The organism is Gordonibacter sp. RACS_AR49, assembly GCF_030418435.1.
GTDB classification, from domain to species: domain Bacteria; phylum Actinomycetota; class Coriobacteriia; order Coriobacteriales; family Eggerthellaceae; genus Gordonibacter; species Gordonibacter urolithinfaciens.
Map to the genome: position 1 here is coordinate 57,672 of NZ_JAIUDM010000008.1, position 57,226 is coordinate 114,897.

At 68.6% G+C, this 57,226-nt stretch carries 51 protein-coding genes and 1 tRNA gene (2 of these 52 only partly in view); 34 read left to right on the forward strand and 18 right to left on the reverse strand.

What is annotated here, in order from left to right; all coding sequences use genetic code 11:
• Positions 1 to 844, reverse strand: partial view of an OPT/YSL family transporter gene (locus LB310_RS12280; RefSeq protein WP_301155113.1) — the 5' portion only. It extends 878 nt beyond the left edge of the window; the window shows 844 of its 1,722 coding nt (coding positions 1-844); it begins with the start codon at positions 842 to 844; its stop codon lies beyond the left edge, outside the window.
• A 176-nt stretch (positions 845 to 1,020) separates the two neighbouring features.
• On the opposite strand from LB310_RS12280, the gene LB310_RS12285 reads away from it, so the two are divergent.
• The 3 genes from LB310_RS12285 to LB310_RS12295 are packed head-to-tail and all read left to right on the forward strand — an operon-like array spanning position 1,021 to position 3,880.
• The gene (locus LB310_RS12285) at positions 1,021 to 1,875 is read left to right on the forward strand and encodes a type III pantothenate kinase (RefSeq protein WP_157006801.1); all 855 of its coding nucleotides are present in this window, start codon (positions 1,021 to 1,023) and stop codon (positions 1,873 to 1,875) included.
• A 23-nt stretch (positions 1,876 to 1,898) separates the two neighbouring features.
• On the forward strand, positions 1,899 to 2,825 hold the full coding sequence (murB, locus tag LB310_RS12290) for a UDP-N-acetylmuramate dehydrogenase (protein WP_238386188.1): 927 nt from the start codon (positions 1,899 to 1,901) through the stop codon (positions 2,823 to 2,825).
• Positions 2,822 to 3,880 (forward strand): nucleoid-associated protein, encoded by a 1,059-nt coding sequence (locus LB310_RS12295; protein WP_087189835.1) that lies wholly within the window; start codon positions 2,822 to 2,824, stop codon positions 3,878 to 3,880. Before murB ends, LB310_RS12295 begins: the two co-directional genes overlap by 4 nt.
• A gap of 57 nt (positions 3,881 to 3,937) precedes the next feature.
• On the opposite strand, the gene LB310_RS12300 is transcribed toward LB310_RS12295, so the two are convergent.
• The 9 genes from LB310_RS12300 to LB310_RS12340 form a co-directional block, all read right to left on the reverse strand.
• A complete protein-coding gene (locus LB310_RS12300) occupies positions 3,938 to 5,596 on the reverse strand; it encodes a hypothetical protein (protein WP_301155114.1) in 1,659 nt (552 codons plus the stop codon).
• A gap of 126 nt (positions 5,597 to 5,722) precedes the next feature.
• On the reverse strand, positions 5,723 to 8,590 hold the full coding sequence (locus LB310_RS12305) for an ABC transporter permease (protein ID WP_301155115.1): 2,868 nt from the start codon (positions 8,588 to 8,590) through the stop codon (positions 5,723 to 5,725).
• Position 8,591: 1 nt separating this feature from the next.
• Positions 8,592 to 9,272 carry an ABC transporter ATP-binding protein gene (locus LB310_RS12310; RefSeq protein ID WP_301155116.1) on the reverse strand — a complete coding sequence of 227 codons (681 nt, stop codon included), beginning with the start codon at positions 9,270 to 9,272 and terminating at the stop codon, positions 8,592 to 8,594.
• Between the two features lie 131 nt (positions 9,273 to 9,403).
• Entirely contained in the window at positions 9,404 to 10,408 is a 1,005-nt protein-coding gene (locus LB310_RS12315) for a sensor histidine kinase KdpD (RefSeq protein ID WP_301155117.1), read from the reverse strand.
• On the reverse strand, positions 10,405 to 11,097 hold the full coding sequence (locus tag LB310_RS12320; RefSeq protein ID WP_301155118.1) for a response regulator transcription factor: 693 nt from the start codon (positions 11,095 to 11,097) through the stop codon (positions 10,405 to 10,407). The genes LB310_RS12315 and LB310_RS12320 overlap by 4 nt, the downstream gene beginning before the upstream one ends.
• 196 nt (positions 11,098 to 11,293) lie before the next feature.
• Positions 11,294 to 11,764 (reverse strand): hypothetical protein, encoded by a 471-nt coding sequence (locus LB310_RS12325; RefSeq protein WP_301155119.1) that lies wholly within the window; start codon positions 11,762 to 11,764, stop codon positions 11,294 to 11,296.
• A 57-nt stretch (positions 11,765 to 11,821) separates the two neighbouring features.
• A complete protein-coding gene (locus LB310_RS12330; protein WP_301155120.1) occupies positions 11,822 to 13,747 on the reverse strand; it encodes a heavy metal translocating P-type ATPase in 1,926 nt (641 codons plus the stop codon).
• Between the two features lie 118 nt (positions 13,748 to 13,865).
• A complete protein-coding gene (locus tag LB310_RS12335; RefSeq protein WP_087189829.1) occupies positions 13,866 to 14,084 on the reverse strand; it encodes a cation transporter in 219 nt (72 codons plus the stop codon).
• Positions 14,085 to 14,138: 54 nt separating this feature from the next.
• Entirely contained in the window at positions 14,139 to 14,537 is a 399-nt protein-coding gene (locus LB310_RS12340) for a metalloregulator ArsR/SmtB family transcription factor (RefSeq protein WP_278805623.1), read from the reverse strand.
• A 704-nt stretch (positions 14,538 to 15,241) separates the two neighbouring features.
• Between LB310_RS12340 and LB310_RS12345 the strand changes: the two genes are divergently transcribed.
• Positions 15,242 to 16,024, forward strand: coding sequence for an ATP-binding protein (locus LB310_RS12345; protein ID WP_278807051.1), 783 nt, complete (start codon positions 15,242 to 15,244; stop codon positions 16,022 to 16,024).
• 59 nt (positions 16,025 to 16,083) lie between these two features.
• On the opposite strand, the gene LB310_RS12350 is transcribed toward LB310_RS12345, so the two are convergent.
• Positions 16,084 to 16,644, reverse strand: coding sequence for a DUF308 domain-containing protein (locus tag LB310_RS12350; RefSeq protein WP_278807053.1), 561 nt, complete (start codon positions 16,642 to 16,644; stop codon positions 16,084 to 16,086).
• A gap of 206 nt (positions 16,645 to 16,850) precedes the next feature.
• On the opposite strand from LB310_RS12350, the gene LB310_RS12355 reads away from it, so the two are divergent.
• Both LB310_RS12355 and LB310_RS12360 read left to right on the forward strand, forming a co-directional pair.
• Complete coding sequence (locus LB310_RS12355; protein ID WP_278807055.1) at positions 16,851 to 17,231, forward strand: metal-sensing transcriptional repressor; 381 nt, start codon at positions 16,851 to 16,853, stop codon at positions 17,229 to 17,231.
• A gap of 113 nt (positions 17,232 to 17,344) precedes the next feature.
• A complete protein-coding gene (locus LB310_RS12360; protein ID WP_278807056.1) occupies positions 17,345 to 19,951 on the forward strand; it encodes a heavy metal translocating P-type ATPase in 2,607 nt (868 codons plus the stop codon).
• Positions 19,952 to 19,957: 6 nt separating this feature from the next.
• On the opposite strand, the gene LB310_RS12365 is transcribed toward LB310_RS12360, so the two are convergent.
• Complete coding sequence (locus LB310_RS12365; protein ID WP_087189824.1) at positions 19,958 to 21,085, reverse strand: histidinol-phosphate transaminase; 1,128 nt, start codon at positions 21,083 to 21,085, stop codon at positions 19,958 to 19,960.
• A 294-nt stretch (positions 21,086 to 21,379) separates the two neighbouring features.
• Here LB310_RS12365 and dinB point away from each other — a divergent pair, with 294 nt between their 5' ends.
• A complete protein-coding gene (gene dinB / locus LB310_RS12370) occupies positions 21,380 to 22,648 on the forward strand; it encodes a DNA polymerase IV (protein ID WP_278807065.1) in 1,269 nt (422 codons plus the stop codon).
• Positions 22,649 to 22,719: 71 nt separating this feature from the next.
• Here dinB and LB310_RS12375 read toward each other — a convergent pair whose 3' ends face one another.
• Positions 22,720 to 23,592 (reverse strand): DegV family protein, encoded by an 873-nt coding sequence (locus LB310_RS12375; protein ID WP_096228512.1) that lies wholly within the window; start codon positions 23,590 to 23,592, stop codon positions 22,720 to 22,722.
• Positions 23,593 to 23,848: 256 nt separating this feature from the next.
• Here LB310_RS12375 and ileS point away from each other — a divergent pair, with 256 nt between their 5' ends.
• From ileS to LB310_RS12390, 3 genes are read left to right on the forward strand one after another with little or no spacing between them, the layout of a single operon-like run.
• Complete coding sequence (ileS, locus tag LB310_RS12380; RefSeq protein ID WP_278807057.1) at positions 23,849 to 26,710, forward strand: isoleucine--tRNA ligase; 2,862 nt, start codon at positions 23,849 to 23,851, stop codon at positions 26,708 to 26,710.
• On the forward strand, positions 26,707 to 27,324 hold the full coding sequence (gene lspA, locus LB310_RS12385; protein WP_278807059.1) for a signal peptidase II: 618 nt from the start codon (positions 26,707 to 26,709) through the stop codon (positions 27,322 to 27,324). Before ileS ends, lspA begins: the two co-directional genes overlap by 4 nt.
• Positions 27,321 to 28,355: an RluA family pseudouridine synthase gene (locus LB310_RS12390; RefSeq protein WP_096228514.1), complete on the forward strand. Its 1,035-nt coding sequence runs from the start codon at positions 27,321 to 27,323 to the stop codon at positions 28,353 to 28,355. The genes lspA and LB310_RS12390 overlap by 4 nt, the downstream gene beginning before the upstream one ends.
• 100 nt (positions 28,356 to 28,455) lie before the next feature.
• Here the strand turns inward: LB310_RS12390 and LB310_RS12395 are convergent, their stop codons facing one another.
• Positions 28,456 to 29,259, reverse strand: a complete 804-nt coding sequence (locus LB310_RS12395) for a putative ABC transporter permease (protein WP_157007601.1) — start codon at positions 29,257 to 29,259, stop codon at positions 28,456 to 28,458.
• Between the two features lie 110 nt (positions 29,260 to 29,369).
• On the opposite strand from LB310_RS12395, the gene hemH reads away from it, so the two are divergent.
• Positions 29,370 to 30,386: a ferrochelatase gene (gene hemH, locus LB310_RS12400; protein WP_301155121.1), complete on the forward strand. Its 1,017-nt coding sequence runs from the start codon at positions 29,370 to 29,372 to the stop codon at positions 30,384 to 30,386.
• Complete coding sequence (gene coaBC / locus LB310_RS12405) at positions 30,383 to 31,609, forward strand: bifunctional phosphopantothenoylcysteine decarboxylase/phosphopantothenate--cysteine ligase CoaBC (RefSeq protein ID WP_157007603.1); 1,227 nt, start codon at positions 30,383 to 30,385, stop codon at positions 31,607 to 31,609. The genes hemH and coaBC overlap by 4 nt, the downstream gene beginning before the upstream one ends.
• 126 nt (positions 31,610 to 31,735) lie before the next feature.
• Here coaBC and LB310_RS12410 read toward each other — a convergent pair whose 3' ends face one another.
• On the reverse strand, positions 31,736 to 31,939 hold the full coding sequence (locus LB310_RS12410) for a cold-shock protein (RefSeq protein ID WP_015538799.1): 204 nt from the start codon (positions 31,937 to 31,939) through the stop codon (positions 31,736 to 31,738).
• 317 nt (positions 31,940 to 32,256) lie between these two features.
• Here LB310_RS12410 and LB310_RS12415 point away from each other — a divergent pair.
• Positions 32,257 to 32,333: transfer RNA gene (locus LB310_RS12415), tRNA-Pro, on the forward strand.
• A gap of 110 nt (positions 32,334 to 32,443) precedes the next feature.
• On the opposite strand, the gene LB310_RS12420 is transcribed toward LB310_RS12415, so the two are convergent.
• Entirely contained in the window at positions 32,444 to 33,343 is a 900-nt protein-coding gene (locus LB310_RS12420; protein WP_278807063.1) for a DMT family transporter, read from the reverse strand.
• A gap of 175 nt (positions 33,344 to 33,518) precedes the next feature.
• Between LB310_RS12420 and LB310_RS12425 the strand changes: the two genes are divergently transcribed.
• Complete coding sequence (locus tag LB310_RS12425; protein ID WP_087189815.1) at positions 33,519 to 34,385, forward strand: LysR family transcriptional regulator; 867 nt, start codon at positions 33,519 to 33,521, stop codon at positions 34,383 to 34,385.
• 127 nt (positions 34,386 to 34,512) lie between these two features.
• Entirely contained in the window at positions 34,513 to 34,764 is a 252-nt protein-coding gene (locus LB310_RS12430) for a GlsB/YeaQ/YmgE family stress response membrane protein (protein ID WP_015538797.1), read from the forward strand.
• A gap of 56 nt (positions 34,765 to 34,820) precedes the next feature.
• Here the strand turns inward: LB310_RS12430 and LB310_RS12435 are convergent, their stop codons facing one another.
• Both LB310_RS12435 and LB310_RS12440 read right to left on the reverse strand, forming a co-directional pair.
• Positions 34,821 to 35,918 (reverse strand): DUF4179 domain-containing protein, encoded by a 1,098-nt coding sequence (locus tag LB310_RS12435; protein WP_096228517.1) that lies wholly within the window; start codon positions 35,916 to 35,918, stop codon positions 34,821 to 34,823.
• On the reverse strand, positions 35,902 to 36,402 hold the full coding sequence (locus LB310_RS12440; protein ID WP_087189813.1) for an RNA polymerase sigma factor: 501 nt from the start codon (positions 36,400 to 36,402) through the stop codon (positions 35,902 to 35,904). The genes LB310_RS12435 and LB310_RS12440 overlap by 17 nt, the downstream gene beginning before the upstream one ends.
• A gap of 407 nt (positions 36,403 to 36,809) precedes the next feature.
• On the opposite strand from LB310_RS12440, the gene LB310_RS12445 reads away from it, so the two are divergent.
• The 19 genes from LB310_RS12445 to gluQRS all read left to right on the forward strand — a co-directional run.
• Complete coding sequence (locus LB310_RS12445; protein WP_191411662.1) at positions 36,810 to 38,411, forward strand: MATE family efflux transporter; 1,602 nt, start codon at positions 36,810 to 36,812, stop codon at positions 38,409 to 38,411.
• A gap of 158 nt (positions 38,412 to 38,569) precedes the next feature.
• The gene (locus LB310_RS12450; RefSeq protein ID WP_087189812.1) at positions 38,570 to 39,652 is read left to right on the forward strand and encodes an NAD(P)-dependent alcohol dehydrogenase; all 1,083 of its coding nucleotides are present in this window, start codon (positions 38,570 to 38,572) and stop codon (positions 39,650 to 39,652) included.
• A 365-nt stretch (positions 39,653 to 40,017) separates the two neighbouring features.
• On the forward strand, positions 40,018 to 41,937 hold the full coding sequence (locus LB310_RS12455; protein WP_096228519.1) for an NADH-quinone oxidoreductase subunit L: 1,920 nt from the start codon (positions 40,018 to 40,020) through the stop codon (positions 41,935 to 41,937).
• An 18-nt stretch (positions 41,938 to 41,955) separates the two neighbouring features.
• On the forward strand, positions 41,956 to 42,825 hold the full coding sequence (locus tag LB310_RS12460) for a complex I subunit 1 family protein (protein ID WP_157010541.1): 870 nt from the start codon (positions 41,956 to 41,958) through the stop codon (positions 42,823 to 42,825).
• A 15-nt stretch (positions 42,826 to 42,840) separates the two neighbouring features.
• Complete coding sequence (locus LB310_RS12465; protein ID WP_087189811.1) at positions 42,841 to 43,284, forward strand: NADH-quinone oxidoreductase subunit B family protein; 444 nt, start codon at positions 42,841 to 42,843, stop codon at positions 43,282 to 43,284.
• A 1-nt stretch (position 43,285) separates the two neighbouring features.
• The gene (locus LB310_RS12470; protein ID WP_087189810.1) at positions 43,286 to 43,915 is read left to right on the forward strand and encodes an NADH-quinone oxidoreductase subunit C; all 630 of its coding nucleotides are present in this window, start codon (positions 43,286 to 43,288) and stop codon (positions 43,913 to 43,915) included.
• 1 nt (position 43,916) lies between these two features.
• The gene (locus LB310_RS12475) at positions 43,917 to 45,005 is read left to right on the forward strand and encodes a nickel-dependent hydrogenase large subunit (RefSeq protein WP_087189809.1); all 1,089 of its coding nucleotides are present in this window, start codon (positions 43,917 to 43,919) and stop codon (positions 45,003 to 45,005) included.
• Between the two features lie 6 nt (positions 45,006 to 45,011).
• Complete coding sequence (locus LB310_RS12480; RefSeq protein WP_087189808.1) at positions 45,012 to 45,380, forward strand: 4Fe-4S binding protein; 369 nt, start codon at positions 45,012 to 45,014, stop codon at positions 45,378 to 45,380.
• A gap of 180 nt (positions 45,381 to 45,560) precedes the next feature.
• Positions 45,561 to 46,238 carry a CDP-alcohol phosphatidyltransferase family protein gene (locus LB310_RS12485; protein ID WP_087189807.1) on the forward strand — a complete coding sequence of 226 codons (678 nt, stop codon included), beginning with the start codon at positions 45,561 to 45,563 and terminating at the stop codon, positions 46,236 to 46,238.
• Positions 46,239 to 46,583: 345 nt separating this feature from the next.
• Positions 46,584 to 48,590, forward strand: a complete 2,007-nt coding sequence (locus LB310_RS12490; RefSeq protein WP_278806829.1) for a VanW family protein — start codon at positions 46,584 to 46,586, stop codon at positions 48,588 to 48,590.
• Positions 48,591 to 48,597: 7 nt separating this feature from the next.
• On the forward strand, positions 48,598 to 49,902 hold the full coding sequence (locus tag LB310_RS12495; RefSeq protein WP_087189806.1) for a phenylacetate--CoA ligase family protein: 1,305 nt from the start codon (positions 48,598 to 48,600) through the stop codon (positions 49,900 to 49,902).
• Positions 49,903 to 49,905: 3 nt separating this feature from the next.
• Positions 49,906 to 50,334, forward strand: coding sequence for an amino acid-binding protein (locus tag LB310_RS12500; protein WP_087189805.1), 429 nt, complete (start codon positions 49,906 to 49,908; stop codon positions 50,332 to 50,334).
• Positions 50,321 to 51,715 (forward strand): D-alanyl-D-alanine carboxypeptidase family protein, encoded by a 1,395-nt coding sequence (locus tag LB310_RS12505; protein ID WP_087189804.1) that lies wholly within the window; start codon positions 50,321 to 50,323, stop codon positions 51,713 to 51,715. Before LB310_RS12500 ends, LB310_RS12505 begins: the two co-directional genes overlap by 14 nt.
• A 28-nt stretch (positions 51,716 to 51,743) precedes the next feature.
• Positions 51,744 to 52,187, forward strand: a complete 444-nt coding sequence (locus tag LB310_RS12510; RefSeq protein ID WP_096228525.1) for an FHA domain-containing protein — start codon at positions 51,744 to 51,746, stop codon at positions 52,185 to 52,187.
• Between the two features lie 366 nt (positions 52,188 to 52,553).
• On the forward strand, positions 52,554 to 54,299 hold the full coding sequence (locus LB310_RS12515; protein WP_096228526.1) for a thiamine pyrophosphate-dependent enzyme: 1,746 nt from the start codon (positions 52,554 to 52,556) through the stop codon (positions 54,297 to 54,299).
• On the forward strand, positions 54,292 to 54,906 hold the full coding sequence (locus LB310_RS12520; protein WP_096228527.1) for an indolepyruvate oxidoreductase subunit beta: 615 nt from the start codon (positions 54,292 to 54,294) through the stop codon (positions 54,904 to 54,906). The genes LB310_RS12515 and LB310_RS12520 overlap by 8 nt, the downstream gene beginning before the upstream one ends.
• Positions 54,903 to 55,364: an amino acid-binding protein gene (locus LB310_RS12525; RefSeq protein WP_096228528.1), complete on the forward strand. Its 462-nt coding sequence runs from the start codon at positions 54,903 to 54,905 to the stop codon at positions 55,362 to 55,364. The genes LB310_RS12520 and LB310_RS12525 overlap by 4 nt, the downstream gene beginning before the upstream one ends.
• 5 nt (positions 55,365 to 55,369) lie before the next feature.
• Complete coding sequence (locus tag LB310_RS12530) at positions 55,370 to 56,734, forward strand: phenylacetate--CoA ligase family protein (protein ID WP_301155122.1); 1,365 nt, start codon at positions 55,370 to 55,372, stop codon at positions 56,732 to 56,734.
• A gap of 10 nt (positions 56,735 to 56,744) precedes the next feature.
• Positions 56,745 to 57,226: the 5' portion of a tRNA glutamyl-Q(34) synthetase GluQRS gene (gluQRS, locus tag LB310_RS12535; RefSeq protein WP_157005998.1), read on the forward strand. Its footprint extends 460 nt past the window's final position; only the first 482 of its 942 coding nucleotides appear in the window; it begins with the start codon at positions 56,745 to 56,747; the stop codon falls past the right edge of the window.

Consider the following 57,226-nt stretch of genomic DNA (forward strand, 5'->3'; position numbering starts at 1 on the left):
CGAGGTTCACGGCCACCGAGCCGCGCGTGTCCTTGAGCAGCGAGACGGCCTTCGGCAGGATGTTCTTCGCGATGATGCCCACGCCGCAGCCCATCATGACGCCCATTCCCAGGCTCGACACGATGCCCTGCGCCCCGGCCGTGTCCCAAAGCCCTGCCGCGGTTCCGCCCACGATGATGCCGAAGTTGCCGATGAGCGCGCCGGCGAACCACACGGCCACCGCGCCGGTGCCTACGAGGAAGCCCACGGCAAGGAGCATGGGGGAGAGGTACACCCCGAACGCCACGCCCGGCAGGGCCACGTTGCCGAACAGCAGGGCGGGGATGGCGCCCAGCCCGTCCCGCAACGCCGTGAACAGGCCCGCAAGCCCCATGGCGCCGAACAGCTTCTTGCCGGTGGAGCCGCCGGAGTCGCCCGCGACGAGCGTCTGCGCGGCCGCCTGGCCGATGGGGTACTCAAGCTCCGCGTCCTCGATGAAGTGTCGGCGCAGCAGGGCCGTGCACACGAGGCCCAGCACTACGCCTGCCAGTGCCACGGCCAGCATCTGCCACCAGTCGATCTCCGCGGCGTGCCCGAGCATCCAGGCGCCGGGGATGGTGAACGCCAGCCCGCCCGCCACCATGGCGCCGGCCGACATGACCGTGTGCGTGACGTTCGCCTCGTTCAGGTTCGTGCGCCCGAGGGCCTTCAGGAAGAACAGGGAGATGATGGCGGCGAAGATGATGGGCCAGGGAAGCGCTCCCATCTTGAGGGCCGTGTAGGCCGATGCCGCGGTGATGATCGCGCAGCCGACGCACCCGATGGCGACGCCGCGCAGGGTCAACTGCCCCTTCAAGGCTTGCATGTTCCGCTCCTTCTCGTATATCCGCTTCCCCTCTCTTCGGGAAGTCGGGTTACTGATGAGACGGGTACAGTATAATCGGAGCGAGCGACGGAGAGCATCGTCAATTTCGCAGTATCGGGTAAAAAGGACGCAGCGCGGCCCGACGGGCGTGCAGGCGCGGAAGGCGAGGCAACATCATGGGAACGGATGTGCGGGAGGCGGCCGGCGACAAGTGGGCCGACGGCCTGCTGGCGGTCGACGTGGGGAACACCGTCACGCGGCTGGGGCTGTTCGACGGCGGAGAGCTCGTGGCGACATGGGAGGCCACCACGCCGGAGCGGTGCACGTCCGACGAGGCGCGCCTCGTGGTGACGGGCTTCCTCGATGCGCTCGCGCGCCGCAAGGGTGCCGGGGAGGGGGATGCGGCCGCTGCAACGGCCGCGTTTCGGCCGGCCGGCTCCATTCTCTCGTGCGTCGTTCCCGACCTCGTGGACGTGTGGGCGCGCGCCCTGCACGCGGAGTGCGGCCGCCGGACACTCGTGGTGGGCCCCGGCCTGAAGACGGGCATCAGGATGCGCTACCGCGACCCCGCCGAGGTGGGTCCCGACCGCGTGGCCGACCTGGCGGCCGCACTGGCCGACTACGGCGGGCCTCTCGTGGTGGTGGACCTGGGCACGACGACGAACTTCGAGGTGCTGGACGCCGAGGGCACGTTCGTGGGCGGCATCATCGCGCCGGGGCTGGCGCTGGGCGCGAAGGCGCTCGCGCAGGCTGCCGCGCGCCTGCCGCGCGTGGAGCTGAAGGCGCCGGCGTCCGTCATCGGCACGTCCACGCGCGAGGCCATGCAGGCCGGCGTGGTCATGGGCGAGGTCGCGCGCATCGACGGGCTGGTGGACCTGGTGCTAAGCGAGCTCGGCTGCGAGGCGCCGGTGGTGGTGACGGGCGCGGACGCGACCGCCATGGCAGCGCTGCTGCGCCACGAGGCGCGGGCCGACGACACGCTCACGCTGCGCGGCCTGCGGCGCCTCTACGAGCTGAACCGGAGGAGGTGAGCGCGGTGGTGGACGAAGCGCTCCTGGAGCAGTTGCGCGGCATCGTGGGCGTGGAGGGCGTGCATTGCGGCGCGCCCTTGGCGGAGATGACGACGTTTCGCATCGGCGGCCCCGCCGAGTGCTGCGTGGAGCCACGCACCGAGGACGAGGCGTGCGCCGTGGCGGCGGCCTGCCGCCGGGCGGGTGCGCGCTTCCGGGTGCTGGGGCTGGGCAGCGACGTGCTGGCGGCCGACGAGGGCGTGCGCGGCGTGGTGATGCGGTTGGCGGAGAACCTCTCGGCGCTGCAGCTGGACGGCGAGACGGTGCGCGCGCAGGCGGGATGCTCGAACGCCGATGTCGCCCGCGCCGCGTGCGCGGCAGGGCTCGCGGGCTACGAGTTCGCCAGCGGCATCCCGGGCACGGTGGGGGGAGCCGCCATCATGAACGCGGGCGCCTACGGCGGCGAGTTCAAGGACGTGTGCGCCTCGGTGCGCTGCCTGGCCCCCGACGGCAGCGTGGAGGAAGTGGACGCCGAGCGGGCGGAATGGTCGTATCGCCACTCCATGATGGATGGCGCGGGCTACGTGGTGCTGGCCGCCACGCTGGTCCTGCGCCGGGACGACCCGGCTGCCGTCCAGGCGCGCATGGACGACCTCGCGCGCCGCCGTGCCGAGAAACAGCCGCTCGAACTGCCCAGCGCCGGCAGCACGTTCAAGCGCCCCGAGGGATGCTTCGTGGGACAGCTCGTGCAGGAGGCGGGCCTGCGCGGCTACCGCGTGGGCGGCGCGCAGGTGTCCGAGAAGCACACGGGCTTCGTGGTGAACGCGGGCGGCGCGACGGCTGCCGACGTGCGGCGGCTCATCGCCCACGTGCAGGCGCGCGTGCGCGAGAGCGCGGGCGTGGAGCTCGTGCCCGAGGTGCGCCTGTGGGGGTTCGAGGAAGAGAAAGAGGAAGAGGTAAGCCGTTCATGAAGATAAACCATGCCATCCTGCACGTCTTCGACTTCGTGTCGTGCGTGAACGTGTACGCCCAGGAGGAGCTGGACCTGGCCAGCAAGAACGCCAAGCGCTACGTGACGAGCCACGCGAAGAAGGCGCTCGGCAACATGGACGCCAAGCGCGGCGAGTTCGCCGAGGACAGCCTCTTCGCCGAGGAGCTGCGCGCCTACTTCCGCGGGCAGCGCGACTTCGTGGGGCTGTCCGTCCAGGTAGCCGAGTTCATCGCCGGCGAGCTGGGGCGCATGGAGAAGTCTGAGTCGGCCGACCTCCTGGTGCTCGACTTCGAGGACGATCCCGACACCACGGTGCGCGCGATGGACGACGAGGAGGCCGCTGCCGCCTACGAGGCCCGGGGCAAGCGCTACTTCGCGTTCATGCTGCTGGAGAGCCGGCAAGCCTACATGCACGAGGTGGGCTACGGCGAGAGCGGCGCGCAGCGCGTGGACGTGGCGCGCCACCATGCCATCCTGCCGAACCCATCGCAGAAGGTGGCGTCGTTCGCGGTGGTCGAGTCCAAGACGCTCGGCGTGTCGTTCTGCGACAAGGAACGCGAGATCGCGGGCGAGCGGCGCTGGCTCATCCCCGACGGCCTTCTGCAATGCTCTATGGAGGCTTCGAGCAAGGAGGTGTTCGACACGGTGACGCGCCTGGTGGAGGAGGTGGCCGAGGAGTACGGCGCCAACTCGACCGTGGCGCTCTCGAAGGCGAAGGCCTACGTGGCGGAGAACGCTGCCGAATCCGACGAGCTGGCCCCGTGGGATCTCGGCGAGGAGGTGTTCGAAGACGAGCCCCTGCAGCGCCGTTTCGAGGAGGCGCTTGCCGAGGAGGCCCTTCCCGAGCGCGTGGTGGTGGAGAAGAACGTGGCCAAGCGCGTGGCGAGGAGCCATAAGATACGCACCGACACGGGCATCGACATAACCTTCCCCGCGGAGCTCGGCGAGAACCCCGAGTTCATCGAGTTCGTGAGCGGCCCGAACGGCCTCATCAACATCGAGCTCAAGAACATCGGCAGCATAGAGAACCGCTGAGGGGACGCCCCGGTGAAGGTAGGCCGCCTGTCGCACGCCGTAGTGCGACAGGCGGCCTTACCGCACGGACCGCGTGGAGTGGTTCTCGAGGTGCCCGCCGCAATCGCCCACCACCAGCTTTCCGCTGGCCTCGTCCCAGTCGAAGTAGATGCGGACGAAGCTCGGGTCCTTCTGGTTCCCGGTGCTCGACTTGACGTGGGGCTCGATGAAGATGTCGCGCCCCTGGTACACGTCCTTGCGCGATGCCATGGTCTTCGGGCTCTTGCGGGTCATGCGGCCCTCGCCGCGTGCCAGCGAGAAGGTGGAGCGGCTGTTGAACTCGCGCGCCATGTCCACGCTCTCGCTGCCGGCGTAGAGCGGGTGCAGGATAGTGCACATGTCGTGGATGGCGGCCCACAAGACGGCGGAGTCCGTGCGGCACTCGCCGCACGAGTCCCATCCGCGTTCCGTGAAGTCTATCCGGTCGGGGAACGCCGCGACGGCGAGTCGGGCGGTTTCCTCCGCCGTGGCCGGGGGGAGGCGCCGTGCGGCGCGGACGATCTCGGCAAGCCGTCCTTCGCCATCCGACGCGGACGCGCCGGCGAAGGCGGCCTCGTAGCTTTGGCAGCGGGCCCGAAGGTTGTGGACCTCCTCCCTAAGCTGGCTGTTCTCTTCCCTGGCCAGATCGCTCTCCTGCTTAAGGGCCTCGGTTGCCTCCTCGGCGGACAGCATCTCCTCGAGGGCCTCGTCCTGGAAGCGGCGCTTGAGCTCGGCGATGCGTCGTTCGCGCACGGATTCCCGGTTGAGGTGCTTGACGTCGTCGACACGCAGCATGCTCTGCCAGAAGTGGACGTCTTGGGCGAGCGCGCGTCTCAGCATGTCGACCACGTAGTCCTCGCCGTGCTCGCGGATGATGGAAGCGGCGACGAACCGATGGCGCGCGTGGTCAAGAGGCTCGTCTACGCGCGGCTGCGTTGCGTAGACACGGACCGCGCCACCGAAGCAGGCAAGGCGTAGGGGCTCGAGCAGGCTGTTCATTGCCTCTGCTGCTTGGAGGCCCGTTGCGTAGCACACCAACGCGTTCGGTCCCAGCGCCCGGTGGAGTTCGTGCGGGTCGACGAGCGGTTGCCCGAGAGTGCCCGGGCTGGCGAACACGACGGGTATGCCGCGGTCGGTGTTCACGATGATGCCGAGCATCTCCTGCGCGTTCTCCGACCCTACTTCGACGGGGCCGGACTTGACATTGATGCCCGACACGGTGCAGTCCAGCGCGTCGTCTTTCAGGAGGTAGTCGACGAGCTTCGGGATGCTGCGGCCCGGCACGGCCTGCAGAGGGCCGATGAAGCCCGCCCGGTCGCTATACGACAAAACGAGGGAGAAGGTGCCCTCCTCGAGGCTGCGTCCCTTGAACCCGACCTCGGTGAGCCACTGGCGGGGAGCGCTGCCGTCCTTGAGATCGACGTTCTCCGCAAACCGGCATGCCCATGTGTACACGCCCTCTTCGATATGGAGCGACGAGTACATCTCCACGTCCGCCCCCTCGGCCTTGGCACGAGCCCCGTTCTTGAGGGAGGTCCAGGTGGCGTTGTCGCAAGGGAAGCGGTACGACGATCTGCGCGCCTTGTCGGCGATCCATCCGCGGATCTTCAGGACGACGGACCAGAGGGCGTCTTGCCCCTTCGGCGCCAAGATATCGAACTCCGTCTTGTAGAACATGGTGCGGTTCAAGTCGAGCATGCGTTCCTCCTTGCGCAAAGCGCCTATGCCACCCCGTTCCGAGGCGCCGGCAACCATCTTAACATGTCGACCGGCGCGCTCGGAAAAGCGGGGTTCCCGGGTCCTAGCGCGGGGAAATGGCGATCCCTAGATCGCGTCGGCGCGCAGGGCCTCCACGATGCTGCCGGCGCGGGCGCGGGCGAGCGCGTAGGCCACGCTCAGGGCGAGCACCGCGAGCACCATGCCCACCGCGGCGCCCACGTAGGGCCATGGCAGCGAGAACGCGAGGCCCTCGAACGCCAAAGCCGTGGCCTGATGGAGCGCCCACGCCACGGCGGTCGCAGCCGCCAGGCCGATCGCCAGGCCGCGGGCCGCGTAGCTCGCGCACTCGCAGGCGAGCATCCGGGCGAACGCCCGGCCCCCCATACCGACCGACTTCAGCACCGCGAACTCGCGCGTACGCAGGATGATGCTGTTCGCCAGCGTGTTGAACACGTTCGCCACCGCGATGAGCGCCATGATGACGGAGAAGCACATCACGAACAGCTGGATGGCCTGCGTCATCAGGCGGTCCTGGCGCGCGCCCTCCGCGAGGTCGGTCACGAAGAACGAGACGCCGTCGATCCCCTCGGCCAGCGCCTCCAGCTCCTCGGCGGCCTTCGCATGGTCGGCGGCCTTGAAGGAGAAGCTCGCGAACGAGTACGTGAAGGGGCTCGCGAAGCGGTCGTCCGCGGGAGCGGCAGCCGCGCTCTCGGGCAGGATGAGCGCGGGGAACTGGCTGCTCGCGCCCAGGGCGTTGAGCACGTCGGGCTCCCCGTCGGCTAGCGCGCCCACCTTGATCCCGACGCCTGTCGCCACGTCGTCGAGGGGAAGGGCCTCGATGCGCTGGGGGTCCTCCGTGTCAAGGTAGCCCGCGACCAGCCCGCCGTCGGGCCCCTCCCGAAGGCTCAGCGTGGAGAACCCCTCGCGCCCTTCGATGGCGAACAGGTCGACATCGCCCGTGGCGGCGAAGGGCGCGGTCGAGACGTAGGTGCCGTCCATGAGCGTTTCCTGGAACGTGTTCAGGCCGATGGCGCGCGGGTTGCGAGGATCGCAGAACGCCGCCTCGTCCTGGCCCAGCTCCGCCACGAGCGAGCGCCATGAGGCGTCGTCGAGGTAGAACAGCGCCACCGAGCCGAGGTAGTCGCCCTGCGCGTTGAAGCTCGGGGCGCTGTACGCGCCGTTGCGCTCGGCGTCGATGCGCTCGCGCGCCTCCTTCGCCTCGGGCGAGATCATGCTCGCGGGCACGACGGCCTCGGCCTGCCCCTGGCGCGTGGAGCCCAGGAGCTCCACCCCTTCGACGCCGCGCGCCTGCTCGAGGAAGCGGTCGAGCTCCTGGGCGTAGGAGTGCAGGTCGACGGTCGATCCCCGGTCGTAGGTGCCCACGTGCGCCGACACCGTGACGTCCGCCTGGCTCGCCGCGCCGCCGCGCCCGACCCGGTCGGAGATGGGCGCCAAGGCGTCCGCCAGGCTGCCGGTGGCGACGATGAGAACGACGCTCACCGCGAGCGACGCCACCACGGTGCGTCCGCGCGACGCGGAGCGCGAGAGGTTGCGGTGCGCCACGAACCCCGGCAGGCCGAAGAGCCTCCCGTGCCAGCCGAGCTTGACGGACGTGCCCTCCCCGGCCGAGGCGCGCCGCGCGGCGCGCTTGGAAAGCCGCACGTCCTGCGTCTGCCGTATGGCGTCGACGGCCGACACGCGGCTGGCGCGCAGGGCCGGCGCCCACGCGCTCGCCACGAGCGTGGCCAGCGAGAGCGCGGCGGCGGCCGCCAGCACGAGCGGGTCGACGCGCACGGGCACGCCTTCGATCCCGCTCACGAAGGAGGCGAACGCCTCCTGGGACACCGCGAACGCCCCGGCCGTGCCGGCGACGCCCAGCACGAGCCCCAGCGGCACCCCCACGAGGCCCAGCACGAGCGCCTCGGCGAGCACCGTGCGCCGCAGCTGCCGCCTTGACGCGCCGAGCGAGGCCAGCAGGCCGAACTGGCGCGTGCGCTCGGCCACCGAGATGGCGAAGGAGTTGTAGATGAGCGACACCGACGCCGCCACGATCACCACGGCGAGCACGGCCGCGACCATCCAGAGCGTGCCCCAGATGGGCCGTCCGTCGGAGATGCCGAGGTACGTGAACAGGTTCCCGTGGTACAGGGTCGCGTCCGAATCGGGAAGGCCCGTCGCGTCCTGGAAGAACGCGTGCATCTCCTCGACGCTGCCGATGCCCCGCGTCACGACGTACGCGCCCATCGTCGCGTCGTCCTCGCCCTCGCCGATGCCCGCAGGGGAGCCGGCGGCGTTGATCGCGACCGAGGAGTACGTGGCCACCGCGTAGTTGTTCGCCAGGAAGGGCGGCTGGCGCTCGTAGAACCCGGTCACCACGAGCGTGCGCGTGCGCGGGTCGACCACGGCCTCCTCGCCGCCGTCGCCGAGCGTGCGAACGCCCAGGTCGGCCGTCACGGACGATCCCACCGCGATCGGGCCGTCGGAGCGCACGCCGCCGCTGCCGTCGGCCCCGAGCGTCTCGCCCTTGAGGTAGTCGGGCAGGATCACCTCGTCCGCCGTCTGCGGCATGCCGCCCTCCACGAGCTCGGGCATGACGGCGTAGGGCGCGCCCATCGGCTCGTCCGACCCCTTCGCCACGGTGGGCATGCTCTTCAGGGTGAGGAAGTCGCCCAGGCTGTTCGCGTCCTCCTTCGACAGCGCCGCCGTGCCGCCCTTCGTGAACGTCATGAGGTCGCTCACCTTGTCGCTCTCCGCGAGCGCGCTGACGTCGGACGCCGTCAGCTCGGAGGAGAACACGTGCCACGAGCCCTCGGTGTCCATCGTCCGTTGCAGGAGCGCCGCCTGCATGCTGCCCACGCTCGTGAGCACGGCGGCCAGGAGCGCGGTGGAGAGCGCTATGCCCGCCACGGTGACGGCGGTGCGCACGCGGTTCTTCGCGAGTGAGCGCAGCGTGAAGCGCGTGAAGATGCCCATGCTAGCGCCGCCTCTCGTCCGAGGCCACGCGCCCGTCCTCGATGGCGATGACGCGGTCGGCCGCGCAGGCGATGTCCTCGTCGTGGGTGATGACGACGAGCGTCTGGTCGAAGTGGCGGTTCGAGTCACGCAGGAGCGCCATGATCTCGCGGGAGTTGCGCGAGTCGAGGTTGCCGGTGGGCTCGTCGGCCAGCACCACGGCCGGCGCGTTCATGAGGGCGCGCCCGATGGCCACGCGCTGCTGCTGGCCGCCGGAGAGCTGGTTGGGCAGGAAGCCCTCGTGGCCGCGCAGCCCCAGGCCGTCCAGAAGCGTGCGCAGGCGCTCCTCGTTCACCTTGCGCCCGTCCATGAGCACGGGCAGCGTCATGTTCTCCACCACGTTGAGCACGGGGATGAGGTTGTAGAACTGGTAGACCAGCCCCACCTCGCGCCGGCGCAGCACGGCGAGCTCCTCGTCGGAGCGCGCGTACACGTCCGTGCCGGCCAGGCGCACGGTGCCCGACGTGGGGCGGTCGACGCCGCCCATGAGGTGCAGAAGCGTCGACTTGCCGGAGCCCGACGAGCCCACGATGGCCACGAACTCGCCTTGCCCGATGGAGAGCGACACGTTGTCGAGGGCCTTGAGCGCCGTCGCGCCCTGCCCGTACACCTTCGTCAGCCGCTCGGTGGTCAGGATGTCCATAGGTTTCGCCTTTCTCGCCCGGTTCTCTACGGACAGTGTCCCATCGCGGCCTTTCGGCGACGTGAACCCCGCATTACGAAATAGTCACTTTGGTTCTGGGCCTTACCTCGCGCATCCCTGGTCGCCCACCCTCACACCACCATCTTGGGAAACGCGAAGTCGAAGCGCGCGCCGCCGACCGCGCGGTCGTTGCCGGCGCGCAGCGTCCCGCCTTGGGCGACGGTGAGCGAGCGCGCGAGCGAGAGCCCGATGCCGAAGCCCTCCGATCCCGCGCCGCGGTAGAAGCGCTCGAACAGGTGTGGCAGGTCCTCTGCCGCGATGCCAGGGCCCGTGTCCGTGACGCGCAGGCGCAACGCCACGGCGTCCTCATGCGCGCTCACGTGCACGCGCCCGCCGACGGGCGTGTGCTCAAGGCAGTTCTTCAGCACGTTGCCGAGCGCCTCGGCCGACCAGGCGGCATCGCCCGCGAACGACGCGCCCGGCGCCACGTCCGCCTCGAAGGACACGCCGCGCAGGTCGAACGCGCCGGCGAGCGGGGCGAACGCGTCGCGCACGAGGCGCTCCACGTCCACGGGAGCGGCCTGCACGCGGATGGCCCCGGCGTCGGCCTTCGCCAGCTTGAGGAGCGTCGTCACGAGCCAGCCCACGCGCTCAACGAGCGCCTCCAGCTCGCGCAGCACGGCCACGCGCTCGTCGGGGCCCTCGGCGTCCTCGATGGCGGGCACCAGCAGGCCGATGGCGGTGAGCGGCGTCCTGATCTGGTGCGACACGTCGGCGAGCGCATCGGCGAGCGCGGCCTTCTCCTGCCCGAGGCGATCGGTGGCTCCCGCGAGCGCGGCCGTCATCTTCGCCAGCTCGTTCTTGAGAACGGCCACGTCGCCCTCGCGGTAGTCCGCGAAGTCGATGCGCCGGCCGCCGTGCAGCACCTCGTCCACCTCGGCGGCCAGCCGCGCGATCTCCCGGTAGCGCCGGGCCGAGAGCGCGGTGAAGAGTGTGCAGGCGAGGGCGAGGGACGCCAGCGCCGCAAGCCCCGCGCCCGGCCCGGCGAGCGTCCACGCGAGTGCGGCAACGACGCCGAGCACCGCGGCCAGAACGGCGAGCTCCACCGCGAGGGAGCGGTTGCGCAGAAGGCTCATCGCGCGCCGCCTTCCGCGACAGGGCCCGCCTTGTACCCGAGTCCGCGCACCGTGAGCACGAGTTTGGGGTTTGTCGGGTCGTCCTCTATCTTGTCGCGCAGGCGCTTCACGTACACGTTGAGGGTGTTGTCGCTCACATACTCGCCGGCGCTGTCCCAGATGGCGTTGCGCACGTGCTCGCGCGTGACCAGGCGCCCCTGGCTCTGCGCGAACAGGAGCAGCAGCCGGTACTCGAGCGCGGTCAGCTGCACCTCGGAGCCCGCCTTGCGCACGGCGGCCGCCGTCGGATCCACCTCAACGTCGCCCAGGCGCAGCGCGGCGGACGCGCCGGAGGTGCGGCGAAGCACGCTTTTCACGCGCGAGAGCAGCTCGCGGGCGCGGAAGGGCTTGGCGATGTAGTCGTCGGCACCCATGTCGAGGCCGGCCACCGTGCTGTACTCGTCATCGGAGGCCGTGAGGAAGATCACGGCTGGCGCGGGGTCGGCCGCCTTCGCCGCCGCGCACACGGCGAACCCGTTGCCCTGCGCGAGTGCGATGTCCACGAGGGCCAGGTCGAACCGCTCGCCTGCCAGCAGCGCCGCGGCGGCGTCCTGGCCGTCGGCGTGCTCGGTCTCGTAGCCCTCCCGGCGCAAGAGGTCGGTCAGGCTGGCCACGATGGCCGCGTCGTCTTCCACGATGAGTATGCGCATGCGCTCGGCTCCTTCTCCTGCGGGCGTTTCCGAACACGGTAGCAGAAAACGCGCCGCCGCGCAGCGAGGAGGGCTGCCGGGAGCGGCTTCTATGCGCTTGGCATCTGACTTGGAGCGACACGGTATGGGCGGCTCCGGCACGATGGGCGCGCATGGCGAGAAGGGGCGGGAAGGCGAGGAGGCGGTGGACTGCGCGTTACGGGAGCCGGTTGAGCGCCCGGTCGATCGGCGGCAGCGCGGTGTAGGCCACGAGGACCCCGATGACCGCGCCGAGCGCGTCCACGAGCCAGAGCACCGGGACGGACTCGAAGTCGGCGGTCCCCAGGGCAACCTCTCCCACGATGGCGAGCAGCCCCGTGAGGGCGAACGCCATCGCACATGCCCGCTTGAGCTCCGCATGCTGCCAGAGCGCGTTCACCAGGAGGAAGGCGAGCAAAAAGGCGGCGAACATGCGGGGGATGGCGGGCCAGAACACCACGACCGCCGCGCCCCAGGCAACGGCGGCCGCCCATCGCCCGGCGACGACGAACGGCCGCAGCTTCGAGCGGTCGGAGGGCGCGGGGGCGTTACCTGATGTCTTGCGAGATTCCATGCCCGCCAGCGTACCGCGGACTTCTAGCGCCGACCCCTCTGCGCCCAACCGGTCGCGCTCCCGTTGACTGCCCATGAACGCGCCGTTGCCTCGGCAATCGGGATGGATCGAGTCGGGTATCCCCCGTGCGTCCTACCTCTTCCTCACGTTCATGGCGCGCATGGCGTTGAGGATGGCGATCACGGCCACGCCCACGTCGGCGAACACGGCTAGCCACATGTTCGCGATGCCCACCGCCGCCAGGATCAGCACGAGGAACTTCACGCCGAGGGCGAACACGATGTTCTGCCACACGATGCCCATGGTCTTGCGGGCGATGCCGATCGCCCGCGCGATGTTGGACGGCTTGTCGTCCATGAGCACCACGTCGGCCGCCTCGATGGCCGCGTCCGAGCCCATCGCGCCCATGGCGATGCCGATGTCGGCGCGGGTGAGCACGGGCGCGTCGTTGATGCCGTCGCCCACGAACGCCAGCTTGCCCTTCCCGGCACCCCTCTCGTGCGTCTCCTCGAGGAGCTTCTCCACCTCCGCGACCTTGTCCTGGGGCAGAAGCTGCGCGCGGAACTCGTCGATGCCCAGCTCCCTCGCCACGGCGGCGGCCACGTCGGCGCGGTCGCCCGTCAGCATGACGGTCTTCTTCACGCCGGCCGCGCGCAAGGCGGCGACGGCCTCGGCCGCGTCGGGCTTCACGACGTCGGCGATGACGATGTGGCCGATGTAGTCGCCGTCGAGCGACACGTGCAGGATGGTGCCGGTCAGCTCGCAGTCGTGGCAGCCCACGCCGCACTCGCTCATGAGCTTGTCGTTGCCTACGAGCACCACGTGCTCGTCGATGCGCGCCCGCACGCCGTGGCCGCTCTGCTCCTGCACGTCGTCGATGCGCTGCTGGTCGATGGGCCCCGAGTAGGCCGCGCGAACCGACAGGGCGATCGGGTGGTTCGAGTACGCCTCGGCGTGCGCCGCGATGGACAGCAGCCGGTCGGGGTCGATGCCGGACGAGGGATGCACGGCAACCACGTTGAACGAGCCGTCGGTGAGCGTGCCGGTCTTGTCGAACACGACCGTCTCGGCATGGCTCAACGTCTCCAGGTAGTTGCTGCCCTTCACGAGGATGCCGAGGCGCGAGGCGCCGCCGATGCCGCCGAAGAACGACAAGGGCACGCTGATGACGAGCGCGCAGGGGCACGACACCACGAGGAAGATCAGCCCGCGCTGCACCCAGTCGGACCAGCTCTGGCCCAGCACGAGCGGCGGCACGACGGCCAGCAGCACCGCGATGCCGACGACCGCCGGGGTGTAGTAGCGCGCGAAGCGGGTGATGAAGTTCTCGGTCTTGGCCTTCTTCTCGGCCGCGTTCTCCACGAGCTCGAGGATGCGACTCACGGTGGACTCGCCGAAGGGCTTGGTCGCACGCACGGTGATGAGGCCGGTCATGTTGACGCAGCCCGAGATGATCTCGTCGCCTTCGCGCACCTCGCGCGGCATCGACTCGCCGGTGAGGGCCGCGGTGTCGAGCTGCGACGTGCCGCTTGTCACCACGCCGTCGAGCGGGACGCGCTCGCCGGCTTTGACGACGATCTCGTCGCCCACGGCCACCTCGTAGGGGTCCACCTGCACGAGCCGCCCGTCGCGCTCCACGTTGGCGAAGTCGGGCGCGATGTCCATCATGTCGGCGATGGACTTGCGCGATTTGCCCACGGCGTAGCTTTGGAACAGTTCGCCCACCTGGTAGAACAGCATAACGGCCGCGCCTTCGGCCATGTGCGGGTCGCTGTCGGGGAACAGCACCAGCGCGAAGGCGCCGATGGTGGCCACGCTCATGAGGAAGTTCTCGTCGAACACCTGGCCGTGGCCGATGTTCTTCGCCGCGCGCAGCAGCACGTCGTAGCCGGCGATGAGGTAGGGGACGAGGAACAGCGCGAACTCCACCCACAGCGCCGTCGTCTCGCTGCCGAGCCACGTCGACAGCGGAAGCAGCTCCGCCACGACGTACACGACGACGAACAACGCGATGGCGAGGACGATGCGGTTCCTCGTGCGTTTCTGTTTCTTGTTCATGATCTCCAACCTTGTTTTTCGTATGGTTCGGGAAAGGGCGCGCCGCAGCGTCGGACTGTTTCACGTGAAACATCCGTTCGCGTTCTTGCAGGGCGACGCTTCGATTGTCAGCGGGCGGTTAGCGCAGGATGACGCAATCCGGCTCGATCTTGCGGCACGCGCGCTCGGCCTCGTCGAGCACCGCTTCGAAGCGGTCGTCGTCGGCTTCCAACACGAGCTTCTGCGTCATGAAGCTGACCGTGGCGCTTTTCACGCCGTCGATGTTCGAGATGGCGTTCTCCATCTTGGCCGCGCAGTTCGCGCAGTCGAGGTCCTGGAGCTTGAATGCTTTGCGCATGAGGGGTTCCTTCCGGTAGGGGCGTTCGTCGGGTTGCTCGTCGCTCGTCGTTCGCTATTCGCAGATGTGGGTCATGCCTTGGGCGAGCATGGTGTACACGTGGTCGTCGGACAGCGAGTAGATGACGTTCTTGCCGTCGCGCTGGAACTTGACGAGGCGGGCCTGCTTGAGCGTGCGCAGCTGGTGCGACACGGCGCTTTGCGTGGCGCCGATGAGCTCGGCGAGGTCGGCGACGCACAGCTCGCGGCCCATGAGCGCGTACAGCATCTTGATGCGCGTCGTGTCGCCGAACACCTTGAACAGGTCGGCCAGGTCGTAGAGCAGCTCCTCATCGGGCAACGACTCGGGCGGCTGGTCGGGCGAGAGATGCTCCGCGCTGCCGCACGCGCACCGGTGGTCGTGCTCGGCCGCCGGTGCGACCGTTCCGTGCTCTTCGTTTCTCGTGGATACCATTTCAACCTCTTAACATATGATCAACTGTTCATAAGTATACGAACCAGAAGGGAGCTGTCAAGGGGTTCGGCAGACTTTCTCCCGGTCAGCGAAAAAACGAATCGTCCGGAAGACGGCGGAAGGGGTCGGGGGGGAGGGAGATATGGAAGGGCGCTGGAAAAACGGCAGCCGAGGGGCGGGAGACAAGGAGGTTGCGGAAAAGACGCGCAAAAAGAAAAAAAAAGGGGGGGGGGGCACCGCTCATGGCGGTGGCCGTGGGTCGCCGGGATAGCGAACGAATGTTTCACGTGAAACATTTTAGGATGACGGGGTCCGACGGTGCGAGCGCAGGGGGACAGCCAGATCACCGGGGCGTCGTGTTATTGCAGAAACGCAGGGGAAGTGCCTGCGGGGGAGTAAGCGAGCAGGGGAATGAAAAAGAGAAAAGAGGAGATGCGGAAACCGAGAGAGTTCTGCGGAACTGCCGAGTTGCCGAGCTGAGGGGCCGCGGCGCTGCGGGGCCGCTAAACCGCGGGAGGGGCTGCACAACCGTTTTTTCGCGAACGAAAAACGGTTGTGATAGGGGGGATGTTGTAAATACAACGGAAGCGGGGAGGATGGGATGGTAGGCTTGCTCCGACGGGAACAGGTTCGGGTGCGGACGGCGGTTCGCGTGATGCAGATCGGGCGCTCGCGGCAAGCGAGGGAGAACGGAGGAGGCGGAGATGATCCGTACGATCGTGGAGATAGACGAGGTTGCCTGCAACGGATGCGGGCTGTGCGTAGACGCATGCCATGAGGCGGCGATAGGGCTGGTGGGCGGCAAGGCGAGGCTCCTGCGCGACGATTACTGCGACGGGCTGGGCGACTGCCTGCCGGCATGCCCGGCCGGGGCCATCTCGTTCGTGCAGCGCGAGGCGGAGCCCTACGACGAGCAGGCGGTGCTCGCGGCGAAGGGGGCGGCACCAGGAGCCTCTGCCGCGTCGCCGGAGCATGCGGGCGAGGCGTCCGAGCCCGTCGCAGCGACGCGGCACGCGGGCGGCTGCCCGGGATCGCTCTCGAGGTTCTTCGCGGCGGAGGATTCGTCTGCCGCGGCGGCGGGGGCCGACGCTTCCGCCGACGCCGACGCCCTCGGCGCTCCGCCGAAGTCACGGTTGGCGCAGTGGCCGGTGGAGATCAAGCTCGTGCCCACGCAGGCGCCGTATTTCGCGGGCGCGCACGTGCTCGTGGCAGCCGACTGCACGGCGTTCGCCTATGCGGACTTCCATCGCCGTTTCATGGACGGCAAGACCACGGTCATCGGCTGCCCCAAGCTCGATGCGGTCGACTACACGGGCAAGCTGGCCGAGATATTCGCCTCCAACGACGTGGCCTCGGTCACGGTCGCGCGCATGGAGGTTCCCTGCTGCGGCGGGCTCGAGCAGGCGGCCCGGACGGCGCTCGCGCGCAGCGGAAAGGACGTGCCTTTCGCGGTGGCCACGATATCGACGCGCGGCGAGCTGCTCTAGGAACCGCCGATCCGACCCATGCGGGTTAGGAGAAGGGCGGGGTCTCTGCCCGCCCTTCGCTACGCCTCGGCCTCGACTTTCAGCTTGCCGTGCTCGCGGTGCAGCTTGAAGGGGTAGAGGATGAGCTCGATGCCCAGCACGATGAGATGGTGCTCGATGTTGGCAAACGGGTTCAGTATGAGCAGCACCGACAGCACGAACTGCAGCACGCAGAACGCGAGCGCTACGGCGAAGGGACGCTTGTGCCTGATGTCGGAGAAGATGCCGTCGAACGTGCGCGCGGCTTTCTGCAGGCCCAAGAGGCCCCATACGATGCCGATAAAAACGGTGGAGTTCGCCCCATGCACGATGATGACCAGGCCGAGGACGCACAGCACGATGGCCGAGCCCAGGCTCTCGCGGCCCGCGTCCGCGTCGCGCTCGCGTGCGACGGCCACGATGCTGCCGATGGCCGAGACCACCATCGGCACGCCCAGGTACCACGGCAGCGCCTCCTCGGCAAGGGAGGGGAACAGCAGGCAGCTCACGCCCGCCACCGGCACCAGCAGCATGGAGACCACGGCAACCTGCACGCTTATCCTGCTGTCCTTCACGTCTTTGACGGACGAGACGGTGGTCATGGGGTTCCTCCTCGATCGTTTTTTAGCAGGCAATTCTATCATTCATGCAGCTTCGTGCGGCCGGCTCATGGCAAATGAGACGCGAAATCATGCGCGATGTTGGCAAACCGTCGGGGGACAGGCTCTTGACAATACCCCTAAGGGGTATATACTGACCGCACGTGAGATACCCACAAGGGGTATTTGGCAAGCAGAGAGGACAAGCCATGGCGCAAGGCGGCCCGTTGGTGGGCGGAAATACGGGGACGGCCTGCAAACCGAAGGCGGCGGAGAGCGGCTCACGCGACGGGACGGCCTGCCCATGCCGTCACAAGGACACGCCCCGCAGCGAGGAGCTGCAGGCCGACCTGCAAAAACGCCTCAACCGGGTGATCGGGCAGCTGGGCGGGGTGAAGGCCATGCTCGACGACAACCGCTACTGCGGCGACGTGCTCGTGCAGCTGGCCGCGGCCGAGAGCGCCGTGCGCAGCATTTCGAGCAGGCTTCTGCAGAACCACTTGGAGACGTGCGTGGTCGAGCAGATACAGCGCGGCAACGTGGAGGTAGTCGACGAGGTCATGCAGCTCATGAGGAAGTTCTCGCGCTGACCGCGCCGCGGCGCGGCCTGCGCCGGAGGGCCGGCGCGCATAGCGCGGTTCGGCGAAAGACGAAGGCAGACGGCGCGGCCTGCGAGGGCCGCGCAGAACAGGAGGCGGAAGCCTTGAAGCAGACATTCGACGTGACCGGCATGACGTGCGCGGCGTGCTCGGCGCGCGTGGAGAAGGCCGCGCGCGCCGTGGACGGCGTATCCGATGTTGCCGTGAACCTGCTGAAAAACAGCATGGAGGTGGACTCCGACGGCGCGCCCGAGACGCTCTCGGCCGTGGTCGCGGCCGTGGAGAAAGCCGGCTACGGCGCCTTGCCGCGCCAGGCCAAGGGTGCGGGCCCTGCGGGCGGCGTCCAGGCGGGAGCCCCCTCGCCGATGGGCACGGCGGCTGCGGAGGCCAAGCACGTAAGGCAGCGGCTCGTCGTGTCGTTCGCGTTCACCATCCCGCTGTTCTATATCTCCATGGGCCATATGTTCGGCTGGCCGCTGCCGGGGTTCTTGCTGGGCGAGCGCAACATCATGGCGTTCGGCCTCACGCAGCTGCTGCTGCTCGCGCCCGTGGTGTTCGTGAACTTCAAGTTCTTCCGCGTGGGCTTCAAGACGCTCTTCCGCGGTGCGCCCAACATGGACTCGCTCATAGCGCTCGGCTCCACGGCGGCCACGGTGTACGGCGTGTACGCGCTGTACCGCATCGCCTACGCGCTCGGCGCGGGCGACGTGCACGGGGCGCATGCGGCCGGCATGGACCTGTACTTCGAGAGCGCGGCCATGATCCTCACGCTCATCACGCTGGGCAAGTACTTCGAGGCGCGCGCGAAGGGCCGCACGACCGATGCCATCGCCACGCTCATGGACCTGGCGCCCAAGACGGCCGTGCGCGTCTCCGCCGACGGCACCCAGGAGCAGATCCTGGCCGACGACGTGCGCGAGGGCGACGTGCTGGCGGTGCGCGCGGGCGAGGGCGTGCCGGTGGACGGCGTGGTGGTGGACGGCGCGGCATCGGTGGACGAGTCGGCCATCACCGGCGAGTCGGTGCCGGTCGACAAGGCGCCCGGCGACCCGGTGACGGGAGCCACGGTGAACCGCACGGGCTACTTCACCATGCGCGCCACGCGCGTGGGCGACGACACCACGCTCGCCGGCATCATCCGCCTCGTGGACGAGGCCACCAGCTCCAAGGCGCCCATCGAGAAGATTGCCGACCGCATCAGCGGCGTGTTCGTGCCCGTGGTCATCGTCATCGCGCTGGCCGCGTTCGCCGTATGGATGGTGCTGGGAGCGGGGTTGGAGGCAGCCCTGTCGCACGCCATCTCGGTGCTCGTGATATCGTGTCCCTGCGCGCTGGGGCTCGCCACGCCCACGGCCATCATGGTGGGCACCGGCCGCGGCGCGAAGAGCGGCATCCTGGTGAAGTCGGCCGAGGCGCTGGAGGGCGCCCACGACGTGCGCACCGTCGTGCTCGACAAGACCGGCACCGTGACCGAGGGCGCCCCGAGCGTGACCGACGTGATAACCGCGCCCGGCGTGCCCGAGGAGCGCCTGCTGGCGACGGCGCTGGCCGTGGAGCATCTGAGCGAGCACCCGCTCGCCCGCGCCGTGTGCGGCTTCGCGCAGGCACGCGGGACGGCGGCGGACGCCCGCATCGAGGGCTTCATGCAGGTGCCCGGCGAGGGCCTTTCCGCCACCGTGGACGGCGCGGCCGTGCTGGCCGGCAACCTGCGCATGATGGAGGCGCGCGGCGTGGACGCAGGCGAGATGGGCGCGCGGGCGCGGCGCTTGGCCGACGACGGCAAGACGCCGCTGTTCTTCGCTGCGGACGGCAGGCTCCTGGGCGTGATCGCCGTGGCCGACACGGTGAAGCCCACGAGCCGCGCCGCCGTGGCCGAGCTCAAAGCCATGGGCATCCGCACCGTGATGCTCACCGGCGACAACGAGCGCACGGCCGCCGCCATCCAGCGCGAGGTGGGCGCGGACGAGGTGATAGCCGGCGTGCTGCCCGAGGGCAAGGAGCGCGAGATCCGCCGCCTGGCCCAGGGCGGACGCGTAGCCATGGTGGGGGACGGCATCAACGACGCGCCCGCGCTCGCCCGCGCCGACATCGGCATCGCCATAGGCGCCGGCACCGACGTGGCCATCGAGAGCGCCGACGTCGTGCTCATGAGAAGCGACCTCATGGACGTGCCGGCTGCCATCCAGCTGTCGCGCGCCACCCTGCGCAACATCAAGCAGAACCTGTTCTGGGCGCTCGTCTACAACGCCGTGTGCATCCCGGTGGCGGCCGGTGCGCTGGCCTTCGTGGGCGTGAACCTGAACCCTATGATCGCCGCGGCCGCCATGTCGTTGAGCTCGGTGTGCGTGGTGTCGAACGCGCTGCGGCTGCGCGGGTGGCAGCCGCGGTTCACGGCGGCCGCGCCGCCCGCCGCTCGACCGTCGACGGTCGCAGCGGGCGAGGAGAGCGGTGGTAAGGAAATCGAAGGGGGCGCCGCGGCGCCCGCGGGAAAGGAGATCGTCATGGAAAAGGTACTGCATGTTGAGGGCATGATGTGCCAGCACTGCGTCGCGCGCGTGAAGAAGGCCCTCGAGGCCGTGGACGGCGTAAAAGAGGCCGTCGTGGACCTCGACGCGAAGACCGCCGTCGCGAGGCTCGCGCGCGAGGTGGACGATGCGACCCTGAAGGCCGCCGTGGAGGAGCAGGACTACGAGGTAACGGGCGTGGAGTAACCTCTCCTAGCACCCCGTGATGATCTCGCGCAGGGCGGCGATGAGCTTCTCGTTGTCCTCGCGGGTGCGCACGGCCACGCAGAAGTACTTGCCGTTGGCGAGCCCCGGCGTGCCCTGCAGCTTGCGGATGAGGAAACCGGCCAGCTGCAGGCGCGCCGCCAGCTCCTCGGTGCTCGCCACGCCCAGGTTCAAATCGGGGCCGTGGTCGAAGGCGCACATGACGTAGTTCGCCTCGGCGGGGAAGATGTCGATGCCCGGCACCAGGCTCAGCATGCACTGCATCCACGGGATCTCGGAATCCAGGAACTCGCGCGTGCGTTCCAGGTGCTCGCGCTCGGCCAGCGCCAGCTCGCCCAGCACCTCGGCGAACATGGGCACCCCCGAGCTGTCGTAGAAGCGGGCGATCTGCGCGATGGTGTCGGGGTGCGCCACGCAGTAGCTGATGGGAATGCCCGGCATGGCGTACGGCTCGCAGAGCGAGCGCACCACCACGAGGTTGCGGTGCTCCTTCACCAGGCCCACCATGCTCTCGCCGCCGAGCGTGAGCTCGATGGAGCGCTCGTCCACCACGACCCAGGTGCATGCGTCCAGGTAGGCCAGCAACGTGGGCAGGGGCAGCAGACGGCTCGTGGGGTAGCCGGGGTTCGCCAGCACCGCGGCGTCGAACGACACGCCGTGGCGCGCGGCCGCGGCAGGGTCGGGCATGACGAAGCCGGCGGGGCTTGCGATCTCCACCACGCGATGCCCGGCGTTGCCGGCCGCCAGCGCGTACTCCACCGGGCCCGGCACGGCCACGCCCACGGTGCAGGGCTGGTAGGTCTGCGCGACGGCGCGCACCATGTCGCCCACGGTCGAGCCCACCAGGAACGACTCCACGGGCAGGCCGTGCTGGCGCGCCAGCACGCTGCGCAGCGTGTGCGCCTCGCGGTCGGGGGAGTAGTTCAGCTCGCCGGCTGCGAGGGCGGCCTGCATGGCGCGGATGAACGAGGGGGGCGTGCCCAGCGGGTTGGCCGTTCCCGAGAAGTCTATCCAGTTCATCTCGGTGCGCAACTCGTAGGGAGGGGAGAGCAGCTGCTCGGGCAGGGCGGTCACCGCGGCGCGCACGCCGGGCGTCGCATCGCATCCGTTCGACATGTCGTCTCTCCTTCCCATCTCTTCCCGATACGGTCCGCTGTGGGCTTGAGGGGAATCTGGGGGACGTTTCAGCAGGTGGCAGATTCGAGCGCGGCCGTGTATGTCAAGTTCCCCGCCCACGCGATCGGGCGCGGAGGTTGCGGGGGAATGATAATCCTAGCACATGTTCCCAACGGCCGCGTGCGGCATGGTAGACTAATTCGCGCAATGAAGGAAGAATTCCCGCAGACCGCCGCGCCCGCACCGGGCAACCGCCCCTCCCGCCCGCGGGCGGGGGAAGCCCCGGCGCGCCCGCTGCCGCTCGAGCCGTGGGAGGGGCCGGCCATCCTGCTGGTGGACCTGGACGCGTTCTTCGCCTCGGTCGAGCAGCTGGACCATCCCGCCTGGCGCGGCAAGCCCGTTATCGTGGGCGGCGACGCGGACAAGCACGGCGTGGTGTCCACCGCCTCCTACGAGGCGCGGCCCTACGGGGTGAGAAGCGCCATGCCCTCGTCGACGGCGCGCCGCCTGTGCCCCGGCGCCGTCTGGACGCACGGGCGCTTCGACCGCTACCGCGAGGTGTCCAACGCCATCATGGCCATCCTGCGCTCCGAGACGCCGCACGTGCAGCAGGTGAGCATCGACGAGGCGTTCCTGGACGTCACGCCCACCGCGGTGAACCGCGAGCACCCGGTGCGCGTGGCCCAGCGCATCCAGCGGCGCGTGGAGGAGCTGGGGGTGACGTGCTCCATCGGCGCGGGGACCTCCAAGACCATCGCGAAGATCGCCTCGGACATGGACAAGCCGCGCGGCCTCACCGTGGTCTACCCTGGCAGCGAGCGCGACTTCCTGGCGCCGCTGCCCGTGCGCACGATGAGCGGCATCGGCGCGTCGGCCGAGGAGAAGCTGAGGTCGCGCGGCATCCGCACGCTCGGGCAGCTTGCCGACGCCGACCTGCGCATGCTCGAGCGCGTGTTCGGCAAGCTGGGGCGCGTGATGCACGTGAGGGCGAACGGCGGCGACGACGCGCCGGTGGAGCAGGACGACGCCGTGAAGTCGGTTTCCAACGAGATGACGTTCGCGAAGGACCTCACCCGCCGCGAGGACGTGGAGGCCGCCATCGCCACGATGGCCGCGAAGGTGGGGCGCCGCCTTCGCCGCAAGGGCCTGCGCGGCCGCACGCTCGCCCTGCGCGTGAAGTTCGACGACCTGAGCGTGCGCTCGGTGCAGCGCCAGCTGCCGCAGCCGAGCGACGACGAGCTGGCCTACACGCCGCTGCTCTACGCCATGGTCGACGAGGTGTGGCGCCCTGGCACGCCGCTGCGCCTCATCGGCGTGGGCATGAGCGGCTTCGCGGAGGAGGGCGCCGTGCAGGAGAGCCTCTTCGACGTGGCCGAGGCGGCGCCGTCCGCCGACGACGTGGAGCCCGTCGTGCGCGACGAGCGCAAGCGCCGCGGCCTCATCGAAGCCACCGACCTCGTGAAGGACCGCTTCGGCGAGGCCGCCGTCCGCTTCGGCCACGAGCTGCGCAACGAGGGGAACACCACCGGCTCGTCCAGCAAGAACCCGGCGGATTACAAGTAAGAGAAGCGTCGCAGGTTGATTCCGTCAAAGCGAAGCCGGCCTCCCGGCAGGTTGAATCAGGTGGAGAGCGTCTAGCGCTTGTCGGCCAGGAAGAACAGGGCCATGGTGCCGGGGCCGGAATGGGCGCCGATGACGGGGTCGACGTAGTTGATGACCACTTCCTTCACGCCGAAGCGCTCCTTCACCTGGTCGGCCACGTACTCGGCCTCTTCCAGGCAGTCGCCGTGCGTGATGAACACCATCTGCTGGTCGATGGGCTGGACGGCGCTCTTCTCCATGTGGTCCACGAGCGCGTTCAGCGACTTCTTGCGGCCGCGCACCTTCTCGAGCGGGATGAGATGCCCTTCGTCGTCCACGTGCATGACCGGCTTGATGTTGAGCATGGTGCCCGCCCAGGCCGCCGTCTTCGACACGCGCCCGCCGCGGAACAGGAACATGAGGTCGTCAACGGTGAACCAGTGGGCCAGGTGCAGCTTGTTCTCCTCCACCCAGTCGCGCACCTCCCCGATGGAGGCGCCGGCGCGGGCGCGCTGCACGGCATGCCACACGAGCAGGCCCTCGCCGCCGGAAGCCGCCAGCGTGTCCACCGCGCACAGCGTGCGCTCCGGGAACTCCGCCGCCAGGTCGCGCATCAGGAGCTCGGTGGCCTCGAACGTCCCGGAAAGGCCGCTCGAGAAACCCAGGTACAGGATGTCGCGCCCCTGCTCCAGGAGGCCGCGCATGAGCGCCTCGGACTCGGCCAGGTTCGGCAGCGACGTGGTGATGACCTTGCCCTCGCGCATCATGGTGTAGAACTGCTTGAGGTCGGTGTGCTGGCCCTTGAGGTAGCTCTGGTACTCCTCGCCGTCCACCATGAAGGTGAGGGGCAGGACGTGCAGGCCGAAGTCGTCGATCATCTCCTCGACGAGGTTGCTGCTTGAATCGGTGACGATCTCAAAATCCATTTCGTTCCTCCGATGTGCGGGGCCGCCGCGAAAGGGCGCCGTGGTTACCTTCTAAAGTATACCTATTTCCCTGCAATTTCTTGTGTCGCATTTTTGAAATGTGGCCAAGGCGAGGGGAATATGCCCTTGGCGCGCGTGCAATCCGCGCGCAATCGCCTATACTATAGCGGTTTGTATCGAATGTTGAATCCGCGGGGCCTGTCGGCTAGCCTGCCGCCCCGCGCAGCGCATGCTTGAAGGAAAGGTACGGCACCCCGTGGCGAACAGTTACAAGGAAACGATGAACCTGCCCAAGACCGACTTCGCGATGCGGGCGAACCTGCCCGAGAACGAGCCGAAGCGCCTCGCGAAGTGGGAGGAAGAGCGCATCTACGAGCGCGTGCTGGAGAAGAACAAGGACGGCAAGCCCTTCATCCTGCACGACGGCCCCCCGTACGCCAACGGCCCCATCCACATCGGCCATGCCTTCAACAAGATCCTCAAGGACTTCGTGAACAAGTCCCATGCGCAGCGCGGCTTCTTCACGCCGTACGTGCCGGGTTGGGACTGCCACGGCCAGCCCATCGAGCACATGGTGGAGAAGACCCTCGGGCCCGAGAAGATGGCGAAGATCGACCAGCCCACGCTGCGCCGCCTGTGCCGCGAGTGGGCCGAGAAGTACGTCGACGTGCAGCGCGAGGGCTTCAAGCGTCTCGGCGTGAACGGCGACTGGGAGCACCCCTACCTCACGTTCACTCCGAACTACGAGGCGGGCAACGTCGAGGTGTTCAAGAAGATGTACCTGGACGGCTCGGTGTACCGCGGCCGCAAGCCCATCCACTGGTGCAAGCGCTGCCACACCGCGCTCGCCGAGGCCGAGATCGAGTACTCCGACGAGACGTCGCCGTCCATCTTCGTGAAGTTCAAGATGGACCTCATGCCCGGCATGTTCGAGGCCGCCGGCGCGACGGGCGACGCCAACGTGCTCATCTGGACCACCACGCCCTGGACGCTGCCGGCGAACACGGCCGTGTCGCTGGCCCCCGACGCCGACTACGTCATGGTGGTGGCCGACGGCTCCAACATGATCATGGCGCGCGAGCTGGTGGAGCAGGTGGCCGAGATCGCGGGCTGGGAATCCTACGACCTCGTGCGCGGCGCCGACGGCGAGCCCGTCGCGCTCAAGGGCCGCGAGTTCACGGGCCTCACCTACACATGCCCCATCCGCCAGGACCTCAAGGGCACCGTCATCTACGGCGACCACGTCACGCTCGACTCGGGCACGGGCGCGGTGCACACGGCTCCCGGCCACGGCCAGGACGACTACCTCGTCGCCCTCGAGTTCGACGTGCCGCTGCTCATGCCGGTGGACGACAGCGGCGTGCTCACCGACGAGGCGGGCCCCTTCGCGGGCCTCGATGTGGACGAGGCGAACCCGGTCATCATCGAGTGGCTGCGCGAGCGCGGCACGCTCGTGGCCCAGAAGGAGATCCTGCACAGCTACCCGCACTGCTGGCGCTGCCACGAGCCGGTCATCTTCCGCGCCACCGACCAGTGGTTCGTGTCCATGGACAAGAACTCGCTGCGCGAGGACGCCCTCGACGCCATCGACCACAAGGTGGAGTGGATCCCCGCGTGGGCGAAGAACCGCATCGGGTCCATGGTGGCCGACCGCCCCGACTGGTGCATCTCGCGCCAGCGCTCATGGGGCGTGCCCATCCCCGTGTTCAAGTGCGCCAAGTGCGGCAACACGGTGGCCACCGCCGAGACGTTCGACGCGGTGATCGACCTGTTCTACCGCGAGGGCGCCGACGCGTGGTTCACGCACGAGCCGTCCGACTACCTGCCGCGCGGCGTGAAGTGCGAGACCTGCGGCTGCTCCGAGCTCGTCCCCGAGAAGGACATCCTCGACGTGTGGTGGGAGAGCGGCGTGTCGCACACCTCCGTGCTGAAGCACCGCGCCGACGAGGGCCTGCGCTTCCCGGCCGACATGTACCTCGAAGGCTCCGACCAGCATCGCGGCTGGTTCCAGTCGTCCCTGCTCACCAGCATGGGCGCCTACGGCGTGCCGCCGTACAAGTCCGTCATGCACTGCGGATTCACGATGGACGCCGAGGGCAAGAAGATGTCGAAGTCGGCCGGAAACGGCGTCGACCCGGCGGACGTCATGGCGAAGAGCGGCGCCGACGTGCTGCGCCTGTGGGTGGCCAGCGTCGATTACTCCCAGGACGTGAACATCGGCGACGAGATCCTCGAGCGCACGAGCGAGGCGTACCGCCGCATCCGCAACACGATGCGCTTCCTGCTGGGCAGTTTGAGCGACTTCGACGACTCGAAGCATACGGTCACTGACTGGAATGCGCTTGAACCCGTCGACCAGTGGGCCATGGTGCGCCTGTGGCACCTGCTCGTCGACGTGGAGCGCGCCTACGACGAATACAAGTTCCACGTGGTGTACCGCGCGGTGTACGACTACATCGTGGGCGACCTCTCGGCCGTGTACATGGACGCGACGAAGGACCGCGTGTACTCCGAGGCGCCCGACTCGCCGCGCCGCCGCGCCGCGCAGACCGTGCTCATGAACATCGTCGAGGTGCTCGTGCGCGTCCTCGCGCCGGTGCTGTCGTTCACCACTGACGAGGTGTGGGAGCACTATCCCGAGGCCATCCGCTCGCGCGAGGGACGCCCCGGAAACGTGCAGCTGGCCGGCTGGCCCGAGAAGTCCGACTTCGCGCCCTCGCTGCCGGACGATGCGGACGCCGGGCGCATCGCCGAGGACTTCGGCATCATCCTCGGGGTGCGCGAGATCGTGACGAAGGCGCTCGAGGACGCGCGCGGCCAGAAGGTCGTCAACAAGAGCCAGGAGGCCGATGTGACCGTGACGGCCCCGCGCTCGGTGCTCGACCACGTGGAGCGCTACGACGCCGCCGTGTTCGAGGAGCTGTTCATCGTGGCGTCCGTGTCGTTCGTCGAGGGCGAGGAGCTGTCGGCCGAGGTGCGCAAGACGACCGCCGAGAAGTGCCCGCGCTGCTGGAACTACCGCGCGCTCGGCGGCAACCCGAGCCATCCGGATGTGTGCGAGCGCTGCGGCGACGTGCTCGACGCCATCGGCTACGAGGAAGCGGGGTCGGACGCTTGAGCGAGGAAAAGCGCGGGTTGGGCGTGAGCGCCGAGGGCGGGGACGCCGCCCTCGGGCGGGCTGCACGGCTGCGCGACACGCTCGTGTTCGGCGCGGTGGCCCTGGCGTGGCTCGCGCTCGACACGCTCACGAAAGGCTACTTCAACGGCTCCTTCGCCGTGGGCGAGGTGGCCGGCGGCCCCTTCCTCGGGCTCGTGCGCTTCCGCCTCGTGCACAACATGGGTGCGGCGTGGGGCATGTTCGGCGACTCGACGTTCTTGCTGGGCGTGGTGTCCATCGCGGTATGCCTCGTGCTCGTGGCGTACCTGTTCTTCCTGTCGCCCCGTCCGGGGATGCTGGAGGTCGTGGGCGTGGCGCTCGTGGTGGCGGGCGGGCTGGGCAACGCGTTCGACCGTTTCACGCTGGGCTACGTGGTGGACTTCATCGAGCCCGTGTTCATAGATTTCCCGGTGTTCAACGTGGCCGACATAGGCGTGACATGCGGGTTCGTGCTGTTCGTGGCGGGGATGATCCTGGCGTACCGCCGCGCCGACCGCGAGGCCGCGGCGCTGGCCGAGGGCTCCGTGGGGCCGCAGGCGCCCGGGGACGGCGGGGAAGGGCCGGGGGAGCGATGACACGCTCGCTCTGCCACATCGTGGGCGCGGCCGATGCCGGCGCTCGCCTGGACGCGCTCATGGCCGAGCGCGGACTGTACCCCAGCCGCAGCGCCGCCGCGCGCGCCATCGAGGAGGGTGCCGTGTTCGTGAACGGCGCGAACGTGGCCAAGAAGCACGCCGTGGCGGCCGGCGACACCGTCGTGTACGAGGCGCCCGAGGAGGCCGCCCCCCGCGCGCTGGAGGGGGAGCCCATCGACCTGGACATCCGCTTCGAAGACGAGCACCTCCTGGTGTTGTCGAAACAGGTGGGCCTCGTGTGCCACCCCTCGGTCGACCACTACGACGGCACGCTGGTGAACGCGCTCGTCCACCACTGCGGGGCCGCCAACCTGTGCAACGTGCAGGGCGAGGACGACCGCCTGGGCATCGTGCACCGCCTCGATCGCGATACGAGCGGCCTCATGCTGGCCGCCAAGACCGACGAGGCGGGCTACGCGCTCATGGAGGACATCCGCGCCCGCGCCGTCGACCGGCGCTACCTGGCGCTCGTCCACGGCGTCATCCCGCACGACACCGGCATGGTGGACGCGCCCATCGCCCGCGCCGAGAAGGAGCGCACGCGCATGGCCGTGCGCGACGTGCCCTCGGCCCGCGACGCGGTGACGACGTTCCGCGTGCTGGAGCGCTTCGAGCACGGGCCGCGCGACGACGGCTACACGCTCATCGACTGCAAGCTGTTCACGGGCCGCACGCACCAGATCCGCGTGCATATGGAGTACGCGAAGCACCCGCTGGCAGGGGAGCCGGTCTACCGCTCCCGCGCCCCCAAGGATCCGACTGCCGACCTGGGGCTCGAGCGCCAGTTCCTGCATTCGTTCCAGTTGGCGTTCACCCATCCCGCCACGGGGGAGGAGCTCTCGTTCGCCGACAACCTGCCCGCCGACCTGCAAGCCGCCCTCGATTCCCTGGCCGACCGCAGCCGCGGCCGCACCGAGGCCGGCAGGGAGGTCTTCGAGCTGTTGAGGGACGCGCCGCACCCGAGGCTGTAAGACAGGATGAGACAAGGGGACGGGGTTAACGTCTCATTCCGCAAAGCCTGAGGATCGCATCAACCGCACGAGAATGAGACATTAACCCCGTCCCCTTGTCTCATTCCTTCCCGTACACGCTCATGTTCTGCATCCTGGACTGCAGGAAGCTGTCGGGGAAGTGCTCGTCGAGGAAACGCTGCTCCCAGGTGGTGGCGGGGACGCCCTGGGCGCGTTGCCCCTCCCGGTCGAGGGCGAGCACCGTGACCGCGACATCCGCGGCCAGGAAGGCAGCCATGAGCGCCGTCACGGCGCGCACGGCGGCGTTTCGCGCGTTCACGTGCGAGAACGCCTGCTTGACGGCAGGCAGCGCCACGCGCACCCACACAAGGCCCAAAAGGCCCCACATCATGCCGAACGCGAAGTTCGTGCGTCCGTTGATGGAGCCGAACGTGCCCGAGTAGTCCCAGGCCACAGCACCCCAGAAGAACTCCATGCCCCAACTGGTCACGTACTCCAGCACACTGCCCACCACCATGGCAACCAGAAATATGACCAGGTTGTGCGAATGGTAGAAGCGATTGAGGAACAGCGTCAGCACCACGGCGCCCACGCCGTAGATGGGCGAGAAGGGGCCCCAGACCAAACCCGCGCGGCTCTCGAGGCCGCCGTAGACGATGGCGTGAAACACGGTCTCCACGACGAGTCCGATAACGCAGCCCGCCACGAACAGCCAGAACAGGTTGAACCAGTCGAGCCGCAGGTAGCCGGTGTTGTGGAACACCTGGGCTCGTACCTCCTGCCTGACCTCGCGCAGCAGGTCCGCACCCTCCGAGGCGCCCGCACGCGCGGGCGCAGCCCCCGAAGGGGCCGGAGCATCGCCCTCCGATTCGGGCGAACCCGGGTTTTTCGGTTCTTTCTCCATTCATCCGTTCCTCGAGGGACCGATAGGGCTAAACTATAGCAGATTTCTCAAGTTGGACGGGCACCGTTTCGCCTCGGCGATGCGCGCAGGCCGGGAAGGGGATCGACATCGTGCAAGAAGGGGACCGCACCGGCATTCTCCTGGTGAACACCGGCACGCCGGACGAGCCGCGACCGCGCGCCGTGCGCAAGTACCTCGCGCGCTTCCTCATGGACCCGCGCATCGCCCCCATGAACCGCGTGGGCTGGTGGTTCGTCCTCCACCTGTTCATCCTGCCCAAGCGCGGGCGCGCCTCGGCGGAGAAATACGCGAGGATCTGGACCGAGGAGGGGTCTCCTTTCACGGTCGCCCATATGAAGCTCGCCCGCGCCCTGGACGCGCAGCTGGCCGAGGAGGGCCACGACGCCGTCGTGCGCTGCGCCATGAGCTACAGCGCCCCGTTCGTGCGCGACGCCGTGCGCGAGCTGAAGGAGGCCGGCTGCACGCGCCTCGTCGTGCTGCCGCTGTACCCGCAGAGCGCGCACTCCACCACCGGCTCGGTATCGGACGGCGTGGGCCGCGCGCTGCGCAAGGAGCGGTGGGACGTGCCCTGCGACTTCGTGGACAACTACCACGACGACCCCACCTACGTGCGCGCCATCGCCGCCTCGGTCAGGCACGCCGGTTTCGATCCCGACTCTGACGACAAGGTGCTGTTCTCGTACCATTCCATCCCGCTCGTCGACATCGAGGCGGGCGACACCTACGAGCTGCAGTCGGGTGCCTCGAGCCTCCAGATAGCGGGCGAGCTGGGCATCGAGCGCAACCGGTGGACCATCGGCTACCAGTGCCGTTTCGACAAGGGGCGCGAATGGCTCTCGCCGTTCACGCGCGACGTCCTGGCGCGCTGGGCCGAGGCAGACGTGGGCCGCGTGTTCTTCGTGTGCCCGAACTTCGCCGTGGACTGCCTCGAGACGCTCTACGACATCGAGCACGAGCTGAAGCCGTTCTATTTCGAACAGATCAGGAAGGCGGGCCGCGAGCCGCTCGAAGGCGCTTTCACGTACGTGCCCTGCCTCGACCGCAGCCGCGCGCACGTGAGGGTGCTCGCCGACGTGCTGCGCCCCCATGTGGAAGGAGGCCGATGATGGCCAGGGAAGAAGGCGCCGCGGCTCCGGCGCCGCGGAAGACGGTGCTCGTGGGCGTGACGGGCTGCATCGCGGCCTACAAGTCCTGCGAGATCGTGCGCCTCCTGCAGAAGGCCGGCGTGAGGGCGAAGGTGGTCATGACCGAGCATGCCGCCGAGTTCGTGGGTCCCACGACGTTCCGTGCGCTCACGCGCGAGCCGGTGGCCGTGGGCCTGTTCGACGACCCGTCAGACCCCATACACCACGTGTCGCTGGCGCAGGAGGCCGACTGCTTCGTCATCGCGCCCTGCACGGCGAACGTCATCGCCAAGATAGCGAACGGCTTGGCCGACGACCTGCTCACCACCACGGCGCTCGCCTGCACGTGCCCGCTCGTGGTCGCGCCCGCCATGAACGTGAACATGTACGAGAACCCGGCGACGCGCTACAACCTGGGCAAGCTGCACATCCGCGGCGCGCGCATCGTGGAGGCCGGCGACGGCTATCTGGCCTGCGGCGACGTGGGACGGGGCCGTCTGGCCGAGCCGGCCGACATCGTGGCCGCCGTGCTCGAGGAGCTGGATATGCGCCGCGACCTGGCCGGGCGCCGCGTCATGGTCACGGCTGGGCCCACCGTGGAGCCCATCGATCCGGTACGCTACCTCACGAACCGCTCGTCGGGCAAGACCGGCTACGCCATCGCACGGGCGGCTGCGGCCCGCGGGGCCGACGTCACGCTCGTGTCCGGCCCGGTGGCGCTCCCGGAGCCCGAGGGCGTGCGCACGGTGCACGTAGAGACGGCGCGCGAGATGCTGTCTGCGGCCCAAAGGGCGTTTGCAGCAGCCGATATCGCCGTGTTCTCGGCCGCCGTGGCCGACATGCGGCCGCGCGAGGCTGCGGCGCACAAGTTGAAGAAGGGCGCAGGAGATGCGAGGCTCGATACCCTCGAGCTCGTGGAGAACCCCGACATCCTGGCCACGCTCGGCGCCGCCAAGCGTCCCGGCCAGGTGGTGGTGGGCTTCGCCGCCGAGACGGACGACGTGGTGGCCAATGCCCAGCGGAAGCTCTCCTCCAAGCATGCCGATCTTGTCGTGGGAAACGTCGTGGGAGGGGGCCGCGCCTTCGGCACCGACGACAACGAGGTGTGGTTCGTCACTGCCGAGGAGACTTACGGCCTTCCCCTCATGTCCAAGGACCGGCTGGCCGACCGCATCCTCGACGTGGCCGCCTCGTTCCTGCCGTAAGCCGAGCCTGATCTTTCAGCTGGTCCTTCCTGTAAAAGCAAGAAAGCCCCTCGGCCCGAAAGGGCGGAGGGGCTTTCTCGAATCGGGGCCGGTAGGCGGCCCCGGGCAGTTCGGAAGTTCGGCGAACTAGATGGTGTGCACCATCGTAGCCTGGCTCTTGCCGTTGTTGCCGACCGCGACGGTGAACTCGACGTGGGCGTTCTCCTCGAGGGTCTTGAACCCGTCGGTCTGGATCTCGCTGAAGTGGACGAACAGGTCATCGCCGCCGTCCTGAGAGATGAAACCGTAGCCCTTGTCGGCGTTGAACCATTTGACTGTACCAGTAGACATGCAAACCTAGCTTTCTGCCCCGCAGGGCACTTAACGGGCAGCGCGGCCGAAACCGAACCGCTGCCAACAACGTGCGGCAACGTGCCGCGTCAACCAGTGTACGCGCATCCGCGGGCTTTTCGGTCGGGGTTGGTCGGAAAGTCCCTTGCACACGCTATCCACACGATCGGCCCGTCGGCGGGCGTTGCACCCAAGATCACCTGCAATTGAAAAAGATTCGGGGAAGATGATAAATTCCATCTTGAAATACCCGGCGAGTAACGGTAATATGTTCAAGCTGTCTGACGGGGAAACGATGCAAACCCCAAGACGCATAACGGGTTGTGGCGCAGTTTGGTAGCGCACTTGACTGGGGGTCAAGGGGTCGCAGGTTCAAATCCTGTCAACCCGACCAGAAACTCGAAAGCCGCCTTCGGGCGGCTTTTTCGTGCTTGCGGGGGTTTCGCGGCGCAGCGTGCGCGGGCTTCACGCCAGGCGCTTGGGGCGAAGCCGAAACGCCTGGCCCTACAGCGCCGCTTCCGCGCCGCGAGCGCGACGGACGTGGGGCAGGTGCAGCCTCGCGCCGCACTCGGCGTACACGGCGCCGCCTATGACGAGCACCACGCCTATCGCCTGAGCAGGGGAGAAGGCCTCGCCCAAGAGCAACGCGGACAGCACGACGGCCGCGAGCGGCTCCAGGTAGCCGCACACCGACACTGTCTGCGCCGGCAGCTTGCCCATGGCGGAGAAGTACACGAAGCAGCCGAATCCGGTGTTCACCAGGCCCAGCACCAGGAGGGGCGCCCAGTCGGCCGGGCCTATCTGCAGCGAGGTCCCCCCGGTTGCGCCGACGAACAGCGCAACGGCCGCGAAGCTGGACACGAGCTGCACGGCAGAGCTCTCCAGCCCCTCCACGTGGCGCACCTTCTTCGCGAACACGACCATCGCTGCGTACATGACGGCCGACATCCCGCCGCAGAACAGCCCCCATCCCGATGCGCCCTCGCCGAGCGCGCGGCCGTTCACCAGCAGCACGCCGACCAGCACGAGGCCGAACCCGGCGAGCTTCGCACGGGTCAGCCGCTCGCCGAAAAGCCACGGCGACAGGGCGGCCACGACGATGGGGCCGCAGTAGTACACGAGCGAGGCGGTGCCCACGCCCAGATGGCGGTACGCCTCGAACAGGAAGAGCCAGCTGGCGCCCAGCGCGGCGCCGGATGCGGCAAGGCAGCCCAAGTCGCCGAGGTGCCGGTGGAACGTGACGCGGCGCTTCGCGGCAAGCAGCAGCACGACCAGCAGCAGGCTTCCCAGCAACGTGCGCAGCAGCACGACCGAGGAGCTGGGCAAGGCGATGCCGCTCGCCACGATGCCGTTGCTGCCGAACAGGAGCAGCGCCCCTACGTACTTCCCGTAATCCCGTGCCACCTTCGTCCTTCTTTCCTTGATACGCCGCCTACCCGCATAAGGTGCGAGAAACTGCCGGACGACAGTGTGTCACAGAATCAAACAGCACAAAAGCGAATGTTTATCATAATAAGTATGATAAAATCGCATGCAAAAGGGAAACGATGGCCCACGGAGGCGGAAAGAGAGGACGGCGGTGGACGCGAGCATCCAGAAGTACCAGGCGTTCGTGAGGACGGTTGAGCTGGGAAGCTTCACCAAGGCGGCCGAGTCGCTGTCGTATTCCCAGTCGGGCGTGAGCCGCATGGTGGCCGACCTGGAGCGGGAGTGGAAAGTCGCCTTGCTCGAGCGCGGGCGGGCCGGCGTGCGCCTCACGTCCGAGGGCACGCGCCTCCTGCCCTGCATCCGACGCGTGTGCGAGGAGCATGCGCGCCTGCAGGCCCAGGTCGACGAGCTGAACGGGCTGCAGGCGGGCCTCATCCGCATCGGCACGTTCTCCAGCGTGGCCACCCATTGGCTGCCGAACGTCATCCGCGCGTTCCAAGAGGACTACCCGAACATCGACTACGAGCTTTTGCTGGGAGATTACAGCGAGATCGAGGAGTGGGTGCTCGAGGGGCGCGTGGACTGCGGCTTCCTGCGCCTGCCTGCGCACCGCGGCCTGGAGACGGCGTTCATCGAGCGCGACGAGCTGCTGGCCGTGCTCCCCGAGGGGCACCCGTTGGCCGAGCAGGAGCGCGTGCCGGCGGCGGAGCTGTGCGAGGAGCCGTTCCTGCTGCTGGAGAAGGGCGACAACACCGTGGTGTCCGAGGTGTTCGAGCGCGACGGCCTGTCACCGCGCACGCGGTTCACCACCTGGGACGACTACGCCATCATGGCCATGGTGGAATGCGGGCTGGGCGTGAGCATCCTGCCTGGGCTCATCCTGCGGCGCGCGCCGTACCGCATCGCGGCGCGGCCGTTGGAGGAGCCCGCCTACCGCACCATAGGACTTGCCCTGCGCAGCCGCGAGGCGGCCTCGCTCGCCACGCAACGCTTCCTGGAGTACCTGGACTGCCGCTGACGGCCGGCGGGCGGATCTTCGCGAAACAGCGTGGAAACGCCGTGCGCACGGGATGCTTCCAGTATCGGCTGCCCGGCCCGCGAACTCCTACACTGGACGGTGTCGGTCACATGAAAGGAGCATAACTATGAGCATTATCGTGTGGATCATCATCGGCGGCCTGGCCGGCTGGGTCGCGGGCATGATCATGAAGGAGCAGGGCAGCTTGGTGAAGAACATCATCGTGGGCATCGTGGGCGCGCTCATCGGCGGGTTCATCATGAGCTTCTTCGGGGCCGAGGGCTTCACCGGGTTCAACCTATGGTCGTTCGTGGTGGCGTTGCTCGGGTCGGTGGTGCTGCTGGCCATCATCAACTTCGTCACCAAGAAGAGCGCCTAGGCGAACCGGAGGAGGCCCCGCTGCTTTGGCTTGCGGCGCCTCCTCCGGCTTAGTGGCTACGGCAGCGCTATCTCCGTGCCGCCGATGGTGACGGAGGCCACGTCGTCGGTGTTCAAGAACTCTTCGAACACTATGTTCTTATGGCAGGCGGTCGTGCTGCCGTTCTCGCGGGTTCCCCCGCTGTGCTTCGAGGCATCGATTTCGAGAACCGTCCCGTCCTTCATGTTCACCGTGATGGACGGGTTGAGGAAGCGGTCGACCTCGCTGCCGTTGTGCTCGGACAGGCGCCCGGATCCTTGCTCGAGCCAGTCCATGGCGCCGTCGGCCGTGTACTCGAGCGTGAGCGCGATCGGCGAGATGCTGGCGCTGTCCAGCGTGGCGCCCATGCCGTTCAGCTCGAACGGCTGCCCGGCCGGCAGGTCGACGGAGGTGTCCTCGTAGTCCACGACGAACTTCATGTCCCAGGTGCCTTCGGCGACGGCCTCGCGCCCGCCGTCGCCGTACCGGTACAGGTTCTGGAAGCTCGCGCGCGCCGTATGCCCGATGATGCTGCCGCCGGTCGAGGTGACGGACATCTGCTCCACGTACTGGATGACGTTGTCGGAAGGGTCGGCATCGTAGAAGTGGCTGCTTCCGCCGCTTGTCGTCACCCCGTCGACGTGGACTCCGGCCGCCTCTCCGAACCCGAGGGGCAGCGCACCGTTGTCCAGGGCCTCGACGCCCTCGAACGGCGTGCCGTCGTCCTTGGCGATGCTGAACACGATGGTGTAGTTCGCCCGGTCGCCGATGATGGCCTCGGCCGTGACGGTGACGCCGTTCGACGTGGCGCTCGCGCCGAGGGGGCGCCCTATCTTGCCCACGACCTCGGTCTGGGCGGGTGGGCCGCCGAACAGGTCGTCCATGACGTTGCCCACGCCCATGAGCGCGCCGGAGGCGTACGCACCCCCTGCCAGGCCTACTGCCAGAACCACCGTGGCCGCCGCTGCCGCCGCGAAGCGCCAGCGCCGCTTGCCGCCGCGCGCTGCGTGCACATCCGGTTGCGGGCGCACCGCCCGCGCCTGCTCCTGCGCCGCAGCCAGGCGCGCCGCCATGCGCTCCTTCGCGGCGGGCGAGAATCTCAGGTCGTCCATGGCCTCGTTATACTCCCTGTCCACAATAGGCTCCTTCCAACATAGTGCGGAGCTTGCCGCGGCCGCGGCTCAGATGGGCGCTGACGGCCGACTCGCTCCGTCCGGTGAGCTCCGAGATCTCCCGGATCGAGTACCCTTCGTAATAATGGAGGTAGATGGCCTCGCGGTACTTCGCCGGCAGCGCCATGACGGCGTCCACGACCCCGCTGTCGGGCTCGTCGGGGACTGCGGCATCGGGCGCCGCCTCCAGCCCAACCGTGTGCCTCCTGAACCCGCTGCGCAGCGCGTCCTTGCAGGCGTTCGCCGTCGTGCGGACGACCCAGGCCTTCTCGTGCTCGGGTCCCTCGAACCTCGTGCGGGCCCCCATGAGCTTGAGCAGCACCGTCTGGCAGACGTCCTCCGCGTCGTGCGTGGACTTCAGGTAGGTGTAGCTCAGCCGCAGTATGAGGTCCGCGTAGGCCTCGACCAGCCGCTCGGCCTCCACCTCGCTTGCTCTTCTTGTCCCCATCCGTGGCTTTTCCCTCTCTTGCCCGGCTGCCGCCGGGGATGTTCGAGCAACGTCGCTTCACCTTCAATACGATCCAGGGACGGCTTTCCTGACAGCATAGCGCGAATTTTCGGAAAAACCGGGGGAGCGCCCGTCGCGTTCCCGTCAACCGGCCGGCTGGCAAGCAGGGCCTCGCAAGCGCCCGCATTTGCCCGCACGGGCGGGCTTGCCGCCGCTTCCGGGCTCCCGTATACTGGCCTCTGTTCGGGATGACCCGAGCCGGCGCGGCGTCGAGCCCCGAGAGGGAAGCTCCGCCGCCTGTCCAGTCTGCCGGGACAACCCGGGAAATTCCGCGATCGAGAAAACCGCACCGTCCGCGAGGCGGGCAGGGCTCGAGGTCGCCTGCGTTCATGCAACGGGGTAGCACGATGGAGGAGAAGAAGGGAACGCCGCGAGGCGGGGGAGAGGGCGCCTCCCGCGTCGGCGGCGAAGCCGAGGATACGTCGCTGTCGGCCCAAATAGCCGCCCAGGAGCCGTTCGAGCGCCGCCCGGTGCTCGACACCGGCGACCTCGAGGTGGCCGTGCCCGTCGCGCGCACGGACCAGCAGCGCGCCGGCGACGCGAAGATCGACCGCATGGGCACCGCCAGCACGCTCAAGCTGCTGCTGGAATTCTCCATCCCGGCCGTGTTCGGCGTGCTCGTGCAGACGCTCTACAACGTCATCGACGCCGTGTACGTGGGCGCCGCGGTGGGGGAGAACGGCCTGGCGGCCACGACGGTGGCGAACCCCGCCATGACGTTCATGGTGGCCGTGGCCATGCTCGTGGGCGTGGGCGGCAACGCGCTCGCGGCCATCAAGCTGGGCGAGCGGAAGAAGCGCGTGGCCGAGCGCGTGCTGGGCAACAGCTTCGTGCTGCTCGTGGGCGCGGGCGTCGTCGCCTGGATCGTCGGCCTCGCGGCGCTCGACCCCATCCTGCGCGCCTCGGGCGCCGACGACGCGGTGCTGCCGCACGCGCGCGCCTTCATGACGGTCATCATCGCGGGCTGTCCCTTGCAGTTCGTGGCGTTCGGCATGAACAACTTCATCCGCACGGCGGGCCACCCCAACCGCGCGCTCGGCTCCATGCTCGTGGGCACGGGCGCGAACATCGTGCTCGGCTACCTGTTCATCATCGTGCTCGACGGCGGCATGACGGGCGCGGGGCTCGCCACCGTATGCTCGTGGGCGCTCTCGGCCGCCTTCGTCATGCAGTTCTTCCTGAAGAAGGGCTCGCCCATGCCGCTGCGCCGCGAGGCCCTCGGCATCAAGTGGCGCGTGGCGCTGCGCATCTGCGCGCTCGGCGTGGCCCCCTCGGTCATGGAGCTGGGCTTCGCGGTGTCGAACATGATCATGAACAACCTGCTGCTGTCCTACGGCGCCTCCGACCCCCTCGGCTCGGACGGCGCGCTCGCGGTCATGCGCGTGCTCTCGGCCGTGGGCATGTTCACCATCATGCCGTCCATGGGCATCGCCATGGGCGCGCAGCCCATCATCGGCTACAACTACGGCGCGCGGAAGTTCGGGCGCATGAAGCGCACGCTGGGGCAGGGCATCCTCCTGGGCATCGCCATCACCACGCCCCTGTGGCTCACCGTGCTCTTCCTGCCCGATATGTACGCGCACCTGTTCAGCCTGCCGGAGGCCTACCTGGACGCCACGGCGTGGGCGCTCATCGCCTACCTCGTGTTCATACCCATCCTTCCCGTGGCGCTCATCGGGTCGAACTACTTCGACGCCACCGGGCAGGCGCTCAAGGCGACGCTGCTCACGCTCACGCGCCAGATACTGTTCTTCATCCCGCTGCTCTTGGCGAGCCCCCACGTACTGCCGCTCGTGCTTCCCTGGACGCCGCTGCAGAGCCTGTTCTTCGCGCCCTCGATCTCGGACATCACGTCCACGCTGCTCGTGGTGGCCTTCCTGGCGGCGGAGTGGCGCCGCCTGCGCAAGCTGGAGGCGCGCGAGGCCCTTGAAGCGCCCGTAGCCTCCTAAGGGAGCCTCCGCCCGCCGCAGCTCCCTTGCCGCCCGCCGCCGCGCGCGTCCGCAGGGATGGGCGATACCGCCGGTTGGCGGTGCGGCCGCGTCTGCGCTCGACGCGGAGCCTAGCATGGTGCGCAAGGCTACCGAGGAGCACGAAGGAGGAGCGCACCATGAAGATCGAGGCCGCCGTTACCCACGGCATGGGCGAGGAATTCGAGATCGGGGAAGTCGAGCTGGCAGAACCCCGCTCCAACGAGGTTCTGGTGAGGGTGGTGGCGACGGGCGTCTGCCATACGGATGCCGTCGCCCGGGACAACGGCATCGTGCCCTATCCGATCGTCCTCGGGCACGAGGGGGCCGGCATCGTCGAGCGGGCGGGCGCGAACGTGAAGACGGTCGGGCCGGGAGACCACGTGGTGCTCTCGTACTCCTCGTGCGGCCATTGCGAGAACTGCCTGTCCGCCCATCCCCCCACGTGCGAGAAGATGAACGACCTGAATTTCGGCTCCGAGGGCATCGAGCGCCTGGAGCAGGACGGGAGGCCGGTGGCCACGTTCTTCGGGCAGTCCTCGTTCGCCACCTACGCCGTCGCCGACGAGCGCAACGTGGTGAAGGTCCCCGACAACGTGGAGCTGGAGCTGCTCGGCCCTCTGGGTTGCGGCATCCAGACGGGCAGCGGGACGGTGCTCGTCCGCCTCAAGCCCTCGTTCGGCTCCACGATCGCCGTGTACGGTTGCGGCGCGGTGGGGCTTAGCGCCGTCATGGCGGCGAAGATCGCGGGATGCAGGACCGTCATCGCGGTCGACGTGCACGAGAGGCGCCTCGAGCTGGCGCGCGAGCTGGGCGCCGACTACGCGCTCAACGGCAGCGAGGTGGACGTGGTGGAGGAGGTCAGGAAGGCGACAGGCTCGTCGGGTACCCATTTCGCGGTCGAGACGACCGGCGTCCCCGCGGTCGTCCACCAGAGCCTGGCGGCGCTGCGCCCGCTGGGCACGGTGGCCATCGTGGGCATCACGCCCGAGATGACCGTCGATATGTTCGGCGAGGTCATGGCCGAGGGGAAAACGGTGACGGGCGTCATAGAGGGCGACACCGTGCCCCAGCTGTTCATCCCCGAGCTGGTAGAGTACTACCGCCAGGGCCGCTTCCCCTTCGACAAGCTGGTGGAGTTCTATGACTTCGAGAACATCAACCAGGCGTTCGAGGATTCCCGAACCGGCAAGACCATCAAATCGGTCGTCAAGATGAGGTAGGGTCCGGCCGAAAGCATGCCCGAAAGCGCGCCCCGCATGCCATGCGGGGCGTTTCTGCGTGCCGGGGAGGGCGGGCGCGCGCATTGCGCCGCCCTGCGGTATACGGCCTGTTGAAAAGCCGTTACCGCCGTTAAAAACCGCTCGCGACGGCAAACCTGCCACTGCCCGGCGATACGAATACCCAATGCATCCATAATACAACCGTGGCGCTCTCCTTTCGCCGGATAATACGCTCCGATGGGGAAGCGCTGGGGCCGGGGATGCCCAGGTTTGCTAAAGTTCGGTCATCGCTTGCACGGGGGTTCAGGTTTCCCTGCCGCATTCTGCAAGCTTTCCATCAACCGACACAAGTGAAGGGATACGACGTGGCTCTGCTCGGGTTCTTAATCCTTTTCCCGCTGGTCGTTGCCGCCGTGCTTTTGGTCGTGCGCAACAACCGGGCGAGAAGCGCGATTGTGGGCGCCTCGGCGCTCGTCATCGGCCTGGCCTCCATCTGGTTGGTGGCCACCTACCTGGGGGCTCCCTGGGTAACGTTCGACTTCGAATCGCCCCTCATCGACTACGCCAGCACGGCGGTGAGCGTGCTCGTGGCGGCTGCTATCCTGTATTACGGCATCCGCTACAAGAACGTGCTCGCCTGCGTGCTCGCCGTGATCCAGGTGGTGGGCTCGCTCGTGTTCGAGTTCGGCTTCGCCCACTCCATCGACGTGACCGAGGCGCTGTACCTCGACTCGCTGTCGCTGCTCATGGCGTTCATCATCGGCGTCATCGGCTCCGGCATCTGCGTGTACGCGCTCGGCTACATGGAGGACTTCCAGGCCCACGAGCCGGAGGGGGCCAAGGACCGCCGCCCCGTGTTCTTCGCGCTCATGTTCGTGTTCCTGTCCGCCATGTTCCTGATCGTGTTCTCGAACAACATGGTGTGGATGTTCACGGGCTGGGAGGTCACGACGGTCTGCTCGTTCCTCCTCATCGCCTACACGCGCACCGAGGAGGCCATCAAGAACGCCTTCCGCCAGATCATCATGAACCTGCTGGGCGGCCTCGGCTTCCTGGCGGCGCTCTACCTGAGCGCCATCCAGCTGGGCACGCTGTCGTTCCTCGAGTTCCTGCAGATCGGCGTCCAGAACCCGGCGCTCGTGGTGCTGCCGGTGTGCGCGCTGGCGTTCGCGGGCCTCACGAAGGCCGCGCAGATGCCGTTCCACACGTGGCTGCTCGGCGCCATGGTGGCGCCCACGCCCACCTCGGCGCTGCTCCACTCGTCCACCATGGTCAAGGCCGGCGTGTTCCTGCTGGTGAAGCTGGCGCCCGTGTTCCTGGTGTGCCCCGTGCCGTCGGTGATGGTCGTGCTCGTGGGCGGCATCACGTTCGCGCTGTGCTCGTTCATGGCCATCTCGCAGAGCAACGCCAAGCGCGTGCTCGCGTACTCCACGATCGCGAACCTCGGCCTCATCACGGCCTGCGCGGGCGTCGGAACCCCGGAGGCCGTCTGGGCCGCCGCGTTCCTCATCCTGTTCCATGCCATCGCGAAGTCGCTGCTGTTCCTGTGCGTCGGCACGGCCGAGCACCACATCGGCAGCCGCGATATCGAGGATATGGACCTTCTGTTCGATCGCATGCCGCGGCTTGCACGCTTCATGATGCTGGGTATCATGTGCATGTTCATCGCACCGTTCGGCATGCTGGTGGCGAAGTGGGCCACGCTCGTTTCGTTCGTGGACACGGGCCAGGTCGCCCTCATCCTGCTCCTGGCCTTCGGCTCGGCCGCCACGTTCATGTTCTGGGCCAAGTGGCTGGGCAAGCTCTCCGGCATCGCCGGCCGGCCCGAGAACGTGGAGGTGACCGTGCACAAGAGCGAGTGGACCGCCATCGTCATCATGGCCGTGCTCGTGGTCGTGGGCTGCGTGTGCCTGCCCATCATCTCGCAGCTTGTCGTCGAGCCCTACGTGTACAGCGTGTTCGGCGTGCTCGGCCAGGACATCGCCTCCACGAACCTGTGGATCGCCTCCATCGCCGCAGCGCTTATCGCCATCGTGCTGTTCGCGGGACTCGGGCGCGGCAAGGCCAAGAAGGCCGAGGTGTACCTCGCTGGCGTGAGCGCCGACAACGAGGCGCGCGTCTACCGCAACTCGCTGTCGGGCGAGTCGGCCGCCACGTCCCGCAACATGTACCTGGACGGCATCTTCGGGGAGAAGCGCATCAACCCCGTGGGAACGGTGGCCTGCGCCCTCGTCATCATCGTCGCGTTCGGTTTCTCGGCTGTCACGCTGCCGGGCCTGTTCTAGGAAAGGGTGTGATCTGAAATGTCCCTGCTCTTCGCTCTCATCGGCACCCTCGCCTTCGCCATCGCGGCACCGGTGCTGGGCTGCCTCCTGGCCGGCCTCGACCGCAAGATCACGGCGCGCATGCAGGGCCGCGTGGGCCCGCCGCTGCTGCAGCCGTACTACGATGTGCGCAAGCTCATCGAGAAGGACAACGTCTCCGTCAACTCCAGCGAGGGAACCTACATCACGTGCGCGCTCGTGTTCACGCTGCTGGCTGGAGGCATCTTCTACTCGGGCGGCAACCTGCTCATGAGCGTGTTCGTCATCACGCTCGCGGGCCTGTTCTTCATCATCGCCGCGTACTCCACGCGCAGCCCCTACGCGGAGCTCGGCGCGAACCGCGAGACGCTGCAGGTCATGTCCTACGAACCCATGGTGCTGTTCATGGCCGTGGCGTTCTACATGGCTGCCGGCACGTTCGACTCGGCGGGCGTCTTCGCCCTCGACGCGCCCGTGGTCACGAGCATCTGGCTCGTGTTCCTGGGCCTGCTGTTCGTGCTCACCATCAAGCTGCGCAAGTCGCCGTTCGACCTTTCGTACTCCCACCACGCCCACCAGGAGCTCGTCAAGGGCATCACCACCGAGATGAGCGGCAAGACGCTCGCGAAGGTGGAGATCATGCACTGGTGCGAGAACGTGCTGTTCCTGGGTTGGGTCGGCCTGTTCTTCGTGTGGGGCAACCCGCTCTCCATCGTGCTGGCCATCGCCGTGGTCGCGCTCGTGTACTTCCTGGAGATCTGGATCGACAACAACTTCGCCCGCGTGAAATGGCAGGCCATGCTCTCGTCGGCCTGGGCCGTGGCGTTCGTGGCGGGCTTCGTCAACATCGCCGTCCTGGCGTACCTGTAAGGAGGCGCGGAACCAATGACGTTCGCAACGAAATCACCGTGGGTCATCCACTACGACGGCTCGAGCTGCAACGGCTGCGACATCGAGGTGCTGGCGGCGCTGTGCCCCGGCTACGACGTGGAGCGCTTCGGCATCATCAACACGGGCAACCCCAAGCACGCCGACATCTTCCTGGTCACCGGCAGCGTGAACGAGCGCAACATCAAGGTGGTGCAGGAGATCTACAACCAGATGGTCGAGCCCAAGGTCGTCATCGCGTGCGGCATCTGCGCGTGCTCGGCCGGCATCTTCCACGACTGCTACAACGTGATAGGCGGCGTGGACCAGGCCATACCCGTTGACGTGTACGCGCCCGGCTGCGCCGTGCGCCCCGAGGCCATCATCGACGCGGTCGTGCAGGGCCTTGGCATACTGGAAGAGAAATCGAAGGCCCTGCAGGCTCAGAAGAAGGGAGCGTGACATGGCGCTTGAGACGACGTTCGTCCCGCTGACCGTCGAGGAGCTGCCGGCACTGGCGGCCGCCAAGAAGGACGGCGGCTGGCGGTTCGTGCAGCTGCTCGCCGTGAACACCGAGGACGGCATCGACCTGGTCTACTCGTTCATGAAGGACAACCTGCTGGAGAACCACGAGATCAAGGGCGTCCAGAAGGGCACGACGGTGCCCAGCATCACCGACCGGTTCCTCGAGGCGTTCGTGTTCGAGAACGAGACGCACGACCTGTTCGGCGTGGACGTGCAGGGCATCGCCATCGACTTCGGCGGCAACTTCTACGCGCTGGCGCAGAAAGAGCCCATGACCATCATATCGCCGGAGCAGAAGGCCGCGCGCGAGAAGGCCAAGAAGGTGGCCGCCGCCAAGGCTGCGAAGGAGAAGGCCGCCAAGGCGGCCGCGGCGAACGCCGCCTACGTGGAGACGCACCCCGACGCCGCCCCCGCCCCCGGCGAGCGCGGCTACATCGCGCCGCCCGAGGACGACGATCTGGAGACGAAGCTGGCCGGCATGGACCCCGAGAAGGTCGCCCGCGTGCGCGCGGCCATCGCCGCGAAGGCCAAGAAGGCGGCCGCCGAGGCCGGGAAGGAAGGTGAGTAGCATGGGGAAGGCGACTGTCATCCCGTTCGGCCCGCAGCACCCAGTGCTGCCCGAGCCCCTGCACCTCGACCTGGTGGTGGAGGACGAGACCGTCATCGAGGCGGTGCCGCAGATCGGCTTCATCCACCGCGGGCTCGAGAAGCTCGTCGAGACGCGCGACTACAACCAGTTCATCTACGTGGCCGAGCGCATCTGCGGCATCTGCGCCTTCGGCCACTCCATGGGCTACGCCGAGACGGTGGAGAAGCTCATGGGCGTGGAGATCCCCGAGCGCGCCGAGTACCTGCGCGTCATCTGGCACGAGCTGTCCCGCGTCCACTCCCACGTGCTGTGGATGGGCCTGGCCGCCGACGCGTTCGGCTACGAGAGCCTGTTCATGCACTGCTGGCGCCTGCGCGAGCGGGTGCTCGACATCTTCGAGAAGACCACCGGCGGGCGCGTCATCTTCTCGGTGGTGAAGGTGGGCGGCGTCGTGCGCGACATCGACGAGGGCATGCTCGCCGAGATGAAGCGCGTGCTGGACGGCATAAAGGACGACTACCGCCAGCTGTGCAACGCGTTCCTCAAGGACACCTCGGTCAAGAACCGCACCGTGGGCATCGGCTACATCAGCCCGGAAGACGCGTTCTCCCTGAGCATGGTGGGCCCCTTCGCCCGCGCGTCCAACGTGAACAACGACGTGCGCTGCCTGGGCAACGGCGGCTACGGCAAGCTCGCCGACTTCCAGCCCGTGCTCGACACCCAGGGCGACTGCTACGCCCGCGTGAAGGTGCGCGCGCTGGAGGTGCTGCAGTCCATCGACATCATCGAGGAGATGATCGCGAAGATCCCCGCCGGCGACATCGCGGTGGACGTGAAGGGCTCGCCCGCGCCGGGGGCCGAGGCGGCCAACCTGGTGGAGCAGCCGCGCGGCGAGTGCTACTACTACGCGCGCGGCAACGGGTCGAAGTACCTGGAGCGCATGCGCATGCGCACGCCCACGTCGCAGAACCTGGCCGGCATGGCCACGGCGCTGGCCGGATGCGACCTGGCCGACGTCAACATGATCGTGCTGACCATCGACCCCTGCATCAGCTGCACGGAAAGGTAGGCGGGAATGGGATCGTTCAAACTGGGAAAGATGACGCTGAAGTCGCTGTTCGGCAAGCCGGAGACCATCCAGTACCCTGCCGAGCAGAAGACGCCTCCGCCGGGCCTCAAGGGCCACGTGACCAACAACGTGGACGCGTGCATCCTGTGCGGCATCTGCATGAAGCGCTGCCCCTGCGACGCCATCACGGTGGACAAGCCGGCCCGCACGTGGTCCATCAACCGCTTCCGCTGCGTGCAATGCGGCACGTGCGTGCGCGAGTGCCCGAAGCAGTGCCTGGCCATGGAGCCCACCTACACGCCTCCCGCCACCGAGAAGCGCTCCGACGTGTTCGAGGTGCCCGAGCACGCGAAGGCGGCTGCGGGGCAGTCTTAAAAAACTGCGAAGGATGCGTGGGCGCGCCGGCGGGCGCGTGCAAAACTGCTAGAATAAACGCCGATAGGCAAGGGACCGGGCTTCGAGCCCGGTCTTTGCGTGGGGAGGCTGCTCGACCTCTTGGCCGGCGGCACCGCGCAGGGCGGACGGCCCATTGGCAGGCGGCGGAAGAAGAGGACGATGGCAGGCAAAGAAGCGCGTGAGACCGGAGGTCGGAAGGGCAGGGAAGAGGCGAGCGACCGCATCTTCACCGTGCCGAACATAATATCGCTCATCCGGCTGTGCCTCGTGCCCATATTCCTCGTGCTGCTGTTCAACGGCTACGACCTTATGGCCACGTTCCTGTTCGCGCTGGCCGCGGGCACGGATTGGGTCGACGGGCAGATCGCCCGGCGCACGCACGCCGTGTCGAGGCTCGGGCAGCTTCTGGACCCGGCCGTCGACCGCATCCTCATGATAGCGGGCGTGGCCGGCCTGTTCCTGGTGGGACGGCTGCCGTTGTGGATCATCCTCGTGGTGCTGATACGCGACCTGGCCCTGCTCGTGGGCGGCGCGGTGCTGCTCAAGCGCTACCGCGTTCGCGTGGCGGTGGTCTACGCGGGCAAGGTGGCCACCACGCTCCTGTTCGTGGGCTTCGCCGGCCTGCTGCTGAACTGGCCGCTGCTAAACGGCCTCGGCGTGGTGGACGCCGCCTGGCTGCCGGGCCTCGCGGCGGGCCCGTACTCGTGGGGCATCTGGTTCGTGTACGCGGGGCTCGTGCTCGCGCTCCTCACCACGGTCTACTACGCCCTTTCCGCGCTCGCGAAGGTGCGCGCCGCCAAGCGCGAAGCCGCATCCGCCCAGCCGGAGCGACGGTAGCCGATGATGGGAAGGACGCCGGGCACGGGCGGCGCGCCGAGGCGCCAGCGCACGGATCCGCAGCCGGCCTCGCGGCCGGGCCGGCGTCCCGCGTCCCGCGCCGCAAAGGGCCCTGCCGCCAGAGCCGGGCGCGCTTCTTCGCCCGCATCGCCCAAGGCGGGAAGGCCCTCTGCCCGCGCATCCCATGCCGCGGCGACCCGCAAGGGCGGCGCATCCCCTGCGCGCGGGCAGGCTTCCCCCTCTTACAACGCCCCCTCGCTCTGGACGAAGGGCGCCCCGAGCAAGCCGCCTGCAGGAGGCCCCGTCCGCCGCGCGCTCGGATTCACGGGGCGGGCGCTGTTGTCCGTGCTCGCGCTCGCCGGGCGCGGGGCAAGCTGGGCCGCGCGCTCCCTCGGCTCGCTGGTGCGTCGCAGCCGCGTGGCGCTGGCCGTGACGGTGCTGGCAGCGGCGCTCGTGGCAGGCGGCGCGGTTGACTTTGGGCTGAACTGGGGAAAGGCCTACGCCGGCGTGAGCATCGGGGAGGTGGACGTGTCCGGCAAGGATGCCGAGGAGATGCGCGCGCTGGTGGAGCAGGCCTACGCCGCGCGCCTCGCGGCGGGCTCCGCCACCGTCTTCGCGAGCGACGACGCCGCAGCGCGGGTCGCCGACGCGGCGGCCCAGGCCGAGGACGAGGCCCTGGCCGAACAGCGCTCCGTGGAGGAGGCGCGGGCGGCCAAGCAGCTGTGGACGGCCGACGCAACCGCGCTCGGAGCCGTGCTGCCCGCCGAGCAGCTGGTGGAGGAGGCGCTCGCGGTGGGGCGCGAGGAGGGCGGGCTGGGCGCGCGCCTCGCGGCGCTCTTCGACGGATGGACCGTCGAGGTGCGGGCCGACTACGATGCGGGCGCGCTGGAGGAGCTGGCCGCCGACATAGACGCGACCATCGGCAGCCCGCGCGTGGACTTCGGTTTGGCCGTGGACGCGGGGCAGGCGCGCGTCACGGAGGGACACGACGGCTCCATGGTCGACCGCGCGGCGTTCGCCCGCGAGCTCGACCGGGCCTACCTTACGAGCCCGGACGGCAGGGGCTCCTTCGTGGCGCGCGCGGAATACGCGCCCCTGCGCATCGACCGCAACGAGGCCCAGGCGGCCTGCGATGCCGTTAACGCCGCCATCGCCGACGGCGCGCGCTTCACCTGGGCGGGCACCTCTTGGGAGGCGACAGCTGCCGACCTGGGAGAATGGGTGGTCGCCACGCCTGTTGAGCACGACGGCGGCTGGGTTCTCGCACCGTCGCTGGACGAGGCGAAGGCGAAGCCCGCCATCCTCGCCCACGTGCAGCAGACGCGCACGGGCGACCCCGTGCACGTGACGTTCGAGCGCGCAGACGACGAGGTGCGCGTGCGCACGGACGGCGCGGGCGAGGTGCCGCTCGCGGCCGAGACGGCGCGGGCGCTCGACGCGGCGCTGTTCGGGGCCGCCGACGGCGCGGGGAGCGACGGCGGCTCCGCGAGCGCGCACCGGCCCGGCCCCGGGCAGCCCGTCGAGGTGGCGGTGGGCAGCGGCACCGCCCCCGAGACGTCCACGTTCGACGAGGCCGTCTCGCTCGGGCTCGTGGCCGAGATATCCTCGTACACGACCGAGTTCACGAGCGGCGCGGGCACCGAGAACCGCAACCACAACATCCGCCTCGTATCCGACCTGCTGAACAACTCCGTGGCCCCGGCAGGCGGCACCTGGTCGTTCAACGGCACGTCGGGCGAATGCAACGCCGAGCGCGGCTTCCTGGGCGCAGGCGCCATCATCGACGGGGAGTACGACGACGCCGTGGGCGGCGGCATCTGCCAGGTGGCCACCACCGTGTTCAACGCGGTGTACGACGCCGGCTACCCCGTGCCCACGCGCCACAACCACTCGCTCTACATCGCCAGCTACCCCGCCGGCCGCGACGCGGCGGTCAGCTGGGACGAGCTCGACCTCGTGTGGAAGAACGACGGCGCTTCCGATGTTTTGATGCGCACCAGCTACACCGACACGTCCGTAACCGTTACACTGTACGGAGTCGATCCGGGCTACCACGTGAGCACCGACGTGGGGGAGTGGACCGAGGGGGAGAAGCACAAGACCAAGACCGAGCGCGACGACTCCATGGCGCCGGGCACGAGCTACGTCAAGACCGCGGGCACCGATGGCAGGAAGATCACGGTGATCCGCACGGTGACTTCCTCCGACGGAAGCATCCTGCACGAGGACCCGTTCTACTCGACGTACGATCCCATCACCGAGGTCGTGGTCGCGGGCCCCGAGACCCAGGAGAAGACGGACGGCGCGGCCGCCGGGGACGACGCCGCGAAGAAGCAGAACGAGGAAAGGTGACCGACCCGTGTACTACCAGCCAGACATCGAAACCATGCCGCGCGAGCAGCTGCGCGAGCTCCAGCTCGAGCGCATGAAGCAAAGCGTCCGCCACGCCTACGACAACGTGGCGTTCTACCAGCAGTCCTTCAACGAGGCGGGCGTCGCCCCCGACGACCTCCAGACCCTCGAGGACTTGGAGCGCCTCCCGTTCGTCGTGAAGCAGGACATGCGAGACGCCTACCCGTTCGGGCTGTTCGCCGTGCCGCAGAAGGACGTAGCGCGCATCCACGCGTCCTCCGGCACCACGGGCCAGGCCACGGTGGTGGGCCACACGGCGTCGGACCTCAAGAACTGGGGCGACTGCTTCGCCCGCGGCATCGCCATGGTAGGCGGCGACGAGAACTCCACCATCCAGGTGTCCTACGGCTACGGCCTGTTCACGGGCGGCCTGGGCGCGCACGCCGGCGGCGAGGCCATGGGCTGCTCGGTCATCCCCACGTCGTCGGGCAACACGCGCCGGCAGGTGCAGATGATGAAGGACTGCGGCACGGACATCCTGGCCTGCACGCCGTCCTACGCCCTCCTCATCGCGGACACCGCCATCGAGATGGGCTACGACCCGGCCACCGAGTTCAAGATCTCGGGCGGCATCTTCGGCGCCGAGCCGGCGTCGGACAACATGCGCGAGGAGATAGCCTCCAAGCTGGGCATCCAGTACTGCGACGTGTACGGCTTGTCCGAGATCATGGGCCCGGGCGTGGCCATGGAGTGCGCGGAACGCGCCGGCCTGCACGTGGCCGAGGACCACTTCTACTGCGAGATCCTGAACCCCGAGACGCTCAAGCCCGTGCCCGACGGCGAGTGGGGCGAGCTCGTCATCACCACGCTCACCCGCGAGTGCTGCCCGCTCGTGCGCTACCGCACGCGCGACGTCACGCGCATCATCTCCGAGCCGTGCGCATGCGGGCGCACGCACCGCAAGATCGACCAGCTGCGCGGCCGCACCGACGACATGCTCATCATCCGCGGCGTGAACGTGTTCCCCTCGCAGATCGAGCAGGTCATCACCGGCTTCCCGGAGATCGCCACGCACTATCAGATCATCCTCACCACGCGCGGCCCGCTCGATCACGTGGAGCTGCAGGTGGAGACGGTGCCCGACTTCCCGATCGACGAGGTGCGCAAGATCGAGGACCTGAAGCGTCGCCTGGGAGCAGAGCTGAAGAGCAACCTGCAGGTGTCGGTGGAGGTCAAGATCGTCGAGCCGAAGACCATTGCCCGCAGCGAGGGCAAAGCGAAGCGCGTCATCGACCAGAGGGAAGGGAAGTAAGCCATGATCGACCAGCTGACCGTGTTCCTGGAGAACGAGAAGGGGCGCCTGGCCGCCGCCTGCCAGACCCTCGCCGACGCGGGCATCAACCTGCATGCGCTGAACCTGGCCGACACGGCCGACTTCGGCGTCGTGCGCCTGCTGTGCGACACGCCCGAGGCGGCGGCCGGCGCGCTCAAGGCCGCCGGCTACCGTGCGGCCGTGACCCCCGTGCTGGGCGTGCGCGTGCCCAACGTGCCGGGCGGCCTGGCCAAGCTGCTTTCCTTCATGGACGAGCAGGAAGCCAACATAGAGTACGGCTATTGTTTTTCCGTGAACGAGAACGTTGCCATTGACGTGCTCAAGGTGGACGGCGATAGTGGGATCGAGGAGAAGCTGAAAGCTGCCGGTTTCGAGCCGGTACGACCCGAAGACATCTATGACCTGGACTAACACGATAAAGCAGACCGTGAAGGCACGGCGCGCGGGCCTGGTGGCTTGCGCGCTCGCCTTCACGCTTGCCTGGGGCGTTGCCGCGCCCGCACCGGCGCTCGCCGATGTGCGCAAGGCCGACGTCGTCTACGGCCAGACGGTGGAGGCGCGCGACCTGTCGGTGGCGCAGTGCCCGAACATCGACGCGGAGTACGCGCTGGTCATGGACGCGGACGGCACCGTCTACTTCGAGCGCAACGCCACCAGCCCCACGCAGATCGCCTCCATCACGAAGGTCATGACGGCCATCGTGGCGCTGGATGCCGTGGCTTCTGGCGCCGTGTCGCTCGATTCGACCGTTACCGTCTCGGCGGCCGCCGCCGCGGTGGGCGAATCGTCGGCAGGGTTGCAGGAGGGCGACGCCATGCCGCTCGAGGTGGCGCTCAAGGCGCTGCTCGTGCCGTCGGGCAACGACGCCGCCGTGGCCATCGCCGAGACGATCGGCGGCAGCGAGGACGCGTTCGTGGCCTCCATGAACGCGAAGGCGGCGGAACTCGGCTGCACCGACACCGTGTTCGAGAACCCGCACGGCTTGGACGACGGCGAGTTCGCCGGCGACCAGCACAGCTGCGCCGCCGACGTGGCGAAGATGGCCCGGTACGCCATGAGGAACGAGACGTTCCGCACCATCGTCGGCGGCGGCGACACGGGCATCGTGGTGGATCGCGCGGACGGCACGAGGGCCACCATCGAGCTGGAGTCCACCGACGAGCTCATGGACTACTACGACAAGGCCATCGGCATCAAGACCGGCTTCACGGCGCTCGCAGGCCCCTCGTTCGCCGGCGCGGCGAGCAACGGCGAGCTGGAGCTCTACGCCATCGTCATCCACTCGACGTCCGAGGCGCAGCGCTTCAACGACGCCGAGACGCTGTTCGAGTGGGTCTACGGGCACGAGATGGACTATCCGCTGGCCAACAGTGCCCAGACGACCTCCATGACGGCGGGTGGCCAGACGTCCGAAGTGCCCGTGGTGGCCGAGGTGCCGCACACGGAATGGATCGACAAGACCGTGAAGGCCACGCTCTCCGACCCCGAGGCGTCGGTGCGCATATTCGACCTGAACGGCAACGTGAGCCAGTCGCTCGAGTTCGACGAGGTCAAGGGCGACGTGAAGGCCGGCGACAAGGTGGGTACGATCACGTTCAAGCAGCGCAACGCCACCATCGCCACGCTCGACCTCGTGGCCTGCGAGGACGTGGCGGCGCCCGACGTGTTCCAGGGCATCGGCATCTGGTGGGACCGCCTGTTCAGGGGCCTGTCCGGTCAGCCCCAGACCGCCTCGGCCGTCACGCTGAACGAGACGCCGCTCGTCGTAGACAAGACCGCCGTCGCCGGCTAGGCGGCGCGCCCGATAGAAGGAGCCGCACATGACCGAGAGATGCCCCGTATGCAACAACGAGCTGGCGCCCGACGACGCTGCGTGCCCGCATTGCGGCTTCAAGCTGCTCGGCTCCACGCAGCGCTTCGCCCCCGTGGCGCTGCCCGACGAGTCGTTCTCGCCCGAGGCCAAGCCCGCCGCGGCGGCAGCCCTGCGCGTCGTGCGCGGCCCGCAGACCGGCGTGGTCATCCAGCTGGGCGACGCGCCGCAGACCATCGGTCGCAGTCCCCAGCGCGACGTGTTCCTGAACGACATGACCGTGTCGCGCGAGCACGCGCTCATCGAGCCGTGCGAGGGCGGCTACGCCATCCATGACACGAATTCCTTCAACGGCGTGTGGGTGAACAACGACAGCGTGGACGCCCCGCGCAAGCTGTGCAATGGCGACGTGATCCAGATAGGCGCGTTCTGCCTGCTGTACCAGGAGGAATAGGGGAGCGTCCGTAATCATGACTAAATGGCTAATGTACGAGATCGGAGGCTGTGGCACGATCTCCGCGCATTGCGCGCTGCCGTGACTTCCGCGACCTGGTGCTTTCCCGATGTTGTCCGTGCGGAGGCGTGGGAAACGTGCCATAGGCTCCGATTTCGTCCCGGAGGTAGCGTTTCCTCGAAGCGAACGAGTCGAGGGGCCCTCGCCGCTGTTCCCGGAAGCTCCTGCGGACGTGCCACTCTCGTGCGGCGCCCGCCGATGCGCCCCCTTCCGCGGATTTCCTCCGCCTACGACGGTTGAGCGGGCCGCTCGGCATTCGTTGCCGTATAATTCGCCATGGTAATCTCAAGCGGGGGAAGGTCGCTTATGGAATTGATGTCAGGAAACGAAGCCATCGCCCAGGGGGCATGGGAGGCCGGCGCGCACATCGGCGTCGCCTATCCCGGCACGCCCTCGACCGAGACGCTCGAGGCGTTCGCCAAGAAGGACGGCGTGTACGCCGAGTGGTGCGTGAACGAGAAGGTGGCCGTCGAGGTGGGGGTGGGAGCCTCCGCCGCGGGCGCGCGCGTGCTGTCCACCATGAAGCACGTGGGCGTGAACGTGGCGGCCGACCCGCTGTTCACCGCCGCCTACACGGGCGTGGGGGGCGGCCTGGTGGTTCTGGCCGCCGACGACCCCGGCATGTACTCGTCGCAGAACGAGCAGGACTCGCACCACTACGCCCGCGCGGCGCACATCCCCATGCTCGATCCCGCCGACTCCGCCGAGGCGCTGCGCTTCACGCGCGAGGCCTACGAGCTGTCCGAGCGCTTCGACGTGCCGGTGTTCATCCGCTCCACGGTGCGCGTGTCGCACACGAAGACGCCGGTGGAGCCCGGTCCGCGCGCCCAGGCAGCGCTCAAGCCCTACGAGAAGGACGCGGCGAAGTGGGTCATGATGCCCGCCTTCGCCAAACCGCGCCGCCGCGACCAGCTGGCGCGCGTCGAGGCGCTGCGCGCGTGGGCCGAGACGTGCCCCTACAACGAGGTCGTGCGCCGCGGCGACGCCGTGGGCGTCGTGTGCGCGGGCGCCGTGTACCAGCATGTGGTCGAGGCGCTGCCGGACGCGTCGGTTTTCAAGCTGGGCTGCACCTGGCCGCTGCCCGCCGAGGCGCTGCGCGCCTTCGCCGCGAGCGTTGAGGCGCTCTACGTGGTGGAGGAGGCGTCCGAGTACCTGACCGAAAGCGTGCGCGCGCTGGGTATCGAGGCAGCCCCGTTCGCGCATCCGCTGCCGGCCGACGGCGAGCTCACGCCCGGGCTCGTCCGCGCCGCCTTCGGGCTCGCGGAGCCCCCGCACGCCCCGACGCCCGAGGGCCTTCCCGGCCGCCCGCCGGCGCTCTGCCCCGGCTGCCCGCACCGCCTGGTGTTCAAGGAGCTCACGCGCCTCAAGGCCATCGTCACCGGCGACATCGGCTGCTACACGCTGGGCGCGCTGCCGCCGCTGTCCGCCATGGACACGTGCGTGGACATGGGCGCGTCGGTGTCGATGGCGCACGGCTTCGAGCTGGCGCTGGCGGGGACGGAGCATCGCCCGGTGGTGGCCGTCATCGGGGACTCCACGTTCGCGCATTCGGGCCTGTCGTCGCTCATCTCCACCGTGTACAACCGCGGCGGGGGCACGGTGTGCGTGCTCGACAACCGCACGACGGCCATGACGGGCCGCCAAGGCAACCCCTTCAACGGCGAGACGCTGCAGAAGCGCCCGAGCCGCGAGCTGGACCTGGAGGGCGTCGTGCGCGCGCTGGGCGTGGAGGACGTGCGCACCGTCGACCCGCACGATGCGCGTGCCGTGCGCGCGGCGCTCAAGGACGCCACGGGCACCGACGAGCTGTCCGTGCTCGTGTTCCGCGCGCCCTGCGTGCTGCTCGACCGCACGCGCAAGCCGGCCTTCCTGGTCACGGGGGCCTGCACGGCGTGCGGCGTGTGCCCGACGCTCGGCTGCCCGGCCATCGCCAAGGATGCCGGAACGGGCTGCGCCAGCATCGATCCGGGCCTGTGCATCGGGTGCGGCCAGTGCGCCCAGTACTGCGCCTTCAACGCTATCGAGCAGCCGGAAGGGGGCTCCCATGAGTAACGAGAACGCGACCACCGTGCTGCTCTGCGGCGTGGGCGGCCAGGGCACCATACTTGCAGCCGACCTTCTGGCCCATGCGGCACTCGAGGCCGGCACCTCGGTGAAGGTGTCGGAGATCCACGGCATGGCCCAGCGCGGCGGCGCCGTGACCACCGTGGTGCGCTTCGGCGACGAGGTGTCCTCCATGGTGTGCGACCCCGGAACGGCCGACTGCGTCGTGTCGTTCGAGACGACCGAGGCGCTGCGCAACCTGTCGTTTTTGGCCGAGGACGGCTACCTGCTGGTGGCCGACGAGGCCATAAAGCCGCTGCCCGTGGCCACGGGGCGCGCCTCCATGCCCGCCCGGGCCCGCGAGACGCTCGCCGACAGGGGAGCCACGCTCATCCCCGCAGGGGAGCTGGCCCGCGAGGCGGGCAGCGCCAAGTCGGTGAACGTCGTGCTGCTGGGCGCGCTGTCCACGCGGCTGCCGTTTGCCGTCGGGGCATGGGAGCGCGTCTTGGCCGACCGCGTGCCGCCCAAGACCGTGGAGGCGAACTTGGCGGCATTCCGCGCCGGTCGCGCGTTCGCCCTGCCAGCCGACGGCGCGGAGGGGGTGCGGGAAGCATGAGCGTTCAGCAGATCAGCGTGTTCCTGGAAAGCCAGCCGGGGCATCTGCGCCGTGTGCTCGACGCGTTCGAGGACGCGCACGTGAGCGTGCGCGGCTACAGCGCCTCCGACACGGGAGACTACGGCATCGTGCGCTTCATCGTGGACGACCCCCTGCGCGCGCTGGACGTGCTCGTGGACATGGGTGCCGCCGCCACGACGACCGATGTGCTGTGCGCGCGCCTGAACGACGAGCCGGGCGAGCTCGCACGGGTCATGGGCGTCATGGCCGACTGCGGCATCAACGTCACGTACAGCTACTCGCTCATATCCACCTATATCGCGCTGTCCGTGAAGGACCTTGCGCGCGCGGAGCAGCTGCTGGCGGGCGAGCCGGTGGAGCTCATCGGTCAGGACGACCTGGCGCGGGCGCTCGGCTCCGACGGCCCCAGCGCCACGGCGTGCACCGAGGGGCGGTGAGCGCCGTGGCAGACCTGACCGCGAAAGGAGCCGCTCTTGCGGCGGCCCGCGCCGGCGACTTCGCCGGCCTGCCCGTCTACGACCGCGCCAGGGAGTGCGCGCCGCGCGAGGAGGTGCGCGCGCTCCAGCTGGAGAAGCTGAAGGCCCAGGTGGCTTGGACCTACGACCGCGTGGCGTGGTACCGCGAGCGCATGGACGCCCTCGGCGTGGCGCCGGGGGACATCCGCTCGCTCGACGACGTGCGCAAGCTGCCGTTCACGGACAAGTCCGTGCTGCGCGACACGTTTCCCTACGGTCTGTTCGCCGTGCCGCTCGACGAGGTAGTGGAGCTGCACGCCTCTTCCGGCACGACCGGCAAGCCCATCGTCGTGGGCTACAACGCGCACGACATGGACGTGTGGAGCGACTGCATCGCGCGCCTGGCGCAGATGGCGGGCGTCGTGCCCGGCGACCGCGTGCAGATGGCGTTCGGCTACGGCATGTTCACCGGAGGTTTCGGCCTGCACTACGGCTGCCAGAAGCTCGGCTGCATGATGATCCCCGCCGGCTCGGGCAACACCGAGCGGCACATCGCCATGATAGGGGACTACGGCACCACGGTGCTCATTGCCACGCCCTCCTACGCCCTGCATATGTGCGAGGTGGGGGAGCGGCTGGGATTCGACTGGAAGGCGTCCACGCTGCGCGTGGGCCTGTTCGGAGGCGAACCGTGCCCGCCGGGCCTCAAGGCCGAGATCGAGGAGCGCATGCACATCGTATGTACCGACAACTACGGCCTGACCGAGGTCATGGGCCCGGGCGTGTCGGGCGAGTGCCTGGCGGCACGCGACATGCAGCATATCGCCGAGGACCATTTCCTGTGGGAGGTCGTGGATCCCGAGACCGGCGAGCCGGTGGGCGAGGGCGAGATGGGCGAGCTCGTGCTCACGCCGCTCGACAAGCAGGCCATCCCCGTGCTGCGCTACCGCACGCACGACCTGACGCGCGTGGTATGCGAGCCTTGCGCCTGCGGCCGCACGAGCGCGCGCATGCAGAAGGTGCGCGCCCGCTGCGACGATATGCTCATCATCCGCGGCACGAACGTGTTCCCGAGCCAGGTGGAGGACGTGCTCTCCGGCATCCGGGGCGTCACGCCGCACTACCGCATCGTCGTGGAGACGGCGAACGGCCTCGACAGGATGACGGTGCACGTGGAGCTGAAGCCCGAGGCTTTCTCGGACTCGTTCGAGGAGATGGAGGGCCTGCGGCGCGCCATAGAGGAGAAGCTCAAGGGCGTGCTCCTGGTGGGCGTGCGCGTGAAGCTGGTGGAGCCGGGCGGCATCGAGCGCACCACCGGCAAGGCCAAGCACGTGGAAGACCTGAGGAAGTAGAGGGCACCGCATGGCCGCCCCCTCGCCAACCGTCCCCGTCGTCGGGCGTTTTGCGCCGTCCCCGACCGGGAGGATGCATGCGGGCAACGTGTTCGCGGCGCTCGCCGCCTGGCTCGTGGCGAAGTCGCAGGGTGGGCGGATGGTGCTGCGCATCGAGGACCTCGACGCCGAGCGCTCCAAGCCGGCCTACATCGACGCGGTGCAGCGCGATCTCGAGGCGCTCGGCCTCACCTGGGACGAGGGGCCGTACTTCCAGCACGACCGCACGGAGGCCTATCGCGCCGCCTTCGACGGGCTGGCCGCACGCGAACTCGTGTACCCCTGCTTCTGCACGCGCGCCGACCTGCACGCCGCCTCCGCGCCGCATCGGGGCGAGAAGCCGGTGTACCCGGGCACGTGCCGGGAGCTTTCCGCCGCAGAGCGCGCCTCACGTGCGCTGGAGCGCACGCCCGCCCAGCGCCTGCGGGTGCCCCATGAGGAGGTGGCGTTCAC

Excerpts from the sequence above, each read along its gene's own strand:
- LB310_RS12285 (WP_157006801.1), top strand. The coding sequence starts at position 1,021 with ATGGGAACGGATGTGCGGGAGGCGGCCGGCGACAAGTGGGCCGACGGC.
- LB310_RS12295 (WP_087189835.1), top strand. The coding sequence starts at position 2,822 with ATGAAGATAAACCATGCCATCCTGCACGTCTTCGACTTCGTGTCGTGC.
- LB310_RS12300 (WP_301155114.1), bottom strand. The coding sequence starts at position 5,596 with ATGCTCGACTTGAACCGCACCATGTTCTACAAGACGGAGTTCGATATC.
- LB310_RS12305 (WP_301155115.1), bottom strand. The coding sequence starts at position 8,590 with ATGGGCATCTTCACGCGCTTCACGCTGCGCTCACTCGCGAAGAACCGC.
- LB310_RS12310 (WP_301155116.1), bottom strand. The coding sequence starts at position 9,272 with ATGGACATCCTGACCACCGAGCGGCTGACGAAGGTGTACGGGCAGGGC.
- LB310_RS12315 (WP_301155117.1), bottom strand. The coding sequence starts at position 10,408 with ATGAGCCTTCTGCGCAACCGCTCCCTCGCGGTGGAGCTCGCCGTTCTG.
- LB310_RS12320 (WP_301155118.1), bottom strand. The coding sequence starts at position 11,097 with ATGCGCATACTCATCGTGGAAGACGACGCGGCCATCGTGGCCAGCCTG.
- LB310_RS12325 (WP_301155119.1), bottom strand. The coding sequence starts at position 11,764 with ATGGGCAGTCAACGGGAGCGCGACCGGTTGGGCGCAGAGGGGTCGGCG.
- LB310_RS12330 (WP_301155120.1), bottom strand. The coding sequence starts at position 13,747 with ATGAACAAGAAACAGAAACGCACGAGGAACCGCATCGTCCTCGCCATC.
- LB310_RS12335 (WP_087189829.1), bottom strand. The coding sequence starts at position 14,084 with ATGCGCAAAGCATTCAAGCTCCAGGACCTCGACTGCGCGAACTGCGCG.
- LB310_RS12340 (WP_278805623.1), bottom strand. The coding sequence starts at position 14,537 with ATGGTATCCACGAGAAACGAAGAGCACGGAACGGTCGCACCGGCGGCC.
- LB310_RS12345 (WP_278807051.1), top strand. The coding sequence starts at position 15,242 with ATGATCCGTACGATCGTGGAGATAGACGAGGTTGCCTGCAACGGATGC.
- LB310_RS12350 (WP_278807053.1), bottom strand. The coding sequence starts at position 16,644 with ATGACCACCGTCTCGTCCGTCAAAGACGTGAAGGACAGCAGGATAAGC.
- LB310_RS12355 (WP_278807055.1), top strand. The coding sequence starts at position 16,851 with ATGGCGCAAGGCGGCCCGTTGGTGGGCGGAAATACGGGGACGGCCTGC.
- LB310_RS12365 (WP_087189824.1), bottom strand. The coding sequence starts at position 21,085 with ATGTCGAACGGATGCGATGCGACGCCCGGCGTGCGCGCCGCGGTGACC.
- LB310_RS12375 (WP_096228512.1), bottom strand. The coding sequence starts at position 23,592 with ATGGATTTTGAGATCGTCACCGATTCAAGCAGCAACCTCGTCGAGGAG.
- LB310_RS12390 (WP_096228514.1), top strand. The coding sequence starts at position 27,321 with ATGACACGCTCGCTCTGCCACATCGTGGGCGCGGCCGATGCCGGCGCT.
- LB310_RS12395 (WP_157007601.1), bottom strand. The coding sequence starts at position 29,259 with ATGGAGAAAGAACCGAAAAACCCGGGTTCGCCCGAATCGGAGGGCGAT.
- coaBC (WP_157007603.1), top strand. The coding sequence starts at position 30,383 with ATGATGGCCAGGGAAGAAGGCGCCGCGGCTCCGGCGCCGCGGAAGACG.
- LB310_RS12410 (WP_015538799.1), bottom strand. The coding sequence starts at position 31,939 with ATGTCTACTGGTACAGTCAAATGGTTCAACGCCGACAAGGGCTACGGT.
- LB310_RS12430 (WP_015538797.1), top strand. The coding sequence starts at position 34,513 with ATGAGCATTATCGTGTGGATCATCATCGGCGGCCTGGCCGGCTGGGTC.
- LB310_RS12440 (WP_087189813.1), bottom strand. The coding sequence starts at position 36,402 with ATGGGGACAAGAAGAGCAAGCGAGGTGGAGGCCGAGCGGCTGGTCGAG.
- LB310_RS12445 (WP_191411662.1), top strand. The coding sequence starts at position 36,810 with ATGGAGGAGAAGAAGGGAACGCCGCGAGGCGGGGGAGAGGGCGCCTCC.
- LB310_RS12450 (WP_087189812.1), top strand. The coding sequence starts at position 38,570 with ATGAAGATCGAGGCCGCCGTTACCCACGGCATGGGCGAGGAATTCGAG.
- LB310_RS12460 (WP_157010541.1), top strand. The coding sequence starts at position 41,956 with ATGTCCCTGCTCTTCGCTCTCATCGGCACCCTCGCCTTCGCCATCGCG.
- LB310_RS12465 (WP_087189811.1), top strand. The coding sequence starts at position 42,841 with ATGACGTTCGCAACGAAATCACCGTGGGTCATCCACTACGACGGCTCG.
- LB310_RS12470 (WP_087189810.1), top strand. The coding sequence starts at position 43,286 with ATGGCGCTTGAGACGACGTTCGTCCCGCTGACCGTCGAGGAGCTGCCG.
- LB310_RS12475 (WP_087189809.1), top strand. The coding sequence starts at position 43,917 with ATGGGGAAGGCGACTGTCATCCCGTTCGGCCCGCAGCACCCAGTGCTG.
- LB310_RS12480 (WP_087189808.1), top strand. The coding sequence starts at position 45,012 with ATGGGATCGTTCAAACTGGGAAAGATGACGCTGAAGTCGCTGTTCGGC.
- LB310_RS12485 (WP_087189807.1), top strand. The coding sequence starts at position 45,561 with ATGGCAGGCAAAGAAGCGCGTGAGACCGGAGGTCGGAAGGGCAGGGAA.
- LB310_RS12500 (WP_087189805.1), top strand. The coding sequence starts at position 49,906 with ATGATCGACCAGCTGACCGTGTTCCTGGAGAACGAGAAGGGGCGCCTG.
- LB310_RS12505 (WP_087189804.1), top strand. The coding sequence starts at position 50,321 with ATGACCTGGACTAACACGATAAAGCAGACCGTGAAGGCACGGCGCGCG.
- LB310_RS12510 (WP_096228525.1), top strand. The coding sequence starts at position 51,744 with ATGACCGAGAGATGCCCCGTATGCAACAACGAGCTGGCGCCCGACGAC.
- LB310_RS12515 (WP_096228526.1), top strand. The coding sequence starts at position 52,554 with ATGGAATTGATGTCAGGAAACGAAGCCATCGCCCAGGGGGCATGGGAG.
- LB310_RS12520 (WP_096228527.1), top strand. The coding sequence starts at position 54,292 with ATGAGTAACGAGAACGCGACCACCGTGCTGCTCTGCGGCGTGGGCGGC.
- LB310_RS12525 (WP_096228528.1), top strand. The coding sequence starts at position 54,903 with ATGAGCGTTCAGCAGATCAGCGTGTTCCTGGAAAGCCAGCCGGGGCAT.